Source organism: Nocardioides sp. REDSEA-S30_B4, assembly GCF_001627265.1.
Taxonomy (GTDB): domain Bacteria; phylum Actinomycetota; class Actinomycetes; order Propionibacteriales; family Nocardioidaceae; genus Nocardioides.
The window spans coordinates 1-57023 of the sequence record NZ_LUPI01000043.1 but is presented as its reverse complement, the minus strand read 5'-3'; the positions used below and the strand labels follow the sequence as shown (position 1 = coordinate 57023).

Below are 57023 nucleotides of genomic sequence, written 5' to 3'. Positions count from 1 at the left end.
GTCGCAGGCGTCGAGGAACGGGCCGGCCGGCGGCGCGAAGTACGGGTCCCCGGGGCGACGTCCGGCCAGCACGTCGAGCAGCGCGGCGGCGTCGCGGACGGTCCGGGCGATCGGGCCGGCCGTGGCCAGGCCGACGGGGTCGCCGTACATCGGGGAGCCGCTGATCCGGCCACGCGACGGCTTGAACCCCACCAAGCCGCAGCACGAGGCGGGGATCCGTATCGAGCCGCCGCCGTCGGAGCCCTGCGCGACCGGCACCAGCCCGGCCGCGACGGCCGCAGCCGCACCTCCCGAGGAGCCGCCGGCGGTCCGGGTGCGGTCCCACGGTGTCACGCTCGGCGGCCGTCCGTCGGGCTCGGTGTAGCAGGGCGAGCCGAACTCCGGCGTCGCCGTCTTGCCCAGGCTCACCAGGCCCGCCGCCTCCATCGACAGCACGACGCCGTCGGAGACCTCGGGCACGAAGTCGTCGTAGGCCGCGGAGCCGAAGGTCGTGCGCACCCCGGCCGTGAGGTTGAGGTCCTTGATCGCGGTGGGTACGCCGCGCAGCGGGCCGTCGCCCGGGGCCGCCCGGCCGGCGAGCGCGCGCTCACGGGCCTGCTCGGCCGTCACGGTCACGAAGGCACCCACCCCGTCCGGCCCGTCGAGGCGATCGATGCGCTCCAGGTAGTGCTCGACGAACTCGGCCGAGGACACCTCCCCGGCCGCGACCGCGGCCCCCTGCTCCAGCGCGGTCAGGTCGTGCAGCTCGGCCATGCCGCCGACGCTAGCCCACCCGTCCTGCTCACTCGTCCGGCCGAGCCGGCGTATCAATACGCCGGCTCGATCAGCTGACGCCCGCGAAGGTGACCGCGACGCCGAGGGCGAAGACCAGTGCCCAGAGCGGGACCGCGAGCAGCGGCACCCACCACGCGAGCTTGCGGCGGACGAGACGCACCACCGCCCACGTGCCCATCGCGAGCAGCGCCACCCAGGGCGCGATGACGGCGAGGCCGACCCCGAGGAGGATCACGCCGGTGCTGCACTCCGTGGTGCCGGTGCCGCAGGAGTCCGACGCCATCACCAGCATCAGGCCGGCGAACGACGACACCATCCCGGCCAGCGCCAGGAGGATCAGCTCGACGGTCGTGGCGACGATGTCCCAGGTCCGGGGCTGCCCGGGCTCCGGGGGCCCCGCGGGCTGCTGGGGCCCCTGGGGCGCGACGATCTCGCTCACGCTGCCAATGTAGGGCCGATTCCCGCGCCGAGCCGGCGCATCCTTCCGGAAGGTTGCGCCGGCTCGGCGGAGAGCGACGGTCGGTCAGGCGGCGACCGGGGCCTCCTCGGCCTCGACCAGCAGGCGCAGGGCGTCGAGCAGCCGGGCGCGGACCTCGGGGTCGGTCAGCACGTCGACACCGACTCCCGGCTGGGAGACGACGACCGACTCCACGACGCGGGCGCCCGCGATGCCCGCGGAGCGAGCGGCGTCCGCGTGGGCCCACTTGCCGCCGTACGGCGTGGGGGTGGTGCCGATGACGCCGAACGGCTTCCCGACGATGGCGCCGGCGCCGTATGGGCGCGAGAGCCAGTCCAGCGCGTTGTTGAGGACGGCCGGCATGGTGCCGTTGTACTCCGGGGTGACGGCGAGGACCCGGTCGGAGGACGCGACGGCCCCACGCAGCGCCAGCACGGCGGAGGCGGCATCGTCGGTGTCGATCTCCTCGTTGTAGAACGGCAGGTCGCCGAGCCCGTCGACGAGCTGCAGCTCGACGCCTTCAGGGGCCTGGTCGCGCAGCATCTCGGCGAGACGGCGGTTGACGGAGTCGGCGCGCAGGCTGCCGACGAGGACGGCGACACGAGTGGTCATGGTGAGCTCCTCTTGAGGGGGTCGACGGACGATCGGGGCCTAAACGGACCACGGTCCGCTTCTATTCCGTCCGACCTCGCCGCCCGACTTCACTAGGGTGACCGGCATGCCCGAGCCGCTCCTGCTCCCGGTGGCCGACCAGCCGCCGGTCGAGCGTGCCGACGCGGCCCGCAACCGCGAGGCGCTGCTGTGCGCTGCGCGCCGGCTGGTCGAGGAGCGCGGCGTGGGCTGCGTGACGATGGAGGCGGTCGCAGCGGCAGCCGGCGTCGGCAAGGGGACCGTCTTCCGGCGCTTCGAGTCCCGCGAGGGCCTGATGGCTGCGGTGCTCGACTTCTCCGAGTCCGCCTGGCAGGCCTCGGTCATCTCCGGCCCTCCCCCGCTGGGCCCGGGCGCCGACCCGTGGGAGCGGCTCATCGCCTTCGGACGCTCCAGGCTCGAGACCACCCTGGTCCACGCCGACCTGATCCGCGCGGCCGGCGCGACCGGCTCACGGGCGGTCGGGGCCTACTCGTTCACCGCCATGCACGTGCAGCACCTGCTGGGGCAGCTCGGAGTCGACGGCGACCTGCCGGTGCTCGCGACGGCGCTGCTGGCGCCCCTGGAGATCCCGATCCTCGAGCAGCAGATGTCGCTGGGCGGGTTCCCCGTCGAGCGGCTGATGGCCGGCTGGGAGGACCTCGCCCGCCGGATCACCGGCCGGTAAGCGGATCCGGCCTCGTAGGAGGACAAGCAGAAGTCTCTGCCCCCTGAACACTCACGCCTGAGGCCGGGATCTGTGGGGTACTTCTGCCTGTCCGTCTACGAGACCCGCTGTGGCACCCGGATCATTCGGACCACGCTGGGTCGACCGAGAACTCAGGGGCGGGCTCCGTGCGCACCGGTGCTCGCTCGGGCCAGGGAGTGACCTGGTGGAGACTCGGCACTGACGCCACCAGGGGGACTGGGGTGCGATTGCCGAGAAACGTGGAGAGCGACAGCTCGACCGTGTCGCGGTCGCGCCAGCGCAGCGTCTTCGACTCTCGCTTGAGCGCCACCTCCGCCACCGGCCCCTCGACCACCTCGGAGGACCCGGCGATCTCACCGGACGTCCGGTCGCGGAGCAGGATGCGCACCCTGCTGAACCCGTCGTCGTGCAGCCACGCATCGAGACAGGCCTCCGTTCGCCTGTCGGGGCTGCTCTTCCAGGCGCTTCGCCAGGCGAGGTCCAGTCCGGTGTCGAGGTAGTCGTCGTGCAACCGCTCGAGCCCGGCGAGGGGCCAGCCCCGCGCGTGCCCGAAGCGGGTCATCACCGCATGGAACGCCTCGAGCAGCATCCGAGCTCGCCGCTGCTCCGACCAGGCGCCTGCTCCCACCGGGACACCGACGTGGGCCATCTCGAAACCCTCGGTCCACTTCAGATAGGTGCTGACCGGCACGACCTCGTCATCACGGTGAGAACGATGGACGAAGACCCGCACCTCGCCGTGGTTGCCCTCCAGGCCCAGCTCGACGAGTCCGCGGGAGTAGGCCTCACAGACTCGCCTGGAGGTTCTCGCCACCGCATCGACGTCAGGGTCCCGACCGCGGCCGTCCGGGTGCTGCTCCGCATCCCAGAGCCGGTCCCGGAACCCGGAGTAGGGGTAGACGAGGACGTACCGGACCCGAGCCACGCCCCCGATCCTCACACGCCGTCCGGTCTGACCCGCTCGCCGGGGAGGTGCACCATCAACCGATCCGACTTGCCGGACGGTTCAAGACTCACCGCTCCCAACGAAGAGCCGCCGCGGGCGGTGAGATGTCACCCGAAACGTCCTCGAGAACGGTTCAAGGCTCACCGCTCCCACCCGCGGCCCTCTCCCGGCGGTGAGCCACCAACCGAACCGACCCAGCGACCGGTTCAGGACTCACCGCTCCCCCGTCAGCGGCCCGTCGTCTGCTCTGCGCGCCGCAGCCCGAACGTGACGGCGTCGAGCAGCGCCTCCCAGGACGCCTCGACGACGTTGTGCCCGACACCGACGGTCCACCACGAGGAGCTGCCGTCGGAGGTCTCGATCAGCACCCGGGTGATCGCGTCGGTGCCGTGGCCCTGGTCGAGGATGCGCACCTTGTAGTCGATCAGCTCGAGCTTGGCGACCTCCGGGTAGGCCTGCCCGATGGCCTGGCGCAGCGCCTGGTCGAGCGCGTTGACCGGGCCGTTGCCCTCACCGGTGACGACGTAGCGGACCCCGGCAGCGGTGAGCTTCACGGTCGCCTCGGAGATGGCCTCGGTGCCCGGACCGGTCTGGGTCTCGGTGATCACCCGCCACGACTCGACGTCGACGTACGACGGGCGGTGGCCCTCGACCTCCTCGACCAGCAACAGCTCGAAGGAGGCGTCGGCGGCCTCGAAGGTGTAGCCGCGCGACTCCAGCACCTTGACCCGCTCGGTGATCCGGGTGACGAGGTCACGGTCACCGGACAGGTCGAAGCCGAGCTCACGGCCCTTCAGCTCGATCGACGCGCGACCGGCCATGTCGGAGACCAGCAGCCTCATGTCGTTGCCGACGCCCGCGGGGTCCATGTGCTGGTAGAGGTCCGGGTCAACCTTGATGGCGCTGGCGTGCAGACCCGCCTTGTGCGCGAACGCCGACGTGCCGACGTACGGCTGACGCGACGCGGGCGGCACGTTGGTGACCTCGGCGACCGCGTGCGCGATCCGGGTGGCCTCCGCGAGCAGCCCCTGCGGCAGCACCTGACGGTCCAGCTTGAGCTCGAGGTTGGCCACGACCGAGATGAGGTCGGCGTTGCCCGTGCGCTCGCCGTACCCGTTGATCGTGCCCTGGACGTGGGTGGCGCCCGCGTCGACGGCGGCGAGGCTGTTGGCCACTGCGCAGCCGGTGTCGTTGTGGCAGTGGATGCCGACGCGGCCGCCGGTGCTGGACACCACGTCGCCGACCACGTCGCCGACCCAGCTCGGCAACATCCCGCCGTTGGTGTCGCACAGCGCCGCGACCTCGGCGCCGGCCTCGTACGCCGTCCGCAGCACCTCCAGCGCGTAGGCCTGGTTCGCGCGGTAGCCGTCGAAGAAGTGCTCGGCGTCGAGGAAGACCGTCTGCCCCTCGGCGACGAGGTGGGAGACGGTGTCGCGCACCATCGCGAGGTTCTCCTCCAGCGTGGTGCGCAGGGCCAGCTCGACGTGGCGGTCGTGCGACTTGGCCACCAGCGTGACCACCGAGGCACCGCTGTCGCGCAGCGCCGCCACCAGCGGGTCGTCGGCCGCGGCGACCCCGGCGCGACGGGTGGCACCGAACGCGGCGAGCTTCGCGTGCTGCAGGTCCAGCTCGGACACCGCCCGACGGAAGAACTCGGTGTCCTTCGGGTTGGCCCCCGGCCAGCCGCCCTCGATGTAGCCCACCCCGAGACCGTCGAGCTGGCGCGCGATGTTCAGCTTGTCGGCGACGGAGAGGTTGAGCCCCTCCTGCTGCGCGCCGTCGCGCAGGGTCGTGTCGTAGACGTGGAACGCGCCGTGCAGGTCCATCAGGGCTTCTCCTCCGGGGCTGTGCTGGTGTGCAGGCACAAAAAAACCTCTCGCGGACGAGAGGTGGCGCGACGAGCGGTGCTCGTCGCGCTAACGAATGATGATGCGGTGGTGCTGCACGTCACCCAGTGAACCACGCACGCCCTCATCGTAGGACGGATGTCCCAGCATCCGGCCCGGCCGTCGAGCGCTCAGCGCTGCAGGACGGGGATCGACACGTCCCCGAACGGCTGGGCGTCCAGCGGCGCCCAGTCCACGCCGTCGAGGGCGAGGTACGCCGCTCCCGCGACCATGACCGTCACGAGCGCCGCGGGCCGTCCCACCAGCGGCGACCGCGCTCCTGACGTCGAGCCCCCACCGTGCTGGCGGCGATCGAGCCGCTGCGGAGCAGCCAGACGACCAGCATCAGCGCGGTGACCGTGAGCAGCGGGGCGGCCACCACCGCAGCCGTGGCCGCCGCACCGGTCACGGAGAGCAGCAGCGCGCGGCGGGCCCGCTCGAGCAGCGGCGCGCGTGGCTCCGGCTCGGCGTGTGCCCAGTCGTGGTCGTCGTCCCACGGCAGCACCCGGGTGCCGTCGACGGGCTCGTGGGGTCGCTCCCCCTCCCACCTGTCGGTCGGGTCCTCCGCGCCGGCCACCGCGGTCACGTCGTACGGCGTCGCAGCCGGCTGCCACGGGTGCGTCTCGTCCGGCTCGGACCGCTCGTGTCGTTCGAGGGGCACCGGCGGGGGCGGGACGACCCGGCGCACCCTCGTCGTCTGCGGACGCAGCCAGTCCAGCACCTCCCACAGCTCGGGTCGGTTCTCCGGCTCGGGATCGAGCGCGGCGGCCACGACCCGCGCGAGGTCACCGGTCAGGCCGGAGAGGTCGTGCTCCCCGCGGCGCACCCGGTCCATCACCGCCGCCGACGGGCCCCGCCCGAACGGCGCTCGGCCGGTGCCGGCGTAGGCGACGGTGGCCGCCCAGGCGTGGACGTCGGAGGCCTCGGTCGCGTCGTCGCCGTGCAGGATCTCCGGCGCGAGGTAGCCCGGCGTGCCGATCAGCCACCCCGCCTGGGTCATCCGCGGGTCGTCGGCCAGCTTGGCCAGCCCGAAGTCGATGAGGATCGGGGTGCGGCCCTCCATCAGCACGTTGGAGGGCTTCACGTCGCGGTGCAGCACCCCCACGGCGTGCACGGCATCGAGCCCCTCGGCCAGGCAGCCGGCGAACCACAGCAGGTCGGCGCCGCGCACCGGCCCCTCCTCCAGCACGTGGTCGTGCAGTGACAGGCCGGGGACGTAGCGCGTCGCGATCCACGGGACCGCCGCCCAGGGGTCGGCGTCGACGATCTCGGCGACCCAGCGGCTGTGCACCCTCGAGAGGGAGTCGACCTCACGCTCCAGCCGGGCCCGGCCGTCCTCGTCGCCCACGACGTGCGGGCGCAGCACCTTCAGCGCCACCCGCTCGCCGTCGCCGCGGCGCGCCAGGTGCACCACGCCCATGCCGCCCTCGCCGATCTTGGCGAGCAGGCGGTAGCCGCCGACGAGCACGTCGGGCTCCTCACGCGGGCGGGTGGTCACCCGGCGAGGATACGAGCCGCAGGTGGCCGATCAGCGCAGGTCGCTGTCGGCGGTCGGGTCACCGGGTCTCGAGGCTCGGGCGTGGCCGCCCTCGCACCTCGACCAGCGGGGGCACCTCGACCGGCGAGGGTCAGGAGGAGGGACCGGGGCGGGGCGCCTTGCGCGCCTTGCCGAGCAGGCCGTACGGCGGCTTCTCGTAGGCGTAGGGGTCGTCGTCGGGGTCGTAGACGCCGAGCTTCTCGGTGCGGCTGAGCACCACGCCCTTGTTCCACTCCAGCTGACCGCGCAGCTGCGGCATCGTGTAGCTGATCCGGTTCGGGGCGAGCTTGGCGTGGTCGGTGGCCCAGATGCCGAGCTCCTCGCTCTGCGAGACCTGCGGGAGCTCGTAGTACTCCAGGGTCACGCGGCCGCCGTCCCAGACCTTGCCGACCAGGTAGGCGAAGCCGTAGCGGTAGGTGCAGCCGTGGCTTACCTGCACGGGCTGCCGCGACCCCTGCTGGATGGCCGTGGCGTCGTGGACCTCCCCGCAGAGGTAGAAGTCGGCACCGGTGCGCTTCATGGCGCGCCAGAAGGGGGACTTCTCGGCCTCGGGCATGTGCAGGTTGCCCGAGGCGAAGACGCGGTAGGGCCCGAGCGCGGGGATGTGGCCCTGGACGGCCACCACGTGGCCCTTCTTCTTGGCCTTGCGGATCTGCTTCTTCATCCACCGCAGCTGGTCGTCGAAGACGCCGAGCCGCACGCCGCGCTCGTGGCGGTGGAAGACGTCGACGGTGATCAGGGTGAAGACGTCACCGAAGGACTCGGCGTAGGCGGTGAACTCGTGCTGGCTGCCCTTGGGGCGCTTGCGGTGCACCGGCGCACCATCGGGGGTGCGGGTGAAGTGGTCGGCCCACACCGACTTGGCGTGGTCGACGAGGTAGTAGCGGTTGTCGGGGCGGCCCTTGTGCGTGCCCTTGGGCGACCACCGGTCGTTCCTGCGTCCGCTGCGGTCGTCGAGGATCTCGTGGTCGCCGAGAGCGGGGTAGAGCGGCAGGCCGCGCTCGGCGAAGAAGCGCTTGTACTCGCCGTAGTAGACCTCTCCGGCCTTCGTGATCGCACTGCGGCACATCGCCAGGCTGACCTCGTCGGTGCCCTGGCTGACCTGGCCGAAGATCCGGCGGTCGTCGGTGTCGATGTTCCATCGGCCCTCGACCTGGTCACCGGCGACGAAGACCGCGTCGGGGTTGTGCGAGCCGACCGCCCACAGGCAGGAGTCGATCGCGAGCTGCCACCACTGGTTGTGGGAGTTCATCCCACCGTCCCAGGTCGGCAGCCCCGACAGGTCGGCCACGTCGGCGTTGAGGAAGTCCGGCATGGAGACGAAGGTGAAGTCCGGCGGCCCGGACACGTCGACGGCCCCGGACAGGGCCGTGCCCGTCGCGCCGAGGAGCGCTGCCACCCCGCCCGTGGTCAGCAGGCCACGTCGTGTCCACACGTCGGTGCTCCCTGGGCGTCGCGGGCGGTCGAGGACGGGGTACGCCGCGGTGCGCGCCCCTGCGTATTCAACAACGAGTCCGTGGCCGATCCGTCACCGAGGTCACCGTGTCGGCGCCGTGGTCAGCAGATGCGGTGCATCCAGCCGAACGTGTCCTCGGCGCGGCCGAACTGCACGTCGACCAGCTGGCTGCGGACGCGGGTCCACAGCGCGTCGTCGGCCTCGACCGCCGGGGCGGCCGGGGCCGAGCCGCCGTCCCACTTCAGCTCGCCGACCGGGGTGACGACCGCGGCCGTGCCGCAGGCGAAGATCTCGGTGATCTCGCCGGAGGCGACGCCGTCCTTCCACTCCTGGATCGAGAAGCGCCGCTCCTCGACCTGGTGGCCCATCTTGCCGAGCAGCTCGATGATCGAGGCGCGGGTGATGCCCTCGAGGATGGTGCCGGTCTCGGGGGTGACGACCCGGCCGTCGCGGTGGACGAAGTAGAGGTTCATGCCGCCGAGCTCCTCGACGTACTCCCCCTCCTGCGCGTCGAGGAAGACCACCTGGTCGCAGCCCTGGGCGATGGCCTCCTGCTGCGCGACCAGCGAGGAGGCGTAGTTGCCGCCGGTCTTGGCCGCGCCCATGCCGCCGCGGCCCGCGCGGGTGTACTCCTCGGTGAGCCACAGCGTCACCGGCTTCACCCCGCCCTTGAAGTAGGCGCCGGCGGGGCTGGCGATGACCATGAAGGTGACGTGCTGGGCCGGACGCACGCCCAGGAAGACCTCCGAGGCGAACATGAACGGCCGCACGTAGAGGCTCTTCTCGCCGCCGCCCTCGGGCACCCAGCGGCGGTCGGCCTCGACGAGGGCGTCGACGCAGGCCACGAAGTCCTCGACCGGGAGCTCGGGCAGCGCGAGGCGCTGGGAGGAGCGCACCATCCGCTTGGCGTTCTCCTCGGGGCGGAAGGACCACACCGAGCCGTCGTCGTGGCGGTAGGCCTTCATGCCCTCGAAGGTCTCCTGCGCGTAGTGCAGCACCGCCGCGGCGGGATCGATCGAGAGCGGCGCGTAGGGCTCGATGCGCGCGGCGTGCCAGCCCTGCTCGGGGGTCCACTCGACCGTGAGCATGTGGTCGGTGAAGTGGTTGCCGAAGCCGGGGTTGGCGAGGATCTCGGCCAGCCGCTCGTCACTGACGGGGCTGCTCGAGGGCGTGGTGCTGATCTGCATGGGCGTCACGGTAGTCGACCTCTGTCTCGGGCGGGTCACGGGAAGGGCGCAGGGAAAGGCGCAGGGAAGAGCGCAGGGAAATGCACGACCGCCGGGCACCTCGTGGTGCCCGGCGGTCGCGGTGGTGCAGGTGCGGAGTCCGGGCTAGCCGGCTACGCGCGCGGCGATGGCGTCGCCGACCTCGGAGGTACGCCGGGGGGCGGTGTCGCCCGCCTCGGCGCGCCCAGCCTGGTCGGCGAGGTCGGCGAGCACGGCGCGCTCGACGGTGGCCGCGGCCTCGGGGTGACCGAGGTGGTCCAGCAGCAGCGCCGTCGAGAGGATCGCGGCGGTGGGGTCGGCCTTCTGCAGTCCGGCGATGTCGGGCGCCGACCCGTGCACGGGCTCGAACATGGAGGGGGCGGTGCGGTCGGGGTTCACGTTGCCCGAGGCAGCCAGCCCGATGCCGCCGGTGATGGCGGCGGCGAGGTCGGTGATGATGTCGCCGAAGAGGTTGTCGGTGACGATCACGTCGAAGCGCTGCGGGTTGGTCGTCATGTGGATCATCGCGGCGTCGATGTGCATGTAGTCGACGGTGACGTCCGGGTGCTCGGCGGCGACCTCCTGGGTCAGTCGCCACCACACCGAGCCGGCGTGGACGAGCACGTTGGTCTTGTGGACCAGGGTGAGGTGCTTGCGCGGGCGCTTCTCCGCGCGGGCGAAGGCGTCGCGGACGACCCGCTCGACGCCGTACGCCGTGTTGACGCTGACCTCGGTGGCCACCTCGGCCGGGGTGCCGACGCGCAGCGCGCCGCCGTTGCCGGTGTAGGGGCCCTCGGTGCCCTCGCGGACCACCACGAAGTCGACCTCCTCGCCCTTGAGCACGGCCTCCGAGAGCGGCGAGGTGACGCCGGGGAAGATGCGCGAGGGGCGGAGGTTGACGTAGTGGTCGAGCTCGAAGCGCAGCCGCAGCAGCAGGCCACGCTCGAGGATGCCCGGGGGCAGGTTCGGGTCGTTGGGCTTGCCGCCCACCGCGCCGAGGAGGATGGCGTCGTGCCGGCGGATCTCGCCGAGCACGGAGTCGGGCAGCACCTCGCCGGTGGCGAGGTAGCGCTCGGCGCCGAGGTCGTAGCGGGTCTGCTCGAACTTCACGCCCGCGGGAGCGGCGACCTCGAGCACCTTGAGGGCCTCAGGGGTCACCTCCTGGCCGATGCCGTCGCCGGGGATGACGGCGAGCTGGACGGAACCGGTGGCGGCGGGAGAAGTCATGGGGCGAACGCTAGTTGTCGTCGGGACGCTCGCCGCCGTTGTCCCGCAGGTCGAGCGCGCGCTGCAGGGCCTCGCGGCTGCGGGGGTTCTCGGGCTTGTGGGCGGCGGGTCCCCACTCGGGGTACATGTCGTACATCGGTGTCTCCAGGTGTCGCGTGTCGGATGTGTCGGGTGTTGCGTGCCCGGACCGGTGGCGCGGGGTGCGCCGTCGACCGGGGATGACACCGCGGTGGGGACAGCTGTCCGTGGATCGCACGGACGGTCGGGACCGACCAGGAGCGGGTCGCGCGTGCTGCGCCGGCGTACCCGCCGCGGAGTCATCTCGGGCCGAGGAGCACCGGGGATGCCGGGCTGCTCTCGAGCGAAAGGGGTGTGAGACCGGATGCGCACCAACGCCGACCACCGCGGCGAGGGGGCCTCACTCGCAGGTCACGCCTGCTGGGCCTCGCCGCGGCACTCGATAAGTACGAAGATGCTCCGCATGATGGAACGAGCGTAGGTCGCTGTCCGGACGCAGGCCACCGGATTGCGGAATCCGTCCACGATGTGGGACTCGAGTCCCGCGATGGGAGACTTGGCGAGTGAGCGCCCCACCCGACCTGCCCGCCGTCGTCGAGCGCGCCTTCGAGGTCTCGCGACGCTCGGGCTACGTGTCGTTCTGCCGCAACGAGACCGGCCGGCTGCTGGCGATGCTGGCCGCGACCCGCGACGGCACGATGGCCGAGTTCGGCACCGGATGCGGGGTCGGCACGGCCTGGCTGCGCTCCGGCGTACGCGGTGAGAAGGCGCGGATCGTGACCGCCGAGCTCGATGCCAAGCTGGCGAGGGCGGCGACGGAGATCTTCGCCGAGGACCCGCTGGTCGAGGTGCTGGCAGCCGACTGGTCCACGCTGCTGGACCGCGGCCCCTACTCGCTGCTCTTCCTCGACTCCGGGCAGCCCGGCGAGGTGGGCGTCGACGCGATCGCCGACCTCGTGGAGGACGGCGGCATCGTGGTGCTCGACGACTTCACGCCGTGCGAGCAGTGGCCGCCGATCACTTACGGCCGCGTGGACACCCTGCGCGAGCAGTGGCTCACCGACGAGCGCTTCACCGCCGTGGAGGTCATGGTCGCCCCCGACGCCTCGACGATCATCGCCACCAAGCGCTGAGCTCCCGCACTTCCCGGCGGCCCCCGGCGGCGCGCCTCAGCAGCGTGCGGGAGTGACGTCTCGGCCGTGCGGGAGTGACGGCTCGGCAGGCAGGGCGACCACCAACGAGGGCAGTAGGGCCTGGGTGACCGGGCCGATCGCGAGCGCGTAGAGCACCGTGCCGAGACCGGCGGTGCCGCCGAGCAGCAGGCCGATGACGACGACGGTGACCTCCAGCGAGGTGCGGACCAGGCGGATGGAGAGGCCGGTGCGACGGTGCAGGCCGGTCATCAGGCCGTCGCGCGGACCCCGGCCCAGCTGAGCGCCGATGTAGGCCGCGGTCGCGAGGCCGTTGAGACCCACGGCCGCGACCATCAGCACCCCGCGCCACGCGAGGTCGTCAGGGCGGTCGAGCACCGCCAGCGTGGCGTCGGCGGCCAGGCCGAGCACGATCGCGTTGGAGACCGTCCCTAAGCCCGGCACCTCGCGCAGCGGGATCCACAGCAGCAGCACCACCACGCTGGTGAGGATCAGCGCCTGGCCCAGCGTCATCGGCAGGTGCGTGGCGAGACCGAGGTGCAGCACGTCCCATGGGGCCGCACCGAGCCCGGCCCGCACCAGCATCGCCAGGGAGACGCCGTAGAGCACCAGGCCCGCGTAGAGCTGGACGAGGCGGCGGGGCAGGCGGCCGGCGCGCAGTTGCGCGAGCGGGCCGAGGTCGGCGAGCAGGGTCATGCCTCGATGGTGCCGCGCGATTGGACTGTTCTCCGATAGCCAATCGTGGAACAGTGGACTGCATGACGCAGTCCACCTCGCCGTCGACCAACGGGGCCATCTCCGCCGCACGTGTCAGCGCGCTGGTCGCGGGGTTCGACCGCTCCCCCGCCTACGCCGGGCTGGCCGACGCCCTCGTGCTCGCCATCGGCGACGGCCGCATCGGCACCGACGTACGGCTGCCCAGCGAGCGCGAGCTGACCGACGCGCTCGCCGTCTCGCGCACCACCGTCACCCGTGCCTACGCCCAGCTGCGCGAGAGCGGGTACGCCGTCGCTCGGCAGGGCGCGGGCACCTTCACCCGCGTGCCCGGCGGCCGCGCCCGCACCCGGGACCGGGCGCTGACCCCCGACCAGCTCGCCGTCGGCCACCCCGACGGGATCGACCTGGGGTGCGCCGCCCCGATGGCGCCGGCCGGCCTGGCGAGCGCGTACGCCGACGCGGTGACCGAGCTGCCGGCGTACCTCGGCGGGCACGGGTACTTCCCCACCGGCCTCCCCCACCTGCAGGCCGCCGTCGCGCGGGGCTTCGAGGAGCGCGGGCTGCCGACCGACCCGGCGCAGGTGATCATCACCCCAGGGGCCCTGTCCGGCGCGGCGATCGTGGCGCAGGCGCTGGCCCGCCGCGGCGACCGGGTGCTGGTCGAGTCCCCGGTCTACCCCAACGCCACGCTCGCGCTGCGCAACGCCGGCGGCCGGCTCGTCGGCGCGCCGGTCGACCCCGAGGGCTGGGACCTCGACGCCGTCGGTGCCCAGCTGCGACAGGTGCGCCCGGCACTGGCCTACCTCGTCCCCGACTTCCAGAACCCCACCGGCCACCTGATGACCGACGAGCAGCGTGAGGAGTACGCCGGCCACCTGCGCGCCGCGGGCACCGTCGCCGTCGTCGACGAGTCGTTGCAGGCGCTGGCGCTGGACGGTCAGGAGATGCCGCGGCCGTTCGCGGCGTACTCCCCCGACGCGATCACGATCGGCAGCGCCAGCAAGGCGTTCTGGGGTGGGCTGCGGCTGGGGTGGGTGCGCGTGCCGCCGGGGCTGGCCGAGCGGCTGACCCGCGCGCGGCTCAGCCTCGACCTCGGCACGCCCGTGCTTGAGCAGCTGGTCCTGGCACGGCTGCTGGCCTCCGGGCCGGTGCTCCCCGACCAGCTCGCCCGGTTGGTCGAGCAGCGGGAGGTGCTGCTGGGTGCGCTGACCGAGCACCTGCCGACGTGGCGCTGGATCCGCCCCGGGGGCGGGCTGGCGGTGTGGTGCGAGCTGCCGTCGGGCAGCGCGGTGGCCCTCGCCGACGCCGCCGAGCGGGCAGGGGTCGGTGTGACGCCGGGCCCGCTGTTCGCGGCCGAAGGCGGGCTCGACAGGTTCGTCCGGATCCCCTGGACCCGACCGGCCCCCGAGTTGGTCGCCGCCGTCGAGCGCCTCGCCCCGGTGTGGGCCGACCTCCCGGCCTCCCCGACCCGCGCCCGCCCCGGACGCGTCCTCGTCGCCTGACCCTTCCCGCCGAGCCGGCTCGACCTTCCGGAAGGACGCGCCGGCTCGACCCAGCCCTGACGCCGGGGGGCGGGTCAGGGGAGGTGTACGGCGCAGGCGCGGCTGGACTCGGTGGCCAGGGAGATCTCGTGCAGCAGGCAGCCGTCGAGGGCCGAGTCGACCTCGAGCACGACGAGCACGTCGCCGCCGGGGGTCTGCCGGGCGACCTGCATGCCGGCGATGTTGACGCCGGCCTCGCCGAGGATGCCGCCCACGGTGCCGACCATGCCGGGACGGTCACGGTGCACGAGGAAGGCCAGGTGCTCGGCGAGCGCCAGGTCGACGTCGTACCCGTCGACCTCGACCAGCCGCTCGCGGCCGTGCACGACGGTGCCGCCGACCGCGACCTGGCGGCCGTCGGCGAGCGTGCCGCGCAGGGTCACCAGGTTGCGGTGGTCGGGGCTCTCCCGCTCCACGACCAGTCGGCAGGCGGTGCCGCGCTCGGCCGCGACCAGGGGCACGTTGACGTAGGAGACCGGCTCCTCGACGACCTCGTCGAAGACCCCCTTGAGGGCGGCCAGCTCGAGCACCTTCACGTCGTGGTCGGCGATCTCGCCGCGCACCTCGACGTCGAGCGACTGGGCGACGCCACCGGCGACGGCGGTGAAGACGCGCCCCAGCTTCTCGGTCAGGCCGATGGTGGGCCGGATCGCCTCGGCGACCAGGCCGCCGTGGACGTTGACCGCGTCCGGGACGAGCTCGCCAGCGAGGGCCTGCGCCACCGAGCGGGCGACGGACAGACCGGCCTTCTCCTGGGCCTCGTGGGTGCTGGCACCGAGGTGGGGCGTGGCCACGACGTTCTCGAGGTCGAGCAGCGGGGAGTCCGGGCACGGCTCGTCGGCGAAGACGTCGAGCCCCGCGGCGGCGACCCGGCCCTCCTTGAGGGCGGCGTGCAGGGCGACCTCGTCGACGATCCCGCCGCGCGAGGCGTTGACCAGCAGCAGGGACGGCTTGACCTTCCGCAGCTCCTCGACACCCACGAGCCCACGGGTCTCGGGGGTGCGGGGCAGGTGGACGGTGATGACGTCGGAGGTGGCGAGCAGGGTGTCGAGGTCGACCATCCGCACCCCGAGCTGGGCGGCGCGCCCGACCGAGACGTAGGGGTCGTGGGCGATCACCTGCATGCCGAAGGCCGCCAGGCGGTGCGCGACCAGGACGCCGACCCGGCCCAGGCCGAGCACGCCGACGGTCTTGCCCGCGAGCTCGGTGCCGGTGAAGCGGCTGCGCTCCCACTCCCCCTCGCGGAGCGACTGGTGCGCCTGCGGGATGCGACGGGCGGCCGCCAGCAGCAGCCCGACCGTGAGCTCCGCGGCCGAGACCAGGTTCGCGGTCGGGGCGGTGACGACCATGACCCCCGCGGCGGTCGCGGCGCGTACGTCGATCGTGTCCAGGCCGGTCCCGGCGCGGGCGACGACCCGCAACCGGGGTGCGGCGGCGAGCACCTCGGCGTCGACCCGGGTGCCGGACCGCACCATGAGGGCGTCTGCCTCGGCAACCGCAGCGAGCAGCGCTGCGCGGTCGGTGCCGTCGCAGCGGCGCACGTCGAAGCCGTCGCCGAGCGCCGCCACGGTGGCGGGACTCAGGGCGTCGGCGATGAGCACGACGGGATGGCGCGATGGCACGGGGATCCTCGAGGGTCCTGGTGGTGCGGGTCGGGACGAGCAGGTGCACCACGTTGTGCCGTTGCTCAGGGTAGCCGAGGTCACCGGCTCGCTGACAGGCTGACCGCCATGACGTCACGCGACGAGCTCGCCGCCGGCACGTACCTGGCGCTCACCACCTTCCGCCGCGCCGGCGACCCGGTGAGCAGCCCCGTCTGGGTCGTGCCGCTGGAGGACGGGCGGGTCGGCTTCTGGACCGCCATGGGCTCGGGCAAGACCAAGCGCCTCGCGCACACCCCCCGCGTCGTCGTCCAGCACTCCGACGCCCGCGGGCGCGTCACCGCCGGCAGCATCCCGCTCGAGGGCTCGCTGACCCCACGCCGGCCCTGCTGATGCTCGACGAGCCCACCAACAAGCTCGACCTGCCGTCGTACGACGCCCTGGTGACCGCGCTCGCGGCGCATCGCGGGGCGCTGGTGGTCGTCAGCCACGACCGACGGTTCCTCGAGGAGGTGGGCGTCGGTCGCGTGGTCGACCTGGACCAGCCGGCGGAGCCTGACTGATCGGTCAGCGGCTCAGCAGGTGCCGTCGACCCCACAGGTGTCCCCGCCGGCGACGACCTCGACCGGCGGGTGCGACTCGGCCCAGGCCTGGGTGAGCACCTGGGAGAACACCTCGGTCGGCTGGGCGCCCGAGATGCCGTAGCGCCGGTCGACCACGAAGAACGGCACGCCGCTGACCCCGAGGTCCATCGCGGCGTCGATGTCCGCGACCACGGCGTCGGCGAACTCCTCGCCCGCAAGCACCTCGTCGACCCGCTCGGGGTCCAGGCCCGCCGACAGCGCCTCGCGCCGCAGCACCTCGTGGTCCCCCACGTCCTGGGCGTCCTCGAAGTACGCCGACAGCAGCGACTCCTTGAGCGTGGCCTGCAGCGCGAGGCCGCCCTCGGCCAGCGCGAGGTGCAGCAGCCGGTGCGCGTCGATCGTGCGCGTGTGCACGGTCTCGAGCAACCGGAAGGAGAGCCCCTCGACGGCGGCGAGCTCGGTGAGCTGCTGCTGCATCTGGCGCATCTCGTCCTCGGTGCGGCCGTACTTGCGGGCCAGGACCGGGGTGGTCAGCTCGTGACCGTGCTGCGGGGCGCTCGGGTCGAGCTGGAAGGAGCGGTAGACGACCTCCACCCGGTCGGCGTGCTCGAACTCGGCCAGCGCGGCCTCCAGACGGCGCTTGCCCACGAAGCACCACGGGCAGACGACGTCGCTCCAGATATCGATCCTCACGTCCTTCACAACGGGCGAGTCGGACACCGCATTCCGGGCCGCGAGCCACGGTTGCGCCACAGTTCGGACACAGGGGATGCACGCGGCGTCGGGGTCGCCCTCAGGGTCACCTCGGGGTCGGACCGGGGGGCGAGTGGGAGGCGCTCCCCGATGTGCGCGACCCCCTCCCGGCACGAGGCTCGGGGCCATGATCGAACTCCTCGAGCTCACCAAGCGCTACGGCGAGCACCTCGCCGTCGACCACGTCTCGTTCACCGCCCGCCCCGGGCGCGTCACCGGCTTCCTCGGCCCCAACGGCGCCGGCAAGTCGACCTCGCTGCGCATCCTCGCCGGCCTCACGCCGGCCACGACCGGCACCGCCACCGTCCTGGGCCGTCGGTACGCCGACCTGCCGGACCCGGGCCGCGAGATCGGCGTCCTCCTCGACGCCTCCGCCCAGCACGCCGGCCGCACCGGTCGCGAGGTGCTGCGCGTCGCCCAGGAGACCATGGGCCTCCCCCGGGCCCGCGTCGAGGAGATGCTCGACCTGGTCTCCCTCACCCCCGAGGAGGCCAAGCGCCGGGTGCGCGACTACTCCCTCGGGATGCGCCAGCGTCTCGGCCTGGCCACCGCCCTGCTCGGCGACCCGGCCGTGCTGGTGCTCGACGAGCCGGCCAACGGGCTGGACCCCGCCGGCATCCGGTGGATGCGCGACCTGCTGCGCGACCACGCCGCCCGCGGCGGCACCGTGCTGCTGTCCTCGCACCTGCTGCACGAGATCGAGGTCATCGCCGACGACATCGTCGTCATCGGCCAGGGCCGCGTCGTCGCCCAGGGCACCAAGGAGGAGCTGCTGCACGACGACCGCACGCTCGTCCGGGCCGCCGAGGTCGGCACCCTGACCGCTGCGCTCCAGCAGGCCGGCTGGACCGTCGAGCGGGTCGACCCCGCCGACCCCGCCGCCGGCCTGCGCACCGACGCCTCTCTGGCGGTCACCGGCCAGGTGGCCCTCGAGGCCCGACTCCCCCTGCTCGAGCTCCGCGCCGCCGACGGCGCCGGCCTCGAGGAGATGTTCCTCCAGCTCACCGCCGACACCCAGCGAGAGGCCGCCTGATGTCCACCACCCTCACCACGCCGTCCGCCGCCGCGAGCGCGCCCGCCACTGCGTCGTCGTACGCCGACCGCCCGGCCCCGCCGCCGATCCCGTTCGCCCGGTTGCTCAAGGTCGAGATGCGCAAGATGTTCGACACCCGCTCCGGCCTCTGGCTGATGGCCTCGGTCGGCATCCTGTCGGCACTCGCCAGCGCCGCGGTCGTCCTGTGGGCGCCCGAGGACGAGGTGACCTACGGGTCCTTCGCCGGCGCGGTCGGGATCCCGATGGCGATCATCCTGCCGGTCATCGCGATCCTCTCGGTCACCTCGGAGTGGAGCCAGCGCACCGGGCTGACCACCTTCACTCTCGTCCCCCACCGTGGCCGCGTGCTTGCCGCCAAGACGGTCAACGCCCTGGTGGTCGCGGTCGTCGGCATGCTGGTCGCCGCCGTCGTCGGCGCCCTGGGCAACCTCGTCGGCTCCGCGCTCAACGGCACCGACGTGGTGTGGGACATCAGCGTCTCCGACTTCGGCGCCATCGTGCTGGCCAACGTCCTCGGGGTGCTGATCGGCTTCATGCTCGGCGTCGTGCTCCGCTCCTCGCCGGCCGCTCTCGTGGGCTACCTGGTCTACGTCTACGTGCTCACCGGCCTGACCTTCACCCTGGCCGCGGCACAGCCGTGGTTCGCCGACCTGCAGCCGTGGGTGGACTTCAACTACACCCAGGGCGCGCTCTTCGAGGGCTGGAGCAACACCGGGGAGTACTGGGCCCAGCTCGGCGTCACCTCGCTGCTCTGGCTGGTGCTGCCGCTCGCCGTCGGCTCCTGGCGGATGCTGCGCTCCGAGGTGAAGTAGCCGCCCGACGCCGCCGCTGCCGGACCGGAGGGTGTGTCGTGAGAGGGGTTCACGACACACCCTCCAGTCGCATGTCACAGCCCTCACCACGCTCACCCCGGGGTCGGCGTCGAGCCGGCGACCATGCGGGACAGCGATCTCGACGATGCGCCGCGCCCGGTCCTGCCCGGTGGCACCTCGCAGCCCACCCGCGCGCAGTGCCGACCGGCCGGCCAGCACCGATCCCGGGTGTCGCAGCAGGGTCGCCCACTCCGCCTGGGCCGTCGTCAGCTGGCCGGTGTGGTCGACGTACACGCCGTCGGCCAGTCGCACCCACTCGCGACGTCGCACCCGCCGGGCGACGAGCACCTCGCTCATCCCCGCGTCCAGCACCTGCCGGCGCGAGACCACCCCGGCCTGACGACGCAGCAGCCGCTCGATCGCATCCATGCGCCGATGGTGGTCGGGCATGCCGCCGCGCGCAGGACCCTCAGCGGCCGCTGTGGACGGCGGTGTGCCGACCGGAGGATGTGCAGTGAAAGGGGGTCACGACAGACCCTCCAGTCGCCGGGACACGCCGGCGTACGACGCACGAGACCCCCTGCACGGGGCAGGGGGTCTCGTGGCTCGTCGCGCGCTCCTCGCACCTCGACCGGCGGGAGGAGCAGCGGATCAGCGGGCGGCGGTGCCCTCGACGTAGTCGGTGTCGTGGCTCTTGACCCACGCCATGAGCTTGCGCAGCTCGCGACCGGTCTTCTCGATCGGGTGCTGCTCGCCCTGCTCGCGGAACTTGGTGAACTCCGGCGAGCCGTTGTCCATGTCACCGATGAAGCGCTCGGCGAAGGCACCGTTCTTGATGTCCTCAAGCACGGCCTTCATGTTCTCCTTGACCCGCTCGTCGATGACGCGGGGGCCGGAGACGTAGTCGCCGAACTCGGCGGTGTCGGAGACCGACCAGCGCTGCTTGGCGATGCCGCCCTCGTACATCAGGTCGACGATGAGCTTGAGCTCGTGGAGGCACTCGAAGTAGGCGACTTCGGGCTGGTAGCCGGCCTCGGTCAGGGTCTCGAAGCCGTACATGATCAGCTGTGAGGCGCCACCGCACAGGACGGCCTGCTCACCGAACAGGTCGGTCTCGGTCTCCTCGGTGAACGTGGTCTTGATGCCGCCGGCACGCAGGCCGCCGATGCCCTTGGCGTAGGACAGCGCGAGCGGCCAGGCGTCGCCGGAGGCGTCCTGCTCGACGGCGACGAGCACGGGCACGCCGCGGCCGTCGACGTACTCACGGCGCACGAGGTGGCCGGGGCCCTTGGGGGCGACCATGAAGACGTCGACGTCGCTCGGCGGGGTGATGAAGCCGAAGCGGATGTTGAAGCCGTGGCCGAAGACCAGGGTGTTGCCGGCCTCGAGGTTCGAGGCGATCTCGTCGGCGTAGAGCTTCCGCTGGTGCTGGTCGGGGGCGAGGATGACGACCACGTCGGCCTCGGCGGCCGCCTCGGCGGGGGTCATGACCTTCAGGCCCTCGGCCTCGGCCTTGGCGCGGCTCTTCGAGCCCGGCTGCAGGCCGATGCGGACGTCGACACCGGAGTCGCGCAGGGAGAGCGAGTGCGCGTGACCCTGGCTGCCGTAACCGATCACGGCGACCTTCTTGCCCTGGATCAGGGACAGGTCGGCGTCGTCGTCGTAGAACATCTCAGCCACGAGGGCTTCTCCTTCTTGTTGGGTGCTGCGTCTTGGGAAGTCTGTGCGGTCTTGCGAGGTGGATCAGGAGCCGACCGCGGAGGCCGCGGTCGGGGCGGGCACGGAGACCGGGCGCAGGCTGCGCTCGGAGATCGACCGGGAGCCCCGGCCGATCGCGACCATGCCGGACTGCACGAGCTCGCGGATGCCGAAGGGCTCCACGATGCGCAGGAAGTCCGCGATCTTGCCGGCGTTGCCGGTGATCTGGACCGTGACCGCGTCGGGGGCCACGTCGACCACCTTGGCGCGGAAGAGCTGGACGGTGTCGAGGACCTGGCCCCGGGTCTCGGTCGTCGCGGCGACCTTGACCATCACCAGCTCGCGGTGGACCGAGGCGGTCGGGTCGAGCTCGACGATCTTGATGACCTCGACCAGCTTGTTGAGCTGCTTGGTCACCTGCTCCAGCGGGGACTGCTCGACGTTGACCACGATGGTCATCCGCGAGATGCCCTCGTGCTCGGTCGGGCCGACGGCCAGGCTCTCGATGTTGAAGCCGCGGCGGGAGAACAGGCCGGCGATCCGGGTCAGGACGCCGGGCTGGTCCTCGACCAGGACCGAGAGGGTGTGCTTCGACATCAGAGCTCGTCCTCTTCCCACTCGGGCGCGAGGTCCCGGGCGTACTTGATCTCGTCGTTGCTGGTGCCGGCGGCCACCATCGGCCACACCATCGCGTCGCGGTGGACGCGGAAGTCGACGACCACGGGCACGTCGTCGATCTCCATGGCCTTCTCGATCGTGGCGTCGACGTCGTCGGCGGAGTCGCACGCCAGGCCCACGCAGCCGTAGGCGTCGGCCAGCTTCACGAAGTCGGGGATGCGCACGGGGCCGCCGTGGCGCTGGAGGTTGGTGTTGGAGTAGCGCTCGTTGTAGAAGAGCGTCTGCCACTGCCGGACCATGCCCAGCGACTCGTTGTTGATGACCGCCACCTTGATCGGGATGTTCTCGATCGCGCAGGTGGCCAGCTCCTGGTTGGTCATCTGGAAGCAGCCGTCGCCGTCGATCGACCACACCGTGGTGTCGGGGCAGCCGACCTTGGCGCCCATGGCCGCGGGCACCGAGAAGCCCATGGTGCCCAGGCCGCCGGAGTTGATCCAGGTGCGCGGGTTCTCGTAGTCCACGAAGTGCGCGGCCCACATCTGGTGCTGGCCGACCCCGGAGGTGTAGATCGCCTCGGGGCCGGCGATCTTGCTGAGCCGCTCGATGACGTACTGCGGAGCCAGGCCCTCGGCGGGCGGCTCGTAGCCCAGCGGGTAGCGCTTCTTCAGCCCGGCCAGCCAGGAGACCCACTGCTCGTAGTCGCCGGTGTGGCCGGCGTCCTGCTCGGCCTGCAGCGCCACGACGAGGTCGGAGATCACCTCGCGGCAGTCGCCCACGATGGGCACGTCGGCGTGCCGGTTCTTGCCGATCTCGGCCGGGTCGATGTCGGCGTGGATGACCTGGGCGTTCGGCGCGAAGGAGTCGAGGTTGCCGGTGACGCGGTCGTCGAAGCGGGCACCGAGGCTGATGATCAGGTCGCTCTTCTGCAGCGCCGCGACCGCGGCCACGGTGCCGTGCATGCCGGGCATGCCGAGGTGCTGCGGGTGGCTGTCGGGGAAGGCCCCCAGCGCCATCAGCGTGGTGACGACCGGCATGCCGGTCAGCTCGGCCAGCACCTTCAGCTCGCGGCTCGCGCCGGAGCGGATCGTGCCGCCGCCGACGTACAGCACGGGCTTGCGGGCCTCGAGGATCAGCCGGGCGGCCTCGCGGATCTGCTTGGAGTGCGGCTTGGTCACCGGGCGGTAGCCGGGCAGCGAGAGCTCGGTGGGCCACGAGAAGGTGGTCATCGACTGCAGCGCGGACTTCGCGACGTCGACCAGCACCGGGCCGGGGCGGCCGGTCGAGGCGATGTAGAAGGCCTCGGCGACGGTGCGCGGGATGTCGGCGGGGTCGGTGACCAGGAAGTTGTGCTTGGTGATCGGCATCGTGATGCCGCGGATGTCGGCCTCCTGGAAGGCGTCGGTGCCGATCATCGAAGCACCGACCTGGCCGGTGACGGCCACCATCGGGACGGAGTCCATGTAGGCGTCGGCGATCGGGGTGACCAGGTTGGTCGCGCCCGGGCCGGAGGTCGCCATGCACACGCCGACGCGGCCGGTGGCGGCGGCGTAGCCCTGCGCGGCGTGGCCGGCGCCCTGCTCGTGGCGGACCAGGATGTGGCGGATGGAGGAGTCCATCAGCGGGTCGTACGCCGGGAGGATGGCGCCGCCGGGGATGCCGAAGATGTCGTCGGCCCCAGCCGCCTCCAGCGACCGGACCAGGCTCTGCGCGCCGGTGATCTCGCTCATGACCTGCTCATTTCCTCTCACTGCTCCTGTCTGCGCCCTGGCGACCGGCGGGCCACCGGGCTGACCCCACAAAAAAGCCCCTCGGCCCTGAAGGCTACGAGGGGACGACGCGCTGGCCGGACGGGGTCGGTCTCAGCCCACGCGTCGCGTGCGTACGAGAAGGTCCTGGCGCATGCAGCAAAGGTATCCCGACCGTCCACGCGCGTCACCCGCGAGTCCCGCTCGTCTCAGCATCCGAGACACGCGTCCCGAGATGTGAGCCGTCACGCTGCCGGACCGGGGCCACGCCCCAGCCACGTCGTCAGGCAGGCCCGGTTGCCCTGAGCGTCCTCCAGCACCCAGTACGCCGGAGCGTGGTCGTCACTGACCAACCGGCCGCCCGCCGCGATGACGGCCGCCATCCGCTCCTCGACCGCCTCCGGCGGCACCCGCACGTCTGCGTGCCACCGCTGCCGGGGTCCACCCAGGTGCACCCCGGGGTGCTGCTCGGTGGGCTGGAACCACACCGACGGCCACCGGCCACCGGGGTCGATGGCGTCGTCGTCGGCCTCCTGCAGGCCGAGCACCGCGGCCCAGAAGGGCTTGACCTCGGTGAGGTCCCAGGTGTCGAGCGCCCACTCCACCGACTGCAGCCGCGCCGGCGTCGCGCTCACCTCCAGCTCGGCGGCCACCTGGGAGACCGCCCTGGCCAGTCGCAGGTCGCGCCGGGTGATGCCGCCGACGTCGTGGCTCCACGTGCGCACCTCGACGAAGCCGTAGCGCAGGTCGACGTCGGGGTGGTGGTCCATGGCGTCGGCGAGCCCCGCGACCTCGGCGACCAGGCGGGCCCCGGTGGCGAAGTCGCCGGTGTCGAAGCGGGCCGCCAGCACGCCGAAGAGCGGGCGCCAGTCCCCCAGGCCCTCCTGGACGGCCGCGTCCACGTCGACGTCCGGGAGCAGGTGCTTGTCGGCCGAGGAGATCACGCCCTCCACCCTGCCGGTCCGCGGCCAACGGCGCCAGCGCTTCCCCCCACGGATGCCCCAGCAGCGCTAGCGTCACGACCGGCGCGCCCGCTCCCCAGGGCTCCGTGAGCGAGCATCGCGCCAGGACGGTGCCCCCTGTGTCCAGCCCCGCCCGGTCCAGCCATGCCAGGTTCCGCTACGCCCGCCCCCTCGACCTCGCCGACGGTCGGGGCGTCGAGCGGGTGGTGCCCCTACCCGTTCCTCGACGTCGGCGAGGAAGGGGCCGTCTCGGTGGCCGTCACCTCGGTCGTGATCACGCTGCTCATCCTCGGCGTCATGGCGCTCATCGGGTGGCTGGACCGTCGCCTACCGGCTCCTGGGTCTCCTTCTGGAGGGTCTCCCGAGCCACCAGCCACGGCAGGAGCGCCACGAGGCTGACCAGCCCGGTCACGACGAAGGCGGCCTCGAAGCCGGCCCGGTCGGCCACCACGCCGATGAGGACGGGCCCGAGGATCGCGCCCCCGTCCTGCGCCATCTGGAAGGTGCTGAGCACCGTGCCGCCGCTGCGCTCGTTGCCGATGACGTCGGCGACGGTCGCCTGCTGGCCGGGGTTGACCATGCCCGCGCCGAACCCGGAGACGGCCGAGAGCCCCAGCAGCACCCACAGGCTCTCGCTGAAGCCCATCAGCCCCAACGTCACCGCCGTGGTCGCCAGACCGGCCAGCACCATCGGCCGGCGACCCACCGAGTCCGCCACCCTCCCGGAGAACTGCAGGCTCGACGCCGTGCCCGCCGCCGCCACCGCGAGCGCCACACCGGCGACCCAGGTGTCGTCGTGGACCGCCACCGCGAACTGCGGGACCACCGCCACGCGGACGCCGAAGTTGGCCCAGCCGTTGGCGAACGCCGAGGCCAGCGCGGCGCGGTACGCCGAGTCCCGCAGCCCCTCCCCCAGCCGCATCGGCGGGGCGGGGGTCGCGGTCGGGTCGGGCCGCAGGCTGGCGCCGGACAGCCGGACCCCGACCACCAGCGCCGCGACGACCAGCGCGACGGCGTACGCGACGAAGGGGACGCGCAGTCCGAACCCGGCCATCAGGCCCCCGAGGACGGGGCCGAGCATGCCGCCGATGAGGAAGGAGCTGGCGTAGGCCGACGACACGCGTCCACGCATCGTCGGGGGCGCCAGGCGCACCAGCAGCGCCATCGCCGAGACCGTGAACATCGTCGAGCCGAGCCCGCCGATGCCGCGGAAGACCAGCAGCTGCCAGTAGGTCTGCGCCACGGCGGTCAGCAGCGAGGAGGCCGCGACGACGCACAGCCCGGTCATGTAGACCCACCGCTCCCCCAGCCGCGCGACCAGCACGCCGGAGCCGGGCGCGCCGAGCAGCCGGAAGAACGCGAAGATCGACACCACGACCGAGGCCGCCGCGACGCCGACGTCGAAGCTGCGCGCGTAGGCCGGCAGCACCGGGCTGATCAGGCCGAAGCCGATCGCGATGACGAAGGCCGAGGCGATCAGGACCTTGATCTCGCCGGGGATGGGTGGTCTCGACGCCCGCTCGCTGGCGCTCGCTGCTCGACCACCGTCGTGGGTGCTCACGAGGAGGCCAGCACCTCGGCGGCCGCGCGCATTCCCTCCTCCACCTCGGCGAAGGAGGTCGACAGCGGGGCCAGGCCGATCCGCAGCCCACCGGGGTCGCGGTAGTCGGGGATGACGTCGCGCTCCCACAGCCTCGCGACGACCTCCCGCATGCGGGGATGGTCGACCGTGACGTGCCCGCCGCGCAGACCGGGGTCGCGGGGCGAGGCGACCTCCGCGCCGAGGGGCGCGAGCAGGTCGTCGGCCAGCCCGATCGCGTACGACGTCAGCGACACGGACTTGGCGCGCACCGCCTCCATGCCGACCTCGGCGATCGTGGCGACCGTGTCGCGCAGCCCCAGCATCCCCACGATCGGCGGGGTGCCCGAGATCATCCGGCGGATGCCCGGGGCCGGGGTCCAGTCCGGCCCCATCGCGAACGGGTCGGCGTGGCCCATCCAGCCCGTCACCGGCTGGTCGAGCACGTGGTGGTGCCGCTCGGCGGCGTAGACGAACGCGGGCGACCCGGGGCCGCCGCCGAGGTACTTGTAGGTGCAGCCGACGGCCAGGTCGACGCCCCAGTCGTCGAGGGCCAGCGGCACCGAGCCGACCGAGTGCGAGAGGTCCCAGAGCACGACCGCGCCCACGTCGCGAGCGGCCCGGGTGATCCCCTCGGCGTCGGCGAGCCAGGCCGAGCGGTAGGCGACGTGGCTGAGCAGGACGACCGCGGTGTCCCCGGAGAGCTCGGCCGCCAAGTCCTCGGTGGAGACGCCGCCGGCAGGGTCGACCTCGACCCACCGCAGGCTCAGCCCGAGCTCCCGCGCGACCGACGCGGCGACGTACCTGTCGGTCGGGAAGTCGTCGCGGCACAGCACCAGCTCGTGCCGGCCCGGCCGCAGCGCGCAGGCCGCCCGCAGCGCCTTGTAGAGCAGCACGGTCGTGGAGTCGCCGACCGTGGTCTGGCCGGGCGCCGCGCCCAGGCAGGCCGCAGCGATCTCGTCGCCGACGACCAGCGGGAGCTCCATCCAGGACTCGTCCCAGCCGCGGATCAGCCGACCGCCCCACTCGGCCTCGACGAAGGTCGCGAGCCGCTCGGCCGTGACCCGCAGCGGGCGGCCCAGCGAGTTGCCGTCGAAGTAGACCAGGGAGGTCTCGCTGCCGACGTACCTCTCGCGCAGGTGCGCCAACGGGTCCGCGGCGTCGAGAGTGGCTGCGTCGAGGTCGGCTGCGTCGAGTTCGGCGGCTGCTCGGCGGGGGTGCGTGCTCACGGCGCATGTCTACCCCGTCCGCCCCGCCGAGACGTCACCCGCGCACGGCCGAGACGTCACTCGCGCACGGCCCAAAGGTCACCGGCGCACGGCCGAGAGGTCACGGGCGCACGGCCGGGCAGGTGGCATGCTCCCCGCATGAGCATCCGTCCCGAGCTGCTGGAGGTGCTCGCACGGCGGGCCCTGACCGAGGACTCCGCCCGCCCCGAGGCCGTCGAGAGGCTGCACGCGCGCGGCGGTCGCACCGCCCGGGAGAACCTCGCGGCGCTCGTCGACGAGGGCTCCTTCGTGGAGTACGGGCGCTTCGTGACTGCAGCCCAGGCCCAGCGCCGCCCCCTCGACGAACTGCTGGACCGCAGCGTGGCCGACGGGATCGTGGGCGGGCTCGCCACCATCGACGGGCAGCAGGTCGCCGTGATGTCCTACGACTACCTCGTCATGGCCGGCACCCAGGGGATGCGGGGCCACCGCAAGACCGACCGTCTCATCGACGTCATCGAGCGGCTCGGGCTGCCGACCGTGTTCTTCGCCGCCGGCGGGGGTGGGCGGCCCGGGGACACCGACATCCCGCTGGTCTCGGCCCTGGACGTGACGACGTTCGCGGCGTGGGCGCGGCTCTCGGGCCGGGTGCCGCGGATCGCGGTCGTCGAGGACAACTGCTTCGCGGGCAACGCGGTCATCGCCGGCTGCTCCGACCTCGTCGTCGCCACCGAGCGCGCCTCCCTCGGCATGGGCGGCCCCGCGATGATCGCGGGCGGCGGCCTCGGCGACGTCGCCGCCGCCGACGTCGGGCCGATCGAGGTGATGGAGGCCAACGGGGTCGTCGACGTCACCACCGACGACGCCGTGGGGACCGCGCGCGAGCTCATCGGCTACTTCCTCGGTCGCTCGGCGGGCTGGACCGCGCCGGACCAGGCACCGCTGCGCGACGCCGTGCCCGAGGGCGAGCGCACCGCCTACGAGCTGCTGCCGATCGTCGAGACGATCTGCGACGAGGACTCGGTGACGGTGCTGCGACCTGCCTTCGCCCCCGAGCTGCTCACCGCGCTCGGCCGGATCGAGGGCCGCACCGTCGGGGTCCTCGGCAACGACACCCGGCACTGGGCGGGCGCGATCACCGCGGACGCCGGCGACAAGGCCGCCCGCTTCCTCCAGCTCTGTGACGCCCACGGCTTCCCGGTCGTCTCACTGGTGGACACCCCCGGGATGATGGTCGGCGCCGACGCGGAGCGCACCGGGCTGGTCCGCCACACCTCGCGGCTGCTGGTCGCCGCGGCGCGGATGGAGGTGCCGCTGGTCGGCGTGGTGCTGCGGCGCGGCTACGGCCTCGGTGCCCAGGCGATGCTCGGGGGCAGCACCCACGAGCCGCTCATGACACTGGCGTGGCCTGGCGCGCACCTCGGCGCGATGGGGCTCGAGGGGGCGGTACGGCTCTCGATGCGCCGCGAGCTCGAGGCGATCGAGGACGAGGAGCAGCGTGAGGCGCGGTTGCGGGAGCTGACGGCGTACGCCCAGGCGAGCTCGACGGCGCTGGAGGTCGCCCGCGTCTTCGAGATCGACGACGTCATCGACCCGGCCGAGACCCGCGGGGTGCTGGCACGGCTGCTCGACGCTGTTGATCGTGACGGACGCCTGAGGGGCAGCGGACGGCCGGTCGACACGTGGTGAGCCGATGAGTTCCGGCGCGCCGACCGGTCTGACCCCTTCATGAGGAAGCTGATCGTCACCGAGTTCATCACCCTGGACGGCGTCATGGAGGACCCGAGCTGGACCTTCTCGGAGGTCCCGTTCGAGGAGGCGGCCTACGACATCAAGGGCCGCGAGCAGGAGGAGGCCAGTGCGCTGCTGCTCGGCCGGGTCTCCCACGACGAGTTCGCCCCGGTGTGGCCCTCGATGGAGGAGTTCGAGGCCTACAACGCGATGCCGAAGTACGTCGTCTCCTCGACGCTGCAGGGCTCGGACTGGAACAACACCCACGTGCTGCGCTCTCTCGACGACGTCGCCGCTCTCAAGGCACGGACCGACGAGGGCGACGGCCCGATCTACGTGCACGGGTCGGCCACCCTGTCCCAGGGCCTGTTCTCCGCCGGGCTGGTCGACCGGCTGCACCTGCTCGTGTTCCCGCTCGTCCTGGGCACGGGCAAGAGGCTGTTCGCCGACCCCGGCGAGAAGGTCAAGCTCGAGCTGGTCGAGCACGCGGCGTCCGCCAGCGGGGTCACGCTGCAGGTGCTCGACGTCGTGCACTGACCGGCGCCGGCGTGCGGCGCCGACCTCTCGGCCGTGCGCGAGTGACCTCTCGGCCGTGCGTCAGCGACGTCTCGGCCGTGCGCGAGCGACGTCTCGGCGGGGAGGGCGGTGCGCCGGTCAGCCCGTCACGGCTCCGTGGGCGGCGGAGGAGACGATCTTGGCGTACTTGCCAAGGACGCCCTTGGTGTACTTCGGCGGGTTCGGGGCCCAGCCCTCCTTGCGGGAGTCCCAGTCCTCGCCCTGCTCGACCTCGAGGGTGCGGTTGAGGACGTCGAGGGTGATCTTGTCGCCGTCACGGACGAACGCGATCGGGCCGCCGTCGACGGCCTCGGGGGCGATGTGCCCGACGCACAGGCCGGTGGTGCCGCCGGAGAAGCGTCCGTCGGTGAGCAGCAGGACGTCCTTGCCGAGGCCGGCACCCTTGATGGCTCCGGTGATGGCGAGCATCTCGCGCATGCCGGGGCCGCCCTTGGGGCCCTCGTAGCGGATGACCACGACGTCGTTGGCCACGATCCTGCCCTCGGCCAGCGCGTCCATCGCGGCACGCTCGCCGTCGAAGACCCGGGCGGTGCCCTCGAAGACGGTCTCGTCGAAGCCGGCCGACTTCACCACGGCGCCGTCGGGGGCCAGCGAGCCCTTGAGGATGGTCAGGCCGCCCGTCTTGTGGATCGGGCGCTCCAAGGAGCGGATGACGTCGTCGTCGAGCGCCGGCGGGTTCAGGTCGGCGAGGTTCTCGGCGAGCGTCTTGCCGGTGACGGTCAGCGCGTCGCCGTGCATGAGGCCGGCGTCGAGCAGCGCCTTCATCACCACGGGGATGCCGCCGATCTTGTCGACGTCGTTCATGACGTACTTGCCGAACGGCTTGAGGTCGCCGAGGTGCGGCACCTTGTCGCCGATGCGGTTGAAGTCGTCGATGCTCAGGGGCACCTCGGCCTCGCGGGCGATCGCGAGCAGGTGCAGCACGGCGTTGGTGGAACCACCCAGCGCCATCACCACGGTGATGGCGTTCTCGAAGGCCTCCATCGTCATGATCTGGCGGGCGGTGATGCCCTTCGCGATCAGGTTCACCACGGCCTCGCCTGAGCGGTGGGCGAAGCCGTCGCGGCGACGGTCGACGGCCGGCGGGGCGGCCGACCCGGGCAGCGACATGCCGAGCGCCTCGCCGACGGCGGCCATCGTGTTGGCGGTGTACATGCCGCCGCAGGCGCCCTCGCCGGGGCAGATCGCGCGCTCGATGCGGTCGACCTCGTCGCGGCTGATCCTGCCGGCCAGGCAGGCGCCGACGGCCTCGAAGGCGTCGATGATCGTGACGTCCTTGCCGTCGACCTGGCCGGGCATGATCGAGCCGGCGTAGAGGAAGACGCTGGCCAGGTCCAGGCGGGCGGCGGCCATCAGCATGCCGGGCAGCGACTTGTCGCAGCCCGCCAGCAGCACCGAGCCGTCGAGGCGCTCGGCGTTCATCACGACCTCGACGGAGTCGGCGATGACCTCGCGGGAGACCAGCGAGAAGTGCATGCCCTCGTGGCCCATGGAGATGCCGTCGGAGACCGAAATGGTGCCGAACTCCAGCGGGTAGCCCTGGGCGGCGTGCACACCGTTCTTGACCGCCTTGGCCAGCCGGTCCAGCGACAGGTTGCAGGGGGTGATCTCGTTCCAGCTGGACGCGACGCCGATCTGCGGCTTCTCCCAGTCCTCGTCGCCCATGCCTACCGCCCGCAGCATCCCTCGCGACGCGGCCCGCTCGAGACCGTCGGTGACGTCGCGGGAGCGGGGCTTGAGGTCAGGGGTGCTGTCGGGTCCGGTCATGGGGGAAAGCCTACGTGCGACGGCCCTCACGCTCTCGACACGTCTCAACCCTCCGGCTGCGCGGCTGCACACCGACGCCCTAGCCTCTTCGGGTGACTGGATCCCATGCCGCTCCCCCGACGGTGACCTGGCCCGACCACGCCGCCGTCCTCTTCGACCTCGACGGCGTCATCACGCCCACGGCCGAGGTGCACATGCGCGCCTGGGCTGAGATGTTCAATGAGTTCCTCCGAGGCTACGACGGCCCCGCCGAGGACACCTCGCCCTACACCGACGCCGACTACTTCGCCCACGTCGACGGCAAGCCGCGCTACGACGGCGTCCGCGACTTCCTGGCCTCGCGCGGCATCTCGCTGCCCGAGTCCGGCACCGACCTGTCGGTGGTCACGCTGGGCGACCGCAAGAACGACGCCTTCAACGCCGTGCTCGAGCGCGACGGCGTCGACCCCTACCCCGGCACGGTCGCGCTGCTCGACCACCTGCGCGACCTCGGTACGCCGCTGGCGATCGTCTCCTCGAGCGCCAACGCCCCCGCGGTGCTGGAGGCCGCCGGGCTGTCGGACCGCTTCTCGACGATCGTCGACGGTCGCGTCGCTGCCGCCGAGGGCCTGCCGGGCAAGCCTGCGCCCGACACCTTCCAGCACGCCGCGGACACCCTCGGGGTCCCCCGGGAGGCGGCCGTGGTCGTGGAGGACGCGGTCTCCGGCGTACGCGCGGGTGCGGCGGGGGGCTTCGCGCTGGTCGTCGGCGTGGACCGCGGGGCCGGCCACGACGTGCTGGCCGGCGCCGGCGCCGACGTCGTCGTCTCCGACCTGCTCGAGCTCGTGCCGGCCTCGTCCGACGGAGCGTCCGCGTGAGCCGGGGGCAGGTCCACGGCGACCCGCTGGACCGCTCGCGCTTCCCCGTCGACCCGTGGCGGCTGGTCGAGCGGACGCCCAGCGACCACGACCTCGGCGTGACCGAGACGCTGTTCACGGTGGCCAACGGCTACCTCGGCATGCGCGGCAACCCCGAGGAGGGGCGCGACGCGTTCGCGCACGGCACCTTCGTCAACGGCTTCCACGAGACATGGGAGATCCGGCACGCGGAGGCCGCCTACGGCTTCGCCCGCACCGGCCAGACGATCGTCAACGTCCCCGACGCCAAGCTGATGAAGCTCTACGTCGACGACGAGCCGCTGATCCTCGGCACCGCCGATCTCGAGCACTACGAGCGCATCCTCGACTTCCGTGACGGTGTGCTGCGCCGCTCGCTGGTGTGGCGCACCCCGTCGGGCAAGCGGGTCAAGGTCGACTCGACCCGGATGGTGTCGATGACCCAGCGTCACCTCGCGCTGCTGACCCTCGAGGTCACCATGCTCGAGGGCGACGCCCCGATCGTGATCTCCTCCCAGCTGCTCAACCGCCAGGACGGCACCGACGAGTACCACGACGCCGCCGAGGCCATGGGCGCCGGCGTCGACCCCCGCAAGGCCGGCACCTTCGAGCACCGTGTGCTGCTGCCGCGGATGAGCCGGGTCGAGGACGACCGCATGCTGCTGGGCTACCAGTGCGCGTCGTCGAGGATGACGATCGCGGTCGCCGCCGACCACACCCTGCACACCCACGACGACGCCGACGTCGTGGTCCGTCACGACGACGACCTGGCCAAGATGGTCTTCCGGGTCCAGGCCGACCAGGGCCGCCCGGTGCGCCTGGAGAAGGTCGTCGCCTACCACTCCTCGCGCGGAGTGCCGGTGCGCGAGCTGGCCGACCGGTGCGACCGCACCCTGGACCGCGCCGCCCGGGCGGGCATCGGCGAGGCCTTGGCCGAACAGCGCGCCTGGTTCGACACGTTCTGGGACGCCGCCGACGTCGACACGCTCTCCGAGCGCTCCGACGACGAGGCCCGCGCGACCCAGCAGGCGATCAGGTTCAACCTGTTCTCCCTGGCGCAGGCCTCCGCACGCGCCGACCAGTGGGGCGTGCCGGCCAAGGGCGTGACCGGCTCGGGCTACGAGGGTCACTACTTCTGGGACTCCGAGATCTACGTCGCGCCGTTCCTGACCTACACCCAGCCGGCCCTGGCCAAGAACCTCCTGCACTTCCGCTCCCGGATGCTCGACGCCGCGCGGCACCGGGCAGCGGAGATGGCACAGAAGGGCGCGCTCTTCCCGTGGCGCACCATCAACGGCGAGGAGGCATCGGCCTACTACGCCGCCGGCACCGCGCAGGTCCACATCGACGCCGACGTGGTCTACGCCCTGAGCCAGTACCTCGCCGCCACCGACGACGTGGGCTTCCTGCTGCGCCACGGCATCGACATCCTCGTGGAGACCTCGCGGATGTGGGCCGACCTCGGCTTCTGGCGCGAGAACGGGACACCGACCTTCCACATCCACGGCGTGACCGGGCCTGACGAGTACACGACGGTCGTCAACAACAACCTGTTCACCAACGTCATGGCGCGGCACAACCTCGAGCAGGCCGTCGCCGCCGTCGAGCGGATCCGTCGCGACCACCCGGTCGACTTCCGCCAGATCTGCACCCGCCTCGGCCTCGACGACGAGGAGGTCGCGGAGTGGGCGCGCTGCGCGGAGGGGATGCACATCCCCTTCGACGAGGGCCTGGGCATCCACCCCCAGGACGACTTCTTCCTCGACCGCGAGGTGTGGGACCTCTCCCGCACCCCCGACGAGCTGCGGCCGCTGCTGCTGCACTACCACCCGCTGGTCATCTACCGCTTCCAGGTGCTCAAGCAGGCCGACGTGGTGCTCGCGCTGTTCCTGCAGGGCGACCGGTTCACCGACGCCGAGAAGCGCGCCGACTTCGAGTACTACGACCCGATCACCACCGGCGACTCCACGCTCTCGGCCGTCGTGCAGTCGGTCATGGCCGCCGAGGTCGGCTACCACGAGCAGGCCTGGGACTACTTCCTCCAGGCGTTGTACGTCGACCTCGCCAACCTGCACGGCAACACCGTCGACGGCATGCACATCGCCTCGACCGGCGGCGTCTGGTCGGCGCTGGTCTGCGGCTTCGGCGGCATGCGCGACCGCGGCGGTCGGCTGACGTTCGACCCGCGGCTCCCCGACGCCTTCGACCAGCTCACCTTCTCGCTGGTGTGGCGCGGCTCGCGGGTCCGGGTGCGGCTGGCCGAGGACGCGATGACGTTCACCGTGGTCGCGGGCACGGGCGGGGTCCCGGTGTCCGTCCGCGGGAGCGAGCACGTGGTGCATGCCGACGAGCCCCTCGTCGTACCCCTCGGTGAGGCCGGCGCCGCCGGCACCCGCCTCGCACGCCCCCTCGACGAGCACCCCCAGCTCGGCGGCACCCGCGCCGACGGCTCCAAGATCACCGCCGGCGTGCCCGAGCCGATCCCGATGCCTGAGGACGAGCCCGACCACGCGGGTCCTCCTCCGACCGAGCCGCCCGCCTTCGGCCTCCAGGACTGACCCACACACCCGACGCCGAGCCGGCGCATCAATACGCCGGCTCGGCGTCGGACGTGAGTCGAACCGGCGCATCTATGCGCCGGTTCGACGTGTGGGCGGCTCAGACCGCGGCCGCTCGCACGCACATCACGTCCGGCAGGTCGCGTACGGCGCACAGCCACGTCTCCCCGGCATCGGGCGAGACCCACACCGACCCGTTGCGCGCGCCGACGTAGACGCCCGCCCTGGCGTGGTCGTCGACTGCCATGGCGTCGCGCATGACTCCGACGTAGAAGCTGTCGGGCAGCCGCCCCGCACCCAGCTCCTCCCACGAGTCGCCGGCGTCGCGCGAGCGCCAGACCCGCGCCTTCGCACCGACCGGGTAGCGCCCCTCGCCCCCGCCGAGCGGGAAGGTGTAGATCGTGTCGGGCTCGTGCGGGTGGACCACCATGGGGAAGCCGAAGTCCGAGGGCAGGCCCTCGGCGATCGAGGTGTAGGAGCGGCCCTCGTCGTCGGAGCGGAAGACGCCGCCGTGGTTCTGGACGTAGAGCCGCTCGGGGCGCGAGGGGTGCCGGGCGACCTTGTGCACGCACTGCCCGTAGGGCGGGTACTGCTGGCCCTCGGGCAGGAAGATCGCTGAGATGCCCTGACTGCGCGGCGACCAGGTGCCGCCGTCGTCCGTGGTCTGGTAGACGCCACCCGTCGAGATCGCAGCCGTCACGGACGTGGGGTCGCTGGGGTGCGGCAGGATCGTGTGGAACGCCTGTCCGCCGAAGCCGGCGCCCCACTCGGCGCGGTGCGGGTGGTCCCAGAGACCGCGCTCGAGGCTGTAGGTCTCCCCGCCGTCGGTGGAGCGGAAGATCGCCCCGGGCTCGGTGCCGGCCCACACCACCCCCGGCTCGGCGCCGGCCGTCAACTGCCAGACCCGCTCGACCGAGGCGTCGACGTCGTCGGGGAAGCGGGGGGCCTGCTCGGCGTCGCGCCAGGTCTCACCGAGGTCCTCGCTGATGCGGACCTGCGGCCCCAGCCAGGACGAGGAGGCGCCCACCAGGAGGCGCGGCGTGGTCCCGCGGGTGTCCACCAGGCAGGAGTAGACCTCCTCCATGTCGCTGTGCGGGCCGCTCCACTCCCAGTCCAGCCTCGCCTCGTCGGAGCGCCCGACCCAGAGCCCCTTGCGCGTGCCCACCATCACCACCGTGCTCGCCACGGCTGCCTCCCGTCCGTCGTCCGCCACATCCGATCACCTAGGTTGACCCGGTGACCGGGCCGACCTCATCGAACACCTCGGCACCGACGGTGTCACCGGTCTGGCTCGTCCTCATCGGGATCGCCTCGGTCCAGCTCGGTGCCGGCTTCGCCAAGTCGTTGTTCGACGACGTCGCACCGACCACCATCGTGTGGCTGCGCCTGGCCACCAGCGTGCTGGTCCTGGTGGCGGTGCTGCGACCCCGCGTGCGGGGCCGCAGCCGCGAGGACTGGATGGTCGTGCTCGCCTTCGGCCTCAGCCTCGGGTTGATGAACTGGGCCATCTACCAGTCCTTCGCCCGCATCCCGCTCGGGGTCGCGGTGACGATCGAGTTCATCGGGCCGCTCGCGCTCGCCGTGCTGGGCTCGCGACGGCCGCGCGACCTGCTGTGGGTGGTGCTGGCCGGCGCCGGGGTGCTGCTGCTCGGCTTCGACGGCGACCACCTCGACGCCGCCGGGGTCGGGTTCGCCCTCCTCGCGGGAGGGTCGTGGGCGGCGTACATCCTGCTCAGCGCCAGGACCGGGCAGCGCTGGCAGGGGCTGGACGGCCTTGCCGTGGCGAGCGTCGTCGCCACCGTCCTCCTCACACCGCTGGCGATCGGCATCGGCGGGTCCGACCTGGTGGATCCCCGGGTGCTGCTCATCGGTGCCGCCGTCGGCGTGCTGTCGTCGGTGATCCCCTACAGCTGCGAGCTGGTCGCGCTGCGCACCCTCTCCCCCGGCGTCTTCGGCATCCTGATGAGCCTCGAGCCGGCCGCCGCCGCGCTCGCCGGGATCGTGGTGCTGGGCGAGCTGCTCGGCCCCCCGCAGTACGCCGCCATCGCATGCGTCGTCGCGGCCAGCGTCGGGGCGACCCGCAGCGGGCAGCAGGCGGTCCTGCGCGACTGACCTCTCCCGCCGAGCCGGCGCGTCCTTCCGGAAGGTTGCGCCGGCTCGGCACCCCTTCAGCCGCCTGTGGATGGCCGGGTGCGGACCCATTCACGTAGACGTCACACGCCCGCCCTTGTGAGAGCCCTCTCACCTCCTAGGGTGGGTGACGTACCCGCCGCTGGCCCCACCCACTGGCTCCCTGTTCCCCCGGAGGAGGCGTCCCACATGCAGTCCCAGGCACGCCGCCTCACCGTGCTCACCACGACGCGCAGCGTCTCCGGCTCCGCCTGGCAGGTCCTCGCCTCGAAGCTGCCCCTCACCTCACGGTTGCAGAGCTCGCTGGTGACCTCGGTACACCGGTGGGCCGTGGACTCCCAGCGCTCCGCGTGCCGCAACGCCATGGTCGCCGGCACCGCCCTGGCGGTGCGTCGAGCCGAGCGCGAGGAGGTCGAGGACTTCTTCGCCGGCAGGGTCCCGGGTACGGCGACCGAGCAGGACCGGCTCGACGCCCTCCAGCTGGAGTCGACGTCCGCCCCGGACGCACAGGGTCACCCGGGTCACACGGCCCACGGCTGAGCACCGCCCCCACGCACTCCGCCGCTGGGGCACAATCGCGGGCATGCCGACCTCTGCGGCCCGACCGGTCACCACCTCCCCCGTCACCTTCCACGAGGTGCTCTCCGACGACGGCACCCTGCTGCGTGCGTGGACCAACGACCCCGACGGCACCAAGCCGGGCCCCACGGTCGTGCTCTGCAACGGCCTGGGCACCAACCCGTGGACCTGGCCCGCGCTGCTCGACCCCGCCTGCGAGGTCCGGGTCGTGTCGTGGAACCACCGCGGCACCGGCGGCTCCCAGCGCCCCACCGACCCCGAGCGCTGCGGGATCGAGGAGTTCGTCGAGGACGGCCTCTCGGTCATGGACCACTTCGGCGTCGCCAAGGGCGTGCTGATGGGCTGGTCGATGGGCGTGAACACGATGTTCGAGCTGGCCTTCCGCCACCCCGAGCGGGTCTCCGGCCTCTTCGCGGTCGCCGGCGTCCCCGGCGACACCTTCGCCACCATGCTGGGCCCGCTGCACCTGCCGCACGTCGTGGCCCGCACCCTCACCATCAACGCCACCCGCGTCGCCAAGCACGCCGGCTGGGCGCTCACCCCGATCGCCCGCCGCCTCCCCATCGGCAAGCGCGCCGTGGACCTGCTCAGCCACAGCGGCTTCATGCTGCCCGTGAAGGACCCGGAGATCACCGCGAAGGCGGTGACCGAGTTCCTCACCACCCCGATGGGCTGGTACTTCCACCTCGCGCTGCGCACCTCCGAGCACGGCCGTGTCTCCCTGCGCAACATTCGGGTGCCCGCGACCTTCGTCGCCGGCCGGTGGGACGTCCTGGCCGGCGCGCGTGACATGCGCACCGCCGCCGACCGCATCGAGGGCGCGACCTACGTCGAGCTCCCGGGCAGCCACTTCCTCGGTCTCGAGCACCCCGACGAGGTGCACGCGCTGCTCCTGGAGCTGCTCGAGAAGGTCTCGTGACCCGCCTGCGCCGGGGCGTCGCTGCCGCCGCGGTGCTGCCGCTCGCGCTGACCGGCTGCCTGCAGGAGGGCAGCACGTCCACGGTCACGATCATCGAGACCACCGCGACCGGCACCCCGCTGCCCGCCCCGACCACCGCACCTTCGAGCACGGCCCCCACCGAGGAGCCGACCGGGACCGACGCCGCGGAGGAGTCGGGCCCCCCGGAGCAGGTCGGCACCATCGCCACCGGTCTCGCGGTGCCGTGGGGCATCGCGTTCCTGCCGAACGGCGACGCGGTCGTGACCGAGCGCGACTCCACGCGCGTGCTGCTGCTCCGCGGGCCCGAGCACGAGGTCGTCGAGGTCGCCACGGTCGACGCCGCCGCGCCCGCGGGCGAGGGCGGGCTCCTCGGGGTGGCCGTCTCCCCGTCGTACGACGACGACGGGCTCGTCTACCTCTACCTCACCACCCCCAGCGACAACCGGGTCGTGCGCGGCGTCCTCGACGGTGACCGCCTCGGGGACCTCGAGCCGGTGCTGACCGGCATCCCCAACGGCTTCATCCACGACGGCGGGCAGCTGGTCTTCGGACCCGACGGCTACCTGTACGTGTCCACCGGTGAGGCCGGCGACCCGCCGCGTGCCGCCGACCCCGACGACCTGGGCGGCAAGGTCCTGCGGATCACCCCCGACGGCGACCCCGCACCCGGCAATCCCGACCCGGACTCCCCCGTGTGGTCCCTCGGGCACCGCAACATCCAGGGTCTCGCCTTCGTGGGCACCAAGCTGTGGGCCTCGGAGTTCGGGCAGGACCGCTTCGACGAGCTGAACCTGATCACCGCCGGTCGCGACTACGGCTGGCCGGCCGTCGAGGGCGAGGGCGGCAAGGGGCAGGGGTACGTCGACCCCCAGGTCACGTGGGCCACCGACGATGCCTCGCCCTCGGGGCTGGCATACGCCGACGGCCGGCTGTGGCTCGGTGCGCTCAAGGGTCAGCGACTGTGGCGGGTGGAGGTGAAGGGCAAGAGGGCCCGCAAGCCCCGCGCGTTCTTCGTCGGCGACCACGGGCGGCTGCGCTCGGTCGTCGCCGCCCCCGACGGCACCCTCTGGGTCACCACCAGCAACCGCGACGGCCGGGGCTCCCCCGTCGACGGGGACGACAGGATCCTGCAGATCCGGCCCTGAGCGGACCCGGCCGGGTTTGTCGGCTGGCCGACAGACCCGGGAGTGGGACGACAATGCTTCGTCGTCCCGTGGCCGGGTTCAGCGGCTGGCCGACAAACCCGGCCGCTCCCCCACCGTCCCCACGACCGTCGCCCGCCGCGCGGCACGACGCAGCACGGCCAGGACCGCCGGGCCGAGGACCACGACGGCGACGGCGTTGGTGATCGCACGCATGGTGTCCCAGCCGCCGGTGGAGGTCAGCAGCGTGTAGATCCCGAAGCGATGGAGGTTCTCCAGCAGCGGCGCACCTGGCACGTAGGACAGCTCGCCCTCGTAGCCGGGGACGGCGATGCCGAGCGCGAAGGGCCAGCTCGAGAGGTTCATCAGCGCCCCGAAGAGGTACGCCGCCACCACGGCGTACGCCGCCAGCAGCACGATCTCGAGGCGACCCCGGGCTCGCGGCAGCAGGCCGGCGCCCATGCCGACCCAGGCCGAGATGAGCATCTGGTAGGGCAGCCACGGCCCGACCCCGGCGGTCATCAGCGCGGAGGCGAACAGCGACGTGCAGCCCAGCGCGAAGCCGAACCCCGGCCCCAGCACCCGCCCGGAGATGATCAGCAGGAAGAAGACGAGCTCGACGCCCGAGAGCCCCGGCGAGATCGCCCGGGTGACCGCGTTGACCGCGCTCAGCACCCCCAGCAGCGCCAGGACCCGGGCGTCGAGCCCGCCCTCGGTGACCTCGGCGAGCACGACCGCCACCACCACCGGCAGCAGCCCCAGGAACAGGAACGGCGGGTCCACCCGGGTGCCCTCGGGCACCTGCAGCAGCAGCGGCCAGACCAGCATCATCAGCCCGGCGAACGAGGCCAGCCCCAGCACCGCCAACGAGCGGCGCGACAGCGGCACGGCGGCCACCCGGAGGTCCGGCGCAACGCCGCTCACGCCGTCTCCAGCGCGTCGACCACCTCGTCGACGCGCAGCCACGGCGGCCCGAGCACCTTGGTCACCTGCGGCGCGAAGGCGGGCGACTCGGCGACCACCGTGCGGGCGGGTCCGCGCGAGACGACCTCGCCCTCGGCCAGCACCAGCGCGTCGTCGGCGGCCTGCGCCACGAACTCCACGTCGTGCGAGGCCACCAGCACCGCGTGCCCGTCGGCCGCCAGGTCGCGCACCGTGCGCGCCAGCACCCGCTTGGCGGCGTAGTCCAGGCCCCGCGTCGGCTCGTCGAGCAGCACCACCCCGGGCCGGGCCGCCAGCACCAGCGAGAGCGCCAGCGCGAGCCGCTGCCCCTCGGACAGGTCGCGCGGGTGGGCGTCGTCGGGCAGGCCCGGCGCCAGCGAGTCCAGGATCTCCCGGCACGAGCCGTCGCCCCCGTCGCCGGCGGCCAGCTCCTCGGCGACGGTCTCGAGGTAGAGCAGGTCCGCGGCGTTCTGCGGCAGCAGCCCGACCAGCTCGCGGCGCTGGGCCGCGGGCTGCTGCGCGGGGTCGACCACGGCGTCCCCGCGGCGTACGTCGACGTCGCCGGCGAACCGCGCACCGGTGCCCTGCAGCGCCCACAGCAGCGAGGACTTCCCGGAGCCGTTGCGCCCCATGAGCGCGGTGACGCGACCGGCGGGCAGCGTCAGGTCGACGGAGCGTACGGCGACCTCCCGGCCGTGGACCACGGTGACCCCGCGGGCCCGCAGGCCGTCACCCGGCCTCGAGGCTCGCTCGGCTCGCACCTCGCTCTCGCCGGTCGAGGTGCGAGAAGCGTCAGCGACGAGCCTCGAGACCTCCGACAGCCGGTCGGCCAGCCCCCTTGCCCGCCGCCGGGCGTCGCGCACGCTCAGCGGCAACGGCGACCAGCCGGCGGCCCGACCGAGCTCGACGATGGGCGGCACGACCGGCGAGGAGGCCAGCAGGTCGGCCGGCTCGCCCACCTGGACGCGACCGTCACCGGTCATCAGGCACATGGTGTCGGCGAACGGCACGACCCGCTCGAGCCGGTGCTCGGCCAGCAGCACCGAGACCCCGAGGTCGTGGACGAGGCGGGTGAGGGTGGCCAGCACCTCCTCGGCCGCGGTGGGGTCGAGCGCGGAGGTCGGCTCGTCGAGCACGAGCAGCCGGGGGTGCATGGTCAGCACGGCGCCGATGGCGACCCGCTGCTGCTGACCGCCCGACAGGGTCCGCAGGTCGCGGGAGCGCAGGTCGGCGATGCCGAGCAGGTCCAGGGTCTCCTCGACCCGGCGACGCATGGTCGCCGCCGGCAGGCCGAGCTGCTCCATGCCGTAGGCCAGCTCCTCCTCGACGGTGTCGGTGACGAAGCCGAGGGCCGGGTCCTGACCGACGTACCCGACCACGTGCGCCCGGTCGCGCGGCGGACGGCGCAGCACGCTCTCCCCCTCGAGCAGCACGTCGCCGGCGAGCACGCCCCCGGAGAAGCGCGGCACGAGACCGGCGACGACACCGAGCAGCGTGGACTTGCCGACGCCGGTGGGTCCCGAGAGCAGGACGAGCTCGCCCTCCTCGACGACGAGGTCGACGTCGGCGAGGACGGGGGCCTGGCCGGCGCGGTAGCCGAAACGGATGCCGCGCAGCTCGAGGACGGGGGCGCTCATGCGGCCACCGCCTCGGCCTGGTCGTGGGCCAGGCGCCCGCGGGAGACCGGTGGGGAGACCGGCGGCGGTGCCGCGAGGCCCCCGGCGAGAGCGACAGCGACGCCGACGAGGACGCCGAGGCCGACGACCGGCACGACGTCGAGGCCCGGGTAGGCGATGGCCAGCTGGGTCCGGGCGATCCACACCCACAGCGCGGCGGTGAGCACCCCGGCGCCGGCGACGACCCACTCCGGCCAGAGCCACGAGTCGGGCCGGTAGCGGGTGCGCTCGACGCGCCGTCCGGCGCTCACCAGGCCCAGCACGGCCAGGCCGACGCCGAGCAGCAGCACGGGCAGCGCGAGGACGCGCGGAGCGGTGCGGTCGAGCACCGAATAGGTGCCCAGGCAGGTGCCGCACAGCCCGATGATCATCAGGGCCCCGGTGCGCACCCGGGCACGGCGGTCCAGGCCGGGGGCGCGCCCGTAGCCGCGGGCGTCCATCCCGGCCGCCATCGCCATCGAGCGGTCGATGGCGTCCTCGAGGACGGGCACGAGGAAGCGACGGATGCCGTGGATGCGACCGTTCGCGCTGGCGCGCAGGCCCTGGGCGGCACGGACGCGGCGCGCGGAGTCGGCCAGCTGCGGCAGCACGGTCACCGCCACCACCATGGCGGCACCGACCTCGTAGAGCGCCGGCGGCACCGAGCGCAGGAGCCGCTTGGGGTTGGCCAGTGCGTTGGCGGCACCCACGCAGACCACGATCGAGGCCAGCCGCATGCCGTCGTAGAGCCCCGCCAGCACCGACTCCAGCGTGACCGCTCCGAGCAGCGTGATGCCGGTGGTCCACTCCGGCAACGGGATCGCGGGCAGGTCCAGCAGGACCGTGCCCGGGTACCCGCCGCCGAGCAGCAGCCGGAACACCACCCGCAGCACCACGATCGCCAGCCCCAGCCACAGGTAGAGCCGGAACGAGCGCGACCACGGCTGGTCGGAGCGTCGCGCCGCCACCACGACGGCTGCGGCGCCGACCAGCAGCAGCAGCGAGAAGGGGTTGGTCGTCATGGACGCGGCGGCCGCGAGCCCGAGCGCCCACACCCACCACGCGACCGGGTGCAGGTCGCGCGGGAGGCGTGCGGTGCGCAGGCTCGTGGCCGCCGTCGTCACGGGATCGCCCTCCGGCGCAGCCAGACGGCAGCGCCGCCACCGGCGGCCAGCACCAGCAGCGCGACCGGCGCGACCCACACGGGCAGGCCGTCGGCCTCGGTCGCGGCCGCCTCCGTCGTACGACGCTCCGCGGCGGTGTCCGCGGACGGCTCGTCCTCCGGGGTCGCCGAACCGGTGGGCGTGGCGCCTGCGGTCGCCTCGCCGGAGTCACGACCCTTGCGGGCCCGCTTGCGCTCCGTGGCCGACTCGTCGGTGGTGCTTGTGGCGCTGGGCCCCGCCGTCGCGCTCGAGGAGGCCTCGGCCGAGGACGAGGAGCCGCTCGCCGGGCTGCCCGACGTGCCACCACCGCCTGCGGACGGGGTGGCCTTCTTCGTCGGCGAGGCGGCCGGACTGCTGGCCGGCGCGCTCGACGGGCTGGAGGCCGCCGCCTTCGGCGGCGTCGCGCTCGGCGGCGCGGAGCCGTCGACGTCGTCCCACGACAGCGCGACCGAGCCGCCGTCGGGGATGGTCAGGCCGTCCACGCCGACCGTGGAGTAGGTCCAGCTGCCCGAGGTGCCGTTGGACCACCACAGGCCCCAGTAGGCGTCGGCCGGAGGCGTCTTGACGCAGGCCTCTTGCTCCGGGGAGGGCAGGCCGTCGACCCGGCACACGAAGCCGGGCTGCTGCTGCACCCGGCCCAGCGTGTGCCCGGCGGCACCGAAGATCGCGGACGCCTTGTCCCCTCCGCCCCCGGCCACGCACGAGGTCTGCACGCCGCCACCGAGGGAGTTGAAGTCGACCACGACGCTCACCCCGCCGCCGGCCGCGCAGGTGGCGGCGGTGGCGGACGTCGCCCCGAGGCCCCCAACGGGCAGCACGACGGTGGCCGTCGCCAGGGCGACGACCACCGCGCGTGCGAGCCGGCTCACTGCTTGCACGTGGCCTTCGAGAGGTTCTGCAGCGACGGCGTGGCCTGGGTCGCGGCCCGACGCCACTGGTCACGGAGCTCGACGGTGATCCCGTCGCTCTTGCCGGCCTTGAAGGCGGCGCGGTCGAACGCGATCGCACCGACCTCGTCGGCCAGGGCGGTGTCGGAGTGCTTGCCGGCGACCTGCAGCTTCTTCACCCAGCGGGCGGCCTTGCGGGCCTTGCCGCAGGAGCCCACCGAGGCCAGCGCCCAGCCGGCCAGGCCGGTGGAGTTGGTGTTCGAGCCCTCCCCCTCGACGCCGGTGCCGAAGGAGCCGTTGTCCTTCTGTAGGTCGCCCAGCCAGGCCGCAGCGGCGTCGACCGCGGCGGTGATGTCCTCGGTGGCGTCCAGCTCGAGCAGCTGGTTGAGCACGAGCGCGGTGGTGTCGACGCTCGGCTGCCCCTCGGCGCCGTCGCAGCTCTGGTCCGCGGCGTCGGTGTCGGCGGTCAGCGGGAGGCGGAAGTAGCCCGCCTCGCACTGCTGCTGCAGCAGGAACGACACCGCGCTGCCGCCCTCGGCGGAGCCGCTGCGCGACAGCGCGACGGCGGCGAAGGCCTGGCCGATGGTGTTGGCGTAGTCGCCGTAGGCGCTCTGGTCGACGATGCGGCCCGCCGAGGGGCCCTCGTCGGTGGTGACGCCCTCGAGCTGGGCGACCAGGTCGGTGCCGTCGACGTCGGTGGCGTCGCCGCCGACGAGGAGCGTGAACGCGGCCAGCTTGGCCGTGGCGCCGGCGTACACCGCGCCCTCGTCGAACTCACCGCCCTGGGTGTAGGAGGCCACCTGACCGGCCGCGGCGGTCGCGATGTCGCGGGCGACCGCGCCCTTGCGGCCTGCGCCCTTGAGCGCGAAGCCGGCGTCGAGGCTCAACCCGACGTCGGCGAAGTCGTACTGCTCGTTGACCAGCAGGTCGCCCTCGCCGAGCTCGCCGGCCAGCCACTGGACGGCCTTCTTCTCCTCGCGGACGCCGGCGCGGGCGGCGTCGGCCGGGGCGACGGTGCCGAGCGCGAGCGCCGCGGCGCCGGTGAGCGCGACGGCGCCGCGCAGGATGGTGTGCTTCACAAGGTGTCCTCTCCGCTGCTCAGCGGGAGGGCACGGCGCGGGCCGGGTCCCCCGCTGCTTTCCTCGACAGCGCGTGTGGGGGTACGTCGCCTCGCGGGTGCTCCGGCTCGCACGTCCCTGGGCGGGACGCGCCTACGGTTGCGGGTCAGCGCCGGACTTCGACCGGCTTCCCCCAGCAAGGCGCGTGTGTATGGGTGTCGGCGGCAGCCTACGCCCTGTGGGTCAGGAGAGCTTCTCCAGGATCAGTTCACGGACGCGGGCCGCGTCGGCCTGGCCGCGCATCTCCTTCATGACCGCACCGATCAGGGCACCGGCCGCGGCCACCTTGCCGTCGCGGATCTTGTCCGCCACGTCGGGGTTGGCCGCGATCGCGTTGTCGACGGCGGTCGAGAGCGCACCGTCGTCGGAGACCACGGCCAGGCCGCGCTTCTCGACGATCTCGGCGGGCGTGCCCTCACCGGCGAGCAGGCCGTCGAAGACCTGGCGGGCCAGCTTGTCGTTGACCACCTTGTCGTCGACGAGCTTCTGCACCGCCGCGACCTGGGCCGGGGTGACACCGAGCTCGGTGATCTCCACGCCGGCGTCGTTGGCGCGACGCGAGAGCTCCGAGAGCCACCACTTGCGGGCGGCCTGCGGGGCGGCGCCCTCGGCGACGGTCTCCTCGATGGCCTCCACGACCCCGGCGGCGACGACGTCGCGCATCTCCAGGTCGGTGAAGCCCCAGGCCTCCTGGAGCCGGGCCCGGCGCTCGACCGGGTTCTCCGGCAGGGTGCCGCGCAGCTCCTCGACCCACTCCCGCGACGGCGCGACGGGCACCAGGTCGGGCTCGGGGAAGTAGCGGTAGTCGTCGGCGTCGGACTTCGGGCGACCGCTGGTCGTGATCCCGGTGTCCTCGTGCCAGTGGCGGGTCTCCTGGAAGATCGCCTCGCCCGCGTCGAGGATCGCGGCGTGCCGCTGCATCTCGAAGCGCACCGCCCGCTCGACGGAGCGGAAGGAGTTGACGTTCTTGGTCTCGGTGCGGGTCCCCAGCACGTCACTGCCCTTGGGCGAGAGCGAGAGGTTGACGTCGGCGCGCAGGTTGCCCTGGTCCATCCGGGCCTCGGAGACGCCGAGGGCCACGATCAGGTCGCGCAGCTGCTGCACGTAGGCGCGGGCGACGGCCGGAGCCTTCTCCCCCGCGCCGAGGATCGGACGAGTGACGATCTCGATGAGGGGGATGCCCGCACGGTTGTAGTCGACCAGGGAGTAGTCCGCGCCGTGGATGCGACCCGTGGCCCCACCGACGTGCGTGGACTTCCCGGTGTCCTCCTCCATGTGCGCGCGCTCGATCTCCACGCGGAAGGTCTCCCCGTCGACCTCGACGTCCATGTACCCGTCGAAGGCGATGGGCTCGTCGTACTGGCTGGTCTGGAAGTTCTTCGGCATGTCCGGGTAGAAGTAGTTCTTCCGGGCGAAGCGGCACCACTCGGCGATGTCGCAGTTCAGCGCGAGGCCGATGCGGATCGCGGACTCGACCGCCTTGCCGTTGACCACCGGCATCGCGCCGGGCAGGCCCAGGCAGGTCGGGCAGACGTGGGTGTTGGGCTCGCCGCCGAAGGCGGCCGGGCAGCCGCAGAACATCTTGGTGGCGGTGTTGAGCTCGACGTGGACCTCCAGGCCCAGCGCCGGGTCGTACGCCGCCAGCACGTCCTCGAACGGGACGAGGGTCTCGCTCGTCGCACTCATCGGGCCACACCTTCCAACGCAGGGACCTTGTCCAGGAGGGGGCCGCCCCACCGGTCGTGCAGCGCGGCCTCGAGGGCGGCGCCGACGCGGTAGAGGCGGTCGTCGGCCATCGCCGGGGCGAGGACCTGGAAGCCGGCCGGCAGGCCGTCCTCGTCGGCCAGCCCGCTGGGCAGCGAGATGCCGGGGACGCCGGCGAGGTTGGCCGGGATGGTGGCGAGGTCGTTGAGGTACATCGCCAGCGGGTCGTCGAGCTTCTCCCCCAGTTTGAACGCCGTGGTGGGTGCCGTGGGGCTCACCAGCACGTCGACCCGGCCGAAGGCTGCCTCGAAGTCGCGCGAGATCAGCGTGCGCACCCGCTGGGCGGTGCCGTAGTAGGCGTCGTAGTAGCCGCTGGAGAGCGCGTAGGTGCCCAGGATGATGCGGCGCTTGACCTCGTCGCCGAACCCGGCGTCGCGGGTGGCGCGCATGACCTGCTCGGCCGAGGGGGCGTCCACGCCCTCGGGCAGCACCCGCAGTCCGTAGCGCATCGCGTCGAACTTCGCGAGGTTGGAGGACGCCTCGCACGGCATCACGAGGTAGTAGGTCGCCAGCGCGTGCACGAAGCTGGGGCAGGAGACCTCGACGACCTCGGCGCCGGCCGCGGTCAGCAGCTCCAGCGACTCGTGGAAGCGGGCCAGCACGCCGGCCTGGTAGCCCTCGCCCTGCAGCTCGGTGATGACACCGACGCGCAGGCCCGACAGGTCGCCGGTCGCGCCCTGGCGGGCGGCCTCGACCAGGCCGGGGACCGGCTGGTCGACCGAGGTGGAGTCGAGCGGGTCGTGGCCGCCGATCAGCTCGTGCAGCAGCGCGGCGTCCAGGACGGTGCGGGTGACCGGGCCGACCTGGTCCAGGGAGTTGGCCATCGCGACGAGGCCGTAGCGCGACACCCCGCCGTACGTCGGCTTGACCCCGACCGTGCCGGTGACCGCGCCGGGCTGGCGGATCGAGCCGCCGGTGTCGGTGCCGAGGGCCAGTGGCGCCTCGAAGGCCGCGACGGCCGCGGCCGAGCCGCCGCCGGAGCCGCCGGGGATGCGCTCGAGGTCCCACGGGTTGCGGGTGGGGCCGTAGGCGGAGTGCTCGGTGGAGGAGCCCATCGCGAACTCGTCCATGTTGGTCTTGCCCAGGATGGGCAGACCGGCGTCCTTGAGACGGCGCACGACGGTCGCGTCGTAGGGCGGGATCCAGCCCTCGAGGATCTTCGAGCCGCAGGTGGTCGGCAGCCCGGTCGTGGCCAGCACGTCCTTGACCGCCACCGGCACGCCGTCCAGCGCGTGCAGCGGCGCGCCCGCGGCGCGGCGCTCGTCGGAGGCGACGGCCGCGGCCAGCGCCCCTTCGGTGTCGACGTGGAGGAAGGCGTGCACGCCGGCGTCGACGGAGCCGTCGACGGCCGCGATCCGGTCGAGGTGGGCCTGGGTCAGCGCGACCGAGGTGGTCTCGCCGGCGGCGAGCGCGGCGGCCAGGTCGGCGGCTGTGGTGCGGGTCAGGTCGGGGGTCGGGTCGCTCACTGCTCGTCCCCCAGGATCCGCGGCACGGCGAAGCGCTGCTCCTCGGCGGCCGGCGCCATCGCCAGGGCCTGCTCGGCGGTCAGGCCGGGCACCACGACGTCCTCGCGGAAGACGTTGGTGAGCGGCATCGGGTGCGAGGTGGGCGGCACGTCGGCGCCGGCCACCCCGCTGATGGAGGCGACCGACTCGAGGATGACCGACAGCTGCGGGGCCAGGTGGTCCAGCTCGGCGTCGGACAGGTCGATCCGGGCCAGGGTCGCCAGGTGGGCGACCTCGTCTCGGGAGATCTCGGGCATGGCGCCCATCCTAGGAGCGCCCACCCGCGTGGGTGACCCCGGTCCCTCGCCGATCCGTAGGCTCGTGGTTGAACTGTCAACCGCACTCCACCACGCCACTCGGGAGGCCGCACCATGACCAACGTCGCGATCGTCTACTACTCCAGCTACGGCTCCACCCACGCCATGGCCCAACGGCTCGCCGAGACCGCCGCCAAGCAGGGCGCCGAGGTCCGTCTGCGCCACGTCCGCGAGACCGCCCCGACCGAGGCCTACGAGTCGCAGGACGCCTGGAAGGCGCACGTCCAGGAGATGGCCGGCGAGCCCGTCGCCACCCCCGAGGACCTCGAGTGGGCCGACGTCGTCGTCATGGGCTCCCCCACCCGCTACGGCCACGTGACCAGCCAGATGCAGGGCTTCCTCGACACGCTCGGCCCGCTGTGGGCCGAGGGCAAGCTCGCCGACAAGGTCTACACCGCGTTCACGGCCTCCCAGACCCGCCACGGCGGGCAGGAGACGACGCTCCAGGCGTTCCACACGACCTTCGCGCACCTCGGCGGCATCATCGTCCCGCCGGGCTACACCGACCCGGTGAAGTTCACCGACGGCAACCCGTACGGCGTCGGCAAGGTGACCGGTGCGTCGGCCGAGCTCGACGACGACGACTACGCCGTCCTCGACCACCTGGTGACGCGGGCCATCACGATCTCCGAGCGGCTCACCGGCGGCGGCGCCGCCGCCTGAGCCCCTCCTGCTACTCCTCGACGGGGCCGGCCTCGAGCAGCTGCTTGAAGCCGTCCTCGTCGAGGATCGCGACGCCGAGCTGCTCGGCCTTCTCGGCCTTGGACCCGGCGTTGTCCCCGACGACGACGTAGTCGGTCTTCTTCGACACCGACCCGGCCGCCTTGCCGCCGCGGCTCAGGATCGCCTCCTTGGCGGAGTCGCGGGAGAAGTCGACGAGGCTGCCGGTGACCACGATCGTGAGGCCTTCGAGCGTGCGTGGGGTGGACTCGTCGCGCTCGTCGGCCATCGAGACCCCAGCGCGCTCCCACTTGTCCACGATCTCGCGGTGCCAATCGACCTCGAACCACGCGGTCACGGCCTCGGCGATGGTCGGGCCCACGCCCTCGGTCGCGGCCAGCTGCTCCTCGCTCGCCTCGCGGATCGCGGCCATCGAGCCGAACTCCTGGGCCAGCGCGCGGGCCGCGGTCGGACCGACGTGCCGGATCGAGAGCGAGACCAGCACCCGCCACAGCGGGACGTCCTTGCGGTCGGCGAGCTTGCCCAGCAGGGCGCGACCGTTGGCGTTGAGCACCCGATCTCCCGCACCGCCCTCCTGCTCGGCCTTCTTGGCCGCGCGCGTGTAGAGGTCGGTGCGCAGCAGCTTGGCCTCGTCGAGGTCGAAGACGTCGCCCTCGTTGACCACGACGCCGGCCTCCAGCAGTGACACGACGCCCTCGTAGCCGAGGTGGTCGATGTCGAAGGCGGATCGCCCGGCCACGAACGAGAGCCGTTCGCGGACCTGACCCGGGCATGCCTCGTGGTTGGGGCAGCGCAGGTCCTTGTCGCCCTCCTTCTGCTCGGCCAGCGGGGTGCCGCACGAGGGGCACTCGGTGGGCATCACCCACTCCGGCAGCCCTTCCGGGCGCAGCGGCAGCACCGGGCCGAGCACCTCGGGGATGACGTCGCCGGCCTTGCGGAGGATGACGGTGTCGCCTGGGCGGACGTCCTTGCGCTTGACCTCGTGGGCGTTGTGGAGCGTGGCGTTCTCGACCGTCGAGCCGGCCACGCGGGTCGGCTCCATGACGGCGTACGGCGTCACCCGGCCGGTGCGGCCGACGTTGACCCGGATGTCGAGGAGCTTGGCGTTGACCTCCTCGGGCGGGTACTTGAACGCGATCGCCCACCGCGGCGCCCGGCTGGTCGAGCCCAGGCGGCGCTGCGCGGCGACGTCGTCGACCTTCACGACCACGCCGTCGATCTCGTGCTCGACGTCGTGGCGGTGCTCGCCGTAGTGGGTGATGAACTCCTCGACCTCGGCCAGCGAGCCGAGCACCTTCGCCCGGTCGGAGGTGGGCAGCCCCCAGGCCCGCAGCGCGGCGTAGGCCTCCGACTGCGCGGCCGGCTCGAAGCCCTCCCGCGCACCCAGGCCGTGGCAGACCATGCCCAGCGCGCGGGTCGCCGTGACGCGCGGGTCCTTCTGCCGCAGCGACCCGGCCGCGGCGTTGCGCGGGTTGGCGAAGACCGGCTTGCCGGCCTCGGTCATCGCCTCGTTGAGCCGCTCGAAGGCCTCGGTGGGCAGGAAGACCTCGCCGCGCACCTCCACCAGCGCCGGCACCGGGAACTCGTCGGTGCCGGTCAGGCGGTGCGGGACGGAGTCGATCGTCCTGACGTTGGGCGTCACGTCCTCCCCGGTGCTGCCGTCGCCGCGGGTCAGCGCGCGCACCAGGCGACCGTCCTCGTAGAGCAGGTTGATCGCCAGGCCGTCCACCTTGAGCTCGCACAGCAGCGCGGGCGACTCCACGCCGTCGCGGCCCAGCCGGGCGTGCCAGGCCTCGAGCTCCTCGAGGGAGAAGGCGTTGTCGAGGCTCTCCATCCGCTGCAGGTGGTCGACCGGGGTGAACTCGGTCGAGACCGCACCACCGACCTTCTGCGTCGGGGAGTCGGGGGTGCGCAGCTCGGGGTGGGCCTCCTCCAGCTCCTCCAGGCGACGCATCCTCCGGTCGAAGTCGGCGTCGTCGATGCTGGGCGAGTCGAGCACGTAGTAGCGCCAGCGCGCCTCCTCGACCTCCTCGACGAGCTGCTTGTGCTCCTCGCGCGCAGCGTCGGTGGCGGCGTCGGGCGACGGGGCGTCGGGCGAGCTGCTCATGGGCGCATTCTGCCCGGGCCCACCGACAGCCGAGCCACACCCCGGCGCAGGCCGGTCCCACCCATCCGGACCTGGGGCCGGCGACGAAGATGGAGACGTGAGCACCCCCTCGCTGACCCGCCTCGACCCGCCCCTGGACGGGGGCGCCGCCCCGCGCGCGGTCGCCCTGATGCTGCACGGCGGCACCCAGCGCTCGACCGACCCCGTGGGCTCGCGCAGCGCCTCGTGGCACCGGATGACCGCGATCCAGCGCCGCATCGCGCCGCGGCTGCACGCGGAGGGCGTCGCGAGCTGGCTGCTGCGCTACCGCGTGCGCGGCTGGAACGGCGACGGCTCCGGGCCGCGCGAGGACGCCCGCTGGGCGATGGAGCAGGTCCGCGCGACGTACGGCGAGGTCCCCCTCGTGCTGCTGGGCCACTCCATGGGCGCGCGCACGGCGGCGTACGTCGCTGACGACCCGCAGGTCGCCGGCGTGGTCGCCCTCGCGCCCTGGTGGCAGCCCGACGACCCGGTGCACGCCCTGCGCGGGCGTCACGTCGTCGCCGCCCACGGGAGCACCGACAAGATCACCTCGGCGCGCATGACCCGCGCGTTCCTGACGCGCGCGGCCGGCGTGGCCGCGAGCACCGACTACGTCGACATGGGACGCATCGGGCACTACATGCTGCGCAAGGTGGACCGCTGGAACGACGTCGCCGCCGACGGCGTGCTGCGAGTCGCCGCCACCGCCTCGGTCTGAGCCCCGGCACCCGCGCCACGCCTCCCGGTCCAGACCGGTCGGGCCGGGTGGGGAATGTCGCCGCCCTGTGTCATCGTTGGGGCCGGATGGAACGGAACCGTTTCGTTTCATCGAGGTGAATGGAGGGCCACGCATGACGCCACGTCCGGCCCGATCCCCCGAGACCCAGGCCGGCGACTCCCCCACCCGGCCCCGGGTGGAGGGTGACCGGGAACGCGAGATCCTCGAGGCGACCCTCGACGTGCTCGTCGAGGTCGGCTACGACCGGCTCACCCTCGACGCCGTCGCCACGGCGGCGAAGGCCTCCAAGGCCACGCTCTACCGCCGGTGGAACGGCAAGGCCAGCCTCGTGGTCGACGCGCTCGCCCACGACAAGGGCCCCTCCCCCGAGCCGCCGGACACCGGCAGCCTGCGCGAGGACCTTCGCGAGGCCTACTGCGGGCTCGGCGGACTGGCCACGCCGCGCCAGACGGCGCTGTTGGGCAGCATCATCACCGCCATCACCACCGACGCCGAGTTCGCCGAGGCGTTCCGCGAGGTCGTCGTCGGACCCAAGATCGCGACGGCCCGCACCATCTGGGAGCGCGCCGCCGCCCGCGGCGAGGTCTCCCCCGACGCCGACCTCGAGGTGCTCGAGCCCGCCCTGGCCGGGATTCTCATGCACCGCGCCCACCTGATCGGCCAGCCGCCCACCCCCGAGCTCGTCACCCGCGTCATCGACGCCGTGATCCTCCCGGCCGCCCGGGCCACCACCGACTCCCCGACCGACTCCCAGACCGAGCTCTCGACTACTCCCGACCAGAAGGACCTCTCGTGACCGACATGACCACCGACCCGCCCGCGTCCGGACCGGACGCCCACCAGGACTCCGCGTCCCGGGGGCCGCGGCACGCCGCCTGGGCGCTGGTGCTCATCTGCACCGCCCAGCTGATGGTGGTGCTCGACAGCACCATCGCCAACATCGCCCTGCCCAAGATCCAGGCCAGCCTGGACATCGACTTCGCCAACCTCAGCTGGGTCGTCACCGGCTACGCGCTGGCCTTCGGCGGCCTGCTGCTGCTCGGCGGCCGACTCGGCGACCTCTACGGCCGGCGCCGCGTCTTCATGATCGGCGTGACGCTCTTCGCGCTCGCCTCCGCCGTCGGCGGCATCGCCCAGAACGAGGCCATGCTGCTCGGCTCCCGCGGCATGCAGGGCCTGGCCGCGGCGCTGGCCTCCCCCAGCGCCCTGGCGCTGATCACCACGACGTTCCCGCCGGGCCCGCAGCGCAACCGTGCGTTCTCGGTGTTCGCCGCGATGTCCGGCATCGGTGCCGCGATCGGCCTGGTGCTCGGCGGCTGGCTGACCAACCTCGACCCCGAGTGGGGCTGGCGCCTGACCTTCCTCATCAACGTGCCGATCGGCCTGGCCGCGGCGTTCCTCGCCCCGCGCCTGCTGCCCGACTCCGAGCACCACGACGGCTGGCTCGACGTCCCCGGCGCCATCACCGGCACCGTCGGCCTGCTGACCCTGGTCTTCGGCATCACCCGCACCGGCAACACCGACCCCGACACCGTGTCGGCGGCGAACCCGATGGGCACGCCGTACGGCTGGGGCGACCCGGTGGCGCTGACCTTCCTCGGTGTCGGCGTCGTCGCGCTGGTGGCGTTCGTGCTTCTCGAGACCCGCGTCCAGCACCCGCTCATGCCGCTGCGGATCTTCGCCAGCCGCAACCGCGCCGTCGCCTTCGTCTCCATGATGATGACCCCGGCCGCGATGTTCGCGATGTTCTACTTCCTCTCGCTCTACGTGCAGGACGTCATGGGCTACTCCGCGCTGCGCACGGGCTTCGCGTTCCTGCCGTTCGCGTTCGGCATGATCATCGGTGCGACGACGTCCTCGCGGCTGATCGCGCGGATGGACCCGCGCTACCTGACCGGCACCGGCACGCTGCTCGCGGGCTTCAGCCTCTTCATGTTCTCCCACCTGACCCCGGGCCAGGAGAACTACTGGACCGACATCATGCCGTTCATCGTCACCATGTCGATCGGCATGGGTCTGACCTTCGTGCCGATGACGCTGGTCGCCCTGCACGGCATCCCCGCCTCCGACGCCGGCATCGGCTCGGGCGTGCTCAACACCATGCAGCAGGTCGGCGGCGCGCTGGGCCTGGCCATCCTCTCGACCGTCGCGTCGCACTTCATCCTCGAGCGGGCCGCCGAGCTCGGCGGTCCGGACGCCGACCCCGGCGAGGTCGCGATCCTGTCCTTCGCCGACGGCGCGACCACCGCGTTCCTCGTGGGGGCCTTCATGATCTGGGCCGCCTCGGCCCTGGTCTGGGCGCTGCTCAACGTCAAGCACACCGAGCTGGCCACCGACGACGCCCCCGAGGGTGCGGCCGTCCACGTCTGATCGATCCCACTCCACTGCCGAGCCGGCGCATCCTTCCGGAAGGACGCGCCGGTTCGGCGTCTCCGGGCCCGGTGGTGCGAGCCGGGGGTCAGGAGAGGGCGGAGGCGACCTGGCGGGAGAGCGTGAGGGCCTTGCGGGACCAAGCGGTGGACGCGCAGGCGAGGCCGCAGCCGGGGCCGACGAGCAGGGTGCCGGCGTCGGGGTCGAGCCCGAGCATGTCGAGCCAGCGCTCGACGCGCTGCACGAGGGCCTTGTCGGTGACGGCCGTGGTGCCGCCCGCCGGCTCCAGGGTGGGTACGACGCCGAGCGCGACGCTCACGCCACCCTCGAGCGCCTCGGCGACCGTGTCGTGGTCGGCCGCCGAGAGCACCGAGAGGTCCACGACGAACCCGGTCGCACCGGCGCCGCGCACGAGGCCCCAGGGGACCCCCGGCGCGCACGAGTGCACCCACGGCTCGGCTCCCTCCTCGGCGATCGCCGAGAGCACCGTCTCCAGCAGCGCCGAGGCCTCCGGCGGGTGCACCACCCGGTGCTTGCCGAAGCCCGACGCGGTCGGCACCGACCCGGTCAGCACCGCCGGCAGCGCGGGCTCGTCGACCTGCACCACCAGCGAGGTGGCCCCCGGCACCCGGCGGCGCACGTCGCGGATGTGGGAGCGCAGCCCCTCGGCCAACGACTCGGCCAGGTCGCGCCGGGCCCCGTGGTCGGACAGCACCCGGTCGCCCCGCGGCTTCTCGACGGTCGCCGCGAGCGTCCACGGCCCGGCGACCTGGGTCTTGAAGGCACCCTCGTAGCCCTGGGTCAGCTCCTCCACGCAGTCGAGGTCCTGGGCCAGCAGGCTGCGCGCGCGACGGTGGTCGACCCCGGGCGCACCCGAGGTCCCGACCAGCCGCCACCCGGCGGGCTGGAGGTCGACATCGAGCCCCTCGAGCACCGCCAGCGCGCGGCCGGTCATGGACGCGGTCGCCCCGCGCCCGGGCAGCTCGGGCACGTGCGGCAGGTCGGGCAGCTCGCCGAGGACCGCCCTCACGGCCTCGGCGTAGGCCTCGGCGTCCTCACCGGGCATCGAGCCGACACCGGTCGCCCGGGTCATCGCGCGCTCCCGGCCGGCGAGCGGTCCGTGGAGGCGATCGTGGCCGAGCCGACGACCCGGCTGCCGTCGTACACCACGACGGCCTGGCCGGGCGCGATGCCGTACGCCGCGTCGAGCAGGTCCACGCTCACCGACTCCCCTCCCTCGTGCACGCGCAGCCGCGCGCGGTGCTCGTCGCCGTGCGCGCGCAGCTGCACGGTGCAGTCCGACCAGGACCCCGGGGCCGGGACGGTGCCGCACCAGCGCGGACGGATGCCCTCGAGCCCGTGAACGGCCAGCCGCTCCCGCGGCCCGACGCGGACCGTGCCCTCGACCGGCTCGATGTCGAGCACGAAGCGGGGCTTGCCGTCGGGTGCGGGCGTGCCGATGCGCAGGCCCTTGCGCTGGCCGATGGTGTAGCCGTAGGTGCCGTCGTGGCGCCCCAGCTCCTCGCCGGTCTCGTCGTCGACGATCGCGCCTCCGTGGTTGGGGGCGCGCTCCCCCAGCTTCTCGCGCAGCCAGCCGGCGTTGTCGCCGTCGGCGACGAAGCAGATGTCGTGGCTGTCGGGCTTGTCGGCGACCAGCAGCCCGCGCCGGGCGGCCTCCTCGCGCACCTGCACCTTGGGGGTGTCGCCGAGCGGGAAGAGCGAGTGCCGCAGCTGGTGCTGGTCGAGCACGCCGAGCACGTAGGACTGGTCCTTGCCGGCGTCGACCGAGCGGTGCATCTCCACCAGCCCGTCGTCACCGTCGCGCAGGAGCGCGTAGTGGCCGGTCGCGACCGCGTCGAAGCCGAGCGCCAGGGCGCGGTCCAGCACCGCGGCGAACTTGATCTTCTCGTTGCAGCGCAGGCACGGGTTGGGGGTGCGCCCGGCGGCGTACTCGTCCATGAAGTCCTCGACCACGTCCTCGTGGAAGCGCTCGGAGAGGTCCCAGACGTAGAACGGGATGCCGATGACGTCGGCAGCGCGCCGGGCGTCGTTGCTGTCCTCGATCGTGCAGCATCCGCGGGCGCCGGAGCGGTACGACGCGGGGTTGCGCGACAACGCGAGGTGCACGCCGGTCACGTCGTGACCGGCCTCGTGGGCGCGCGCGGCGGCCACGGCGGAGTCGACCCCGCCGGACATCGCGGCCAGTACCTTCACGGCAGCACCTTCATCGCAGTCCCTCCACAGCCGGGCGTCTCAGAGCTTCGCGGCCCGGGCCCGCTCGACGGCAGGACCGATCGCGTCCACCACGGCGTCGACGTCGGACCCCGTGGAGGTGCGGCCGAGGGTGAAGCGCAGCGAGGACCGGGCCGCGTCGTCGTCGCGGCCCATCGCCAGCAGCACGTGCGAGGCCTGCGGCACGCCGGCCGAGCACGCCGACCCGGTGGAGCACTCGATGCCGCGGGCGTCGAGCAGCATCAGCAGGGAGTCGCCCTCGCAGCCGGGGAAGGACACGTGGACGTTGCCGGGCAGCCGCGCCTCGTCCCAGCCGAGGACGCTGTCGGGGTCGCTGTCGGGACCCGGGCCGTTGAGCA

At 72.9% G+C, this 57023-nt stretch carries 52 protein-coding genes, 2 pseudogenes and 1 riboswitch (1 of these 55 running past the window's edge); of the genes and pseudogenes, 19 read left to right on the top strand and 35 right to left on the bottom strand.

What is annotated here, in order from left to right; translation table 11 throughout:
- From A6R01_RS10265 to A6R01_RS10255, 3 genes and pseudogenes are all read right to left on the bottom strand, one after another.
- Window positions 1-753: the 5' portion of an amidase gene (locus tag A6R01_RS10265; RefSeq protein ID WP_292605505.1), read on the bottom strand. The gene continues 651 nt to the left of window position 1, outside the view; 753 of the gene's 1404 nt are visible here — the first part of the coding sequence; it begins with the start codon at window positions 751-753; the stop codon falls past the left edge of the window.
- 70 nt (window positions 754-823) lie between these two features.
- A pseudogene (locus tag A6R01_RS10260) lies at window positions 824-1231 on the bottom strand (DUF6264 family protein); the annotation flags it as partial.
- Between the two features lie 66 nt (window positions 1232-1297).
- On the bottom strand, window positions 1298-1843 hold the full coding sequence (locus tag A6R01_RS10255) for an NAD(P)H-dependent oxidoreductase (RefSeq protein ID WP_292605501.1): 546 nt from the start codon (window positions 1841-1843) through the stop codon (window positions 1298-1300).
- A 106-nt stretch (window positions 1844-1949) separates the two neighbouring features.
- Here A6R01_RS10255 and A6R01_RS10250 point away from each other — a divergent pair, with 106 nt between their 5' ends.
- Window positions 1950-2546 carry a TetR family transcriptional regulator gene (locus A6R01_RS10250; protein WP_292605499.1) on the top strand — a complete coding sequence of 199 codons (597 nt, stop codon included), beginning with the start codon at window positions 1950-1952 and terminating at the stop codon, window positions 2544-2546.
- Between the two features lie 121 nt (window positions 2547-2667).
- Here the strand turns inward: A6R01_RS10250 and A6R01_RS10245 are convergent, their stop codons facing one another.
- The 8 genes from A6R01_RS10245 to A6R01_RS10210 all read right to left on the bottom strand — a co-directional run bounded on the left by A6R01_RS10245 (window position 2668) and on the right by A6R01_RS10210 (window position 10960).
- Window positions 2668-3492, bottom strand: a complete 825-nt coding sequence (locus A6R01_RS10245) for a hypothetical protein (protein WP_292605497.1) — start codon at window positions 3490-3492, stop codon at window positions 2668-2670.
- 248 nt (window positions 3493-3740) lie between these two features.
- Complete coding sequence (cimA, locus tag A6R01_RS10240; RefSeq protein ID WP_292605495.1) at window positions 3741-5339, bottom strand: citramalate synthase; 1599 nt, start codon at window positions 5337-5339, stop codon at window positions 3741-3743.
- A gap of 191 nt (window positions 5340-5530) precedes the next feature.
- On the bottom strand, window positions 5531-5662 hold the full coding sequence (locus A6R01_RS10235; RefSeq protein ID WP_292605493.1) for a hypothetical protein: 132 nt from the start codon (window positions 5660-5662) through the stop codon (window positions 5531-5533).
- Window positions 5638-6897, bottom strand: a complete 1260-nt coding sequence (locus A6R01_RS10230) for a serine/threonine-protein kinase (protein WP_292605491.1) — start codon at window positions 6895-6897, stop codon at window positions 5638-5640. Before A6R01_RS10230 ends, A6R01_RS10235 begins: the two co-directional genes overlap by 25 nt.
- A 130-nt stretch (window positions 6898-7027) precedes the next feature.
- Complete coding sequence (locus A6R01_RS10225) at window positions 7028-8371, bottom strand: metallophosphoesterase (protein ID WP_292605489.1); 1344 nt, start codon at window positions 8369-8371, stop codon at window positions 7028-7030.
- Between the two features lie 122 nt (window positions 8372-8493).
- Window positions 8494-9579, bottom strand: a complete 1086-nt coding sequence (locus A6R01_RS10220) for a branched-chain amino acid aminotransferase (protein WP_292605487.1) — start codon at window positions 9577-9579, stop codon at window positions 8494-8496.
- A gap of 144 nt (window positions 9580-9723) precedes the next feature.
- Window positions 9724-10824: a 3-isopropylmalate dehydrogenase gene (locus A6R01_RS10215; RefSeq protein WP_292605486.1), complete on the bottom strand. Its 1101-nt coding sequence runs from the start codon at window positions 10822-10824 to the stop codon at window positions 9724-9726.
- A 10-nt stretch (window positions 10825-10834) separates the two neighbouring features.
- A complete protein-coding gene (locus A6R01_RS10210) occupies window positions 10835-10960 on the bottom strand; it encodes a hypothetical protein (protein ID WP_281364580.1) in 126 nt (41 codons plus the stop codon).
- Between the two features lie 445 nt (window positions 10961-11405).
- On the opposite strand from A6R01_RS10210, the gene A6R01_RS10205 reads away from it, so the two are divergent.
- A complete protein-coding gene (locus A6R01_RS10205; protein WP_292605484.1) occupies window positions 11406-11975 on the top strand; it encodes a class I SAM-dependent methyltransferase in 570 nt (189 codons plus the stop codon).
- Between the two features lie 36 nt (window positions 11976-12011).
- On the opposite strand, the gene A6R01_RS10200 is transcribed toward A6R01_RS10205, so the two are convergent.
- Window positions 12012-12689 carry a hypothetical protein gene (locus A6R01_RS10200; protein ID WP_292605482.1) on the bottom strand — a complete coding sequence of 226 codons (678 nt, stop codon included), beginning with the start codon at window positions 12687-12689 and terminating at the stop codon, window positions 12012-12014.
- Between the two features lie 62 nt (window positions 12690-12751).
- Here A6R01_RS10200 and A6R01_RS10195 point away from each other — a divergent pair, with 62 nt between their 5' ends.
- On the top strand, window positions 12752-14212 hold the full coding sequence (locus A6R01_RS10195; protein ID WP_292605480.1) for a PLP-dependent aminotransferase family protein: 1461 nt from the start codon (window positions 12752-12754) through the stop codon (window positions 14210-14212).
- Window positions 14213-14286: 74 nt separating this feature from the next.
- Here the strand turns inward: A6R01_RS10195 and serA are convergent, their stop codons facing one another.
- Complete coding sequence (gene serA / locus A6R01_RS10190) at window positions 14287-15873, bottom strand: phosphoglycerate dehydrogenase (RefSeq protein ID WP_292605478.1); 1587 nt, start codon at window positions 15871-15873, stop codon at window positions 14287-14289.
- A gap of 108 nt (window positions 15874-15981) precedes the next feature.
- Here serA and A6R01_RS10185 point away from each other — a divergent pair, with 108 nt between their 5' ends.
- Both A6R01_RS10185 and A6R01_RS10180 read left to right on the top strand, forming a co-directional pair.
- Window positions 15982-16245 (top strand): pyridoxamine 5'-phosphate oxidase family protein, encoded by a 264-nt coding sequence (locus A6R01_RS10185; protein WP_292605476.1) that lies wholly within the window; start codon window positions 15982-15984, stop codon window positions 16243-16245.
- Window positions 16245-16415: a hypothetical protein gene (locus A6R01_RS10180; RefSeq protein ID WP_366925104.1), complete on the top strand. Its 171-nt coding sequence runs from the start codon at window positions 16245-16247 to the stop codon at window positions 16413-16415. The genes A6R01_RS10185 and A6R01_RS10180 overlap by 1 nt, the downstream gene beginning before the upstream one ends.
- A 12-nt stretch (window positions 16416-16427) precedes the next feature.
- Here A6R01_RS10180 and A6R01_RS10175 read toward each other — a convergent pair whose 3' ends face one another.
- Window positions 16428-17129, bottom strand: coding sequence for a DsbA family oxidoreductase (locus A6R01_RS10175; protein ID WP_292605474.1), 702 nt, complete (start codon window positions 17127-17129; stop codon window positions 16428-16430).
- 187 nt (window positions 17130-17316) lie between these two features.
- Here A6R01_RS10175 and A6R01_RS10170 point away from each other — a divergent pair, with 187 nt between their 5' ends.
- Together A6R01_RS10170 and A6R01_RS10165 are read left to right on the top strand one after the other, a co-directional pair.
- Window positions 17317-18222: an ATP-binding cassette domain-containing protein gene (locus tag A6R01_RS10170; RefSeq protein ID WP_292605472.1), complete on the top strand. Its 906-nt coding sequence runs from the start codon at window positions 17317-17319 to the stop codon at window positions 18220-18222.
- Entirely contained in the window at window positions 18222-19055 is an 834-nt protein-coding gene (locus A6R01_RS10165) for an ABC transporter permease subunit (protein WP_292605470.1), read from the top strand. Before A6R01_RS10170 ends, A6R01_RS10165 begins: the two co-directional genes overlap by 1 nt.
- A gap of 297 nt (window positions 19056-19352) precedes the next feature.
- Here the strand turns inward: A6R01_RS10165 and A6R01_RS18300 are convergent.
- The 7 genes and pseudogenes from A6R01_RS18300 to A6R01_RS10135 all read right to left on the bottom strand — a co-directional run.
- A pseudogene (locus A6R01_RS18300) lies at window positions 19353-19484 on the bottom strand (type IV toxin-antitoxin system AbiEi family antitoxin domain-containing protein); the annotation flags it as partial.
- Window positions 19485-19706: 222 nt separating this feature from the next.
- Window positions 19707-20735, bottom strand: coding sequence for a ketol-acid reductoisomerase (ilvC, locus tag A6R01_RS10160; RefSeq protein WP_292605468.1), 1029 nt, complete (start codon window positions 20733-20735; stop codon window positions 19707-19709).
- A 63-nt stretch (window positions 20736-20798) separates the two neighbouring features.
- Window positions 20799-21350 carry an acetolactate synthase small subunit gene (ilvN, locus tag A6R01_RS10155; protein WP_292605466.1) on the bottom strand — a complete coding sequence of 184 codons (552 nt, stop codon included), beginning with the start codon at window positions 21348-21350 and terminating at the stop codon, window positions 20799-20801.
- Window positions 21350-23119: an acetolactate synthase large subunit gene (locus A6R01_RS10150; RefSeq protein WP_292605464.1), complete on the bottom strand. Its 1770-nt coding sequence runs from the start codon at window positions 23117-23119 to the stop codon at window positions 21350-21352. Before A6R01_RS10150 ends, ilvN begins: the two co-directional genes overlap by 1 nt.
- Window positions 23120-23361: 242 nt before the next feature.
- Entirely contained in the window at window positions 23362-24060 is a 699-nt protein-coding gene (locus A6R01_RS10145; protein ID WP_292605462.1) for a 4a-hydroxytetrahydrobiopterin dehydratase, read from the bottom strand.
- A 322-nt stretch (window positions 24061-24382) separates the two neighbouring features.
- Complete coding sequence (locus A6R01_RS10140) at window positions 24383-25639, bottom strand: MFS transporter (RefSeq protein WP_292605460.1); 1257 nt, start codon at window positions 25637-25639, stop codon at window positions 24383-24385.
- Window positions 25636-26886 (bottom strand): aminotransferase class V-fold PLP-dependent enzyme, encoded by a 1251-nt coding sequence (locus tag A6R01_RS10135; protein WP_292605458.1) that lies wholly within the window; start codon window positions 26884-26886, stop codon window positions 25636-25638. Before A6R01_RS10135 ends, A6R01_RS10140 begins: the two co-directional genes overlap by 4 nt.
- 138 nt (window positions 26887-27024) lie before the next feature.
- Here A6R01_RS10135 and A6R01_RS10130 point away from each other — a divergent pair, with 138 nt between their 5' ends.
- Window positions 27025-28554: a carboxyl transferase domain-containing protein gene (locus tag A6R01_RS10130; protein WP_292605456.1), complete on the top strand. Its 1530-nt coding sequence runs from the start codon at window positions 27025-27027 to the stop codon at window positions 28552-28554.
- A 39-nt stretch (window positions 28555-28593) separates the two neighbouring features.
- Window positions 28594-29133 carry a dihydrofolate reductase family protein gene (locus A6R01_RS10125; protein WP_292605454.1) on the top strand — a complete coding sequence of 180 codons (540 nt, stop codon included), beginning with the start codon at window positions 28594-28596 and terminating at the stop codon, window positions 29131-29133.
- A gap of 117 nt (window positions 29134-29250) precedes the next feature.
- Here the strand turns inward: A6R01_RS10125 and ilvD are convergent, their stop codons facing one another.
- Entirely contained in the window at window positions 29251-30939 is a 1689-nt protein-coding gene (gene ilvD, locus A6R01_RS10120) for a dihydroxy-acid dehydratase (protein WP_292605451.1), read from the bottom strand.
- Window positions 30940-31031: 92 nt separating this feature from the next.
- On the opposite strand from ilvD, the gene A6R01_RS10115 reads away from it, so the two are divergent.
- Complete coding sequence (locus tag A6R01_RS10115; RefSeq protein WP_292605449.1) at window positions 31032-31796, top strand: HAD-IA family hydrolase; 765 nt, start codon at window positions 31032-31034, stop codon at window positions 31794-31796.
- On the top strand, window positions 31793-34372 hold the full coding sequence (locus tag A6R01_RS10110; RefSeq protein WP_292605447.1) for a glycosyl hydrolase family 65 protein: 2580 nt from the start codon (window positions 31793-31795) through the stop codon (window positions 34370-34372). Before A6R01_RS10115 ends, A6R01_RS10110 begins: the two co-directional genes overlap by 4 nt.
- Before the next feature lie 100 nt (window positions 34373-34472).
- Here the strand turns inward: A6R01_RS10110 and A6R01_RS10105 are convergent, their stop codons facing one another.
- Window positions 34473-35558, bottom strand: coding sequence for an exo-alpha-sialidase (locus tag A6R01_RS10105; RefSeq protein ID WP_292605445.1), 1086 nt, complete (start codon window positions 35556-35558; stop codon window positions 34473-34475).
- 50 nt (window positions 35559-35608) lie between these two features.
- Here A6R01_RS10105 and A6R01_RS10100 point away from each other — a divergent pair, with 50 nt between their 5' ends.
- The 4 genes from A6R01_RS10100 to A6R01_RS10085 all read left to right on the top strand — a co-directional run bounded on the left by A6R01_RS10100 (window position 35609) and on the right by A6R01_RS10085 (window position 39166).
- On the top strand, window positions 35609-36484 hold the full coding sequence (locus A6R01_RS10100) for an EamA family transporter (RefSeq protein WP_292605443.1): 876 nt from the start codon (window positions 35609-35611) through the stop codon (window positions 36482-36484).
- 207 nt (window positions 36485-36691) lie between these two features.
- Window positions 36692-37042: a hypothetical protein gene (locus tag A6R01_RS10095; protein WP_292605441.1), complete on the top strand. Its 351-nt coding sequence runs from the start codon at window positions 36692-36694 to the stop codon at window positions 37040-37042.
- Window positions 37043-37085: 43 nt separating this feature from the next.
- Complete coding sequence (locus A6R01_RS10090; protein ID WP_292605440.1) at window positions 37086-38000, top strand: alpha/beta hydrolase; 915 nt, start codon at window positions 37086-37088, stop codon at window positions 37998-38000.
- Window positions 37997-39166 carry a PQQ-dependent sugar dehydrogenase gene (locus A6R01_RS10085; protein WP_292605439.1) on the top strand — a complete coding sequence of 390 codons (1170 nt, stop codon included), beginning with the start codon at window positions 37997-37999 and terminating at the stop codon, window positions 39164-39166. Before A6R01_RS10090 ends, A6R01_RS10085 begins: the two co-directional genes overlap by 4 nt.
- 78 nt (window positions 39167-39244) lie before the next feature.
- Here A6R01_RS10085 and A6R01_RS10080 read toward each other — a convergent pair whose 3' ends face one another.
- From A6R01_RS10080 to gatC, 8 genes are all read right to left on the bottom strand, one after another.
- A complete protein-coding gene (locus A6R01_RS10080) occupies window positions 39245-40087 on the bottom strand; it encodes an ECF transporter S component (RefSeq protein ID WP_292605437.1) in 843 nt (280 codons plus the stop codon).
- Window positions 40084-41742 (bottom strand): ABC transporter ATP-binding protein, encoded by a 1659-nt coding sequence (locus A6R01_RS10075; protein ID WP_292605435.1) that lies wholly within the window; start codon window positions 41740-41742, stop codon window positions 40084-40086. Before A6R01_RS10075 ends, A6R01_RS10080 begins: the two co-directional genes overlap by 4 nt.
- Window positions 41739-42884 carry an energy-coupling factor transporter transmembrane component T gene (locus A6R01_RS10070; protein WP_292605433.1) on the bottom strand — a complete coding sequence of 382 codons (1146 nt, stop codon included), beginning with the start codon at window positions 42882-42884 and terminating at the stop codon, window positions 41739-41741. The genes A6R01_RS10075 and A6R01_RS10070 overlap by 4 nt, the downstream gene beginning before the upstream one ends.
- Entirely contained in the window at window positions 42881-43792 is a 912-nt protein-coding gene (locus tag A6R01_RS10065; RefSeq protein ID WP_292605432.1) for a hypothetical protein, read from the bottom strand. Before A6R01_RS10065 ends, A6R01_RS10070 begins: the two co-directional genes overlap by 4 nt.
- Window positions 43789-44889 carry a hypothetical protein gene (locus A6R01_RS10060; RefSeq protein ID WP_292605430.1) on the bottom strand — a complete coding sequence of 367 codons (1101 nt, stop codon included), beginning with the start codon at window positions 44887-44889 and terminating at the stop codon, window positions 43789-43791. The genes A6R01_RS10065 and A6R01_RS10060 overlap by 4 nt, the downstream gene beginning before the upstream one ends.
- Window positions 44890-44984: 95 nt before the next feature.
- Window positions 44985-45062, bottom strand: a riboswitch (cobalamin riboswitch).
- Between the two features lie 49 nt (window positions 45063-45111).
- Window positions 45112-46614, bottom strand: a complete 1503-nt coding sequence (gene gatB / locus A6R01_RS10055) for an Asp-tRNA(Asn)/Glu-tRNA(Gln) amidotransferase subunit GatB (RefSeq protein ID WP_292605428.1) — start codon at window positions 46612-46614, stop codon at window positions 45112-45114.
- A complete protein-coding gene (gatA, locus tag A6R01_RS10050) occupies window positions 46611-48137 on the bottom strand; it encodes an Asp-tRNA(Asn)/Glu-tRNA(Gln) amidotransferase subunit GatA (protein ID WP_292605529.1) in 1527 nt (508 codons plus the stop codon). Before gatA ends, gatB begins: the two co-directional genes overlap by 4 nt.
- A gap of 17 nt (window positions 48138-48154) precedes the next feature.
- Window positions 48155-48454: an Asp-tRNA(Asn)/Glu-tRNA(Gln) amidotransferase subunit GatC gene (gene gatC, locus A6R01_RS10045; protein WP_179531641.1), complete on the bottom strand. Its 300-nt coding sequence runs from the start codon at window positions 48452-48454 to the stop codon at window positions 48155-48157.
- 114 nt (window positions 48455-48568) lie between these two features.
- Between gatC and wrbA the strand changes: the two genes are divergently transcribed.
- Complete coding sequence (gene wrbA, locus A6R01_RS10040; RefSeq protein WP_292605426.1) at window positions 48569-49177, top strand: NAD(P)H:quinone oxidoreductase; 609 nt, start codon at window positions 48569-48571, stop codon at window positions 49175-49177.
- A gap of 10 nt (window positions 49178-49187) precedes the next feature.
- Here the strand turns inward: wrbA and ligA are convergent, their stop codons facing one another.
- Entirely contained in the window at window positions 49188-51302 is a 2115-nt protein-coding gene (gene ligA / locus A6R01_RS10035; protein ID WP_292605424.1) for an NAD-dependent DNA ligase LigA, read from the bottom strand.
- A 97-nt stretch (window positions 51303-51399) separates the two neighbouring features.
- Between ligA and A6R01_RS10030 the strand changes: the two genes are divergently transcribed.
- From A6R01_RS10030 to A6R01_RS10020, 3 genes are all read left to right on the top strand, one after another.
- Window positions 51400-52041 carry an alpha/beta fold hydrolase gene (locus A6R01_RS10030; RefSeq protein ID WP_292605422.1) on the top strand — a complete coding sequence of 214 codons (642 nt, stop codon included), beginning with the start codon at window positions 51400-51402 and terminating at the stop codon, window positions 52039-52041.
- Window positions 52042-52174: 133 nt separating this feature from the next.
- Window positions 52175-52858, top strand: coding sequence for a TetR-like C-terminal domain-containing protein (locus A6R01_RS10025; RefSeq protein ID WP_292605420.1), 684 nt, complete (start codon window positions 52175-52177; stop codon window positions 52856-52858).
- Window positions 52859-52863: 5 nt separating this feature from the next.
- Window positions 52864-54432 (top strand): MFS transporter, encoded by a 1569-nt coding sequence (locus A6R01_RS10020; RefSeq protein ID WP_292605527.1) that lies wholly within the window; start codon window positions 52864-52866, stop codon window positions 54430-54432.
- An 88-nt stretch (window positions 54433-54520) separates the two neighbouring features.
- Here A6R01_RS10020 and A6R01_RS10015 read toward each other — a convergent pair whose 3' ends face one another.
- The 3 genes from A6R01_RS10015 to A6R01_RS10005 all read right to left on the bottom strand — a co-directional run.
- Complete coding sequence (locus tag A6R01_RS10015) at window positions 54521-55525, bottom strand: methionine synthase (protein ID WP_292605418.1); 1005 nt, start codon at window positions 55523-55525, stop codon at window positions 54521-54523.
- Window positions 55522-56646 (bottom strand): tRNA 2-thiouridine(34) synthase MnmA, encoded by a 1125-nt coding sequence (mnmA, locus tag A6R01_RS10010; protein WP_292605416.1) that lies wholly within the window; start codon window positions 56644-56646, stop codon window positions 55522-55524. Before mnmA ends, A6R01_RS10015 begins: the two co-directional genes overlap by 4 nt.
- A 39-nt stretch (window positions 56647-56685) precedes the next feature.
- The coding region (locus tag A6R01_RS10005) for an aminotransferase class V-fold PLP-dependent enzyme (RefSeq protein WP_292605414.1) at window positions 56686-57023 on the bottom strand (338 nt) is incomplete at its 5' end.

Excerpts from the sequence above, each read along its gene's own strand:
- A6R01_RS10255 (WP_292605501.1), bottom strand. The coding sequence starts at position 1,843 with ATGACCACTCGTGTCGCCGTCCTCGTCGGCAGCCTGCGCGCCGACTCC.
- A6R01_RS10250 (WP_292605499.1), top strand. The coding sequence starts at position 1,950 with ATGCCCGAGCCGCTCCTGCTCCCGGTGGCCGACCAGCCGCCGGTCGAG.
- cimA (WP_292605495.1), bottom strand. The coding sequence starts at position 5,339 with ATGGACCTGCACGGCGCGTTCCACGTCTACGACACGACCCTGCGCGAC.
- A6R01_RS10220 (WP_292605487.1), bottom strand. The coding sequence starts at position 9,579 with ATGCAGATCAGCACCACGCCCTCGAGCAGCCCCGTCAGTGACGAGCGG.
- A6R01_RS10215 (WP_292605486.1), bottom strand. The coding sequence starts at position 10,824 with ATGACTTCTCCCGCCGCCACCGGTTCCGTCCAGCTCGCCGTCATCCCC.
- A6R01_RS10210 (WP_281364580.1), bottom strand. The coding sequence starts at position 10,960 with ATGTACGACATGTACCCCGAGTGGGGACCCGCCGCCCACAAGCCCGAG.
- A6R01_RS10200 (WP_292605482.1), bottom strand. The coding sequence starts at position 12,689 with ATGACCCTGCTCGCCGACCTCGGCCCGCTCGCGCAACTGCGCGCCGGC.
- A6R01_RS10195 (WP_292605480.1), top strand. The coding sequence starts at position 12,752 with ATGACGCAGTCCACCTCGCCGTCGACCAACGGGGCCATCTCCGCCGCA.
- A6R01_RS10185 (WP_292605476.1), top strand. The coding sequence starts at position 15,982 with ATGACGTCACGCGACGAGCTCGCCGCCGGCACGTACCTGGCGCTCACC.
- A6R01_RS10180 (WP_366925104.1), top strand. The coding sequence starts at position 16,245 with ATGCTCGACGAGCCCACCAACAAGCTCGACCTGCCGTCGTACGACGCC.
- A6R01_RS10170 (WP_292605472.1), top strand. The coding sequence starts at position 17,317 with ATGATCGAACTCCTCGAGCTCACCAAGCGCTACGGCGAGCACCTCGCC.
- A6R01_RS10165 (WP_292605470.1), top strand. The coding sequence starts at position 18,222 with ATGTCCACCACCCTCACCACGCCGTCCGCCGCCGCGAGCGCGCCCGCC.
- ilvN (WP_292605466.1), bottom strand. The coding sequence starts at position 21,350 with ATGTCGAAGCACACCCTCTCGGTCCTGGTCGAGGACCAGCCCGGCGTC.
- A6R01_RS10130 (WP_292605456.1), top strand. The coding sequence starts at position 27,025 with ATGAGCATCCGTCCCGAGCTGCTGGAGGTGCTCGCACGGCGGGCCCTG.
- A6R01_RS10125 (WP_292605454.1), top strand. The coding sequence starts at position 28,594 with ATGAGGAAGCTGATCGTCACCGAGTTCATCACCCTGGACGGCGTCATG.
- ilvD (WP_292605451.1), bottom strand. The coding sequence starts at position 30,939 with ATGACCGGACCCGACAGCACCCCTGACCTCAAGCCCCGCTCCCGCGAC.
- A6R01_RS10095 (WP_292605441.1), top strand. The coding sequence starts at position 36,692 with ATGCAGTCCCAGGCACGCCGCCTCACCGTGCTCACCACGACGCGCAGC.
- A6R01_RS10090 (WP_292605440.1), top strand. The coding sequence starts at position 37,086 with ATGCCGACCTCTGCGGCCCGACCGGTCACCACCTCCCCCGTCACCTTC.
- A6R01_RS10075 (WP_292605435.1), bottom strand. The coding sequence starts at position 41,742 with ATGAGCGCCCCCGTCCTCGAGCTGCGCGGCATCCGTTTCGGCTACCGC.
- gatB (WP_292605428.1), bottom strand. The coding sequence starts at position 46,614 with ATGAGTGCGACGAGCGAGACCCTCGTCCCGTTCGAGGACGTGCTGGCG.
- gatC (WP_179531641.1), bottom strand. The coding sequence starts at position 48,454 with ATGCCCGAGATCTCCCGAGACGAGGTCGCCCACCTGGCGACCCTGGCC.
- wrbA (WP_292605426.1), top strand. The coding sequence starts at position 48,569 with ATGACCAACGTCGCGATCGTCTACTACTCCAGCTACGGCTCCACCCAC.
- ligA (WP_292605424.1), bottom strand. The coding sequence starts at position 51,302 with ATGAGCAGCTCGCCCGACGCCCCGTCGCCCGACGCCGCCACCGACGCT.
- A6R01_RS10025 (WP_292605420.1), top strand. The coding sequence starts at position 52,175 with ATGACGCCACGTCCGGCCCGATCCCCCGAGACCCAGGCCGGCGACTCC.
- A6R01_RS10020 (WP_292605527.1), top strand. The coding sequence starts at position 52,864 with ATGACCACCGACCCGCCCGCGTCCGGACCGGACGCCCACCAGGACTCC.
- A6R01_RS10015 (WP_292605418.1), bottom strand. The coding sequence starts at position 55,525 with ATGACCCGGGCGACCGGTGTCGGCTCGATGCCCGGTGAGGACGCCGAG.